We start from the raw sequence: 54,384 nt of genomic DNA, 5'->3' as shown, positions 1-54,384 counted from the left end.
ACTGCTCGTTCCAGCGCAAGCCGGGCGAGAAGGACGCGTACACGATGCGCATCGAGGAGGCCGTCCGCCTCGCCAAGGCGATGGAGAGCGAGTCCCTCACCGAGCTGCACATCGTGAACGGCCTGCACCCGACCCTGCCGTGGCGCTACTACCCGCGCTCGCTGCGGGAGCTGAAGGCGGCGCTGCCGAACGTCTCCCTGAAGGCCTTCACCGCCACCGAGATCCACTGGTTCGAGAAGATCAGCGGCCTGTCCGCCGACGAGATCATGGACGAGCTGATCGACGCCGGCCTGGAGTCGCTGACCGGCGGCGGCGCGGAGATCTTCGACTGGGAGGTCCGCCAGCACATCGTCGACCACGACACCCACTGGGAGGACTGGTCGCGGATCCACCGCCTCGCGCACAGCAAGGGCCTCAAGACGCCGGCCACCATGCTGTACGGCCACATCGAGGAGCCCCGCCACCGGGTGGACCACGTGCTGCGGCTGCGCGAGCTCCAGGACGAGACCGGCGGCTTCCAGGTCTTCATCCCGTTGCGCTACCAGCACGACTTCCACGACTCCAAGGACGGCGTCGTGCGCAACAAGCTGATGGCCCGCACCGAGATGGCCACCGGCGCCGAGGCGCTGAAGACCTTCGCGGTCTCCCGGCTGCTCTTCGACAACGTCCCGCACGTCAAGGTCTTCTGGGTGATGCACGGCGTCGCCACCGCCCAGCTGGCGCTCAGCCACGGCGCGGACGACATGGACGGCTCGGTGGTCGAGTACAAGATCACCCACGACGCGGACAACTTCGGCACCCCGAACAAGCTCGGCCGCGACGACCTGCTCGGGCTGATCCGCGACGCGGGCTTCCGCCCGGTGGAGCGCAACACCCGCTACGAGGTCATCCGCGAGTACGACGGCCCGGACCCGATGCGCCGTGAGTCCCCGCAGGCGATGCGCCTCTGACCCCGTTCCGGTCCGTGAAGTCCTCCGCCGCCCCGGCCGTCCGTCGGCCCGGGCGGCGGTTGTCTTCACGGCCTCCGCACGGGGCCCGGGTTTACCAACGGGTACGGCGTTTGGCAGGATCGACGGCATGTCCGGTTCTGATCGTGCCACCGCGTACCCGCCGTACCAGCCGACGCAGGAGCCGGTCGACCTGATGCCGCAGCAGCAGTACGAGAGCTTCCAGCCGTACCAGCAGCCGGTTCAGCAGGACGCCTACTACGGCCAGTACCAGCCGTACGAGCAGGCCCCCGACGGGTACTACGAGGCGTACCGGCAGCCGTTCCAGCCGTACGAGGCCGAGCCCGTCCAGTACCCGGCCGAGCCCGGCTACGAGGCCGAGTCCGTCTACCGGGCCGAGCCCGTTCACGAAGCCGTTCCCGAGGCCCGCTACGAGCCCGTGCCCGACGCCCGTCACGAGCCCGTCCACGAACCCGCGTCCGAGGCCCGCTACGAGGCCGCGCCCGTGGTGCTCGCCGCCGCGCCCGTGGCGGGTGGCCGGACGGCCGCGCGGGGACGGCGGCGCAAGGCCAAGCAGAAACGTCACGGCAAGGCCGTGATGGCCGGCACCGCGCTGCTGGTCGCCGCCACCGCCGGCTGGTACGCCGTCGGCCAGGACGGCGCCAAGCCCGGCATCACCGCCGCCGACGGCCCCGGCCCGGAGGGCGTCAGCAAGCCCGACCAGCCCGGCCCGGCCCCCGCGGCCGCCCAGGCCGCCTCCGACCGGCAGGCCGCGGCCCCGGCCGCCGACCGCAGCCAGACCCGTACGGACGGCTCGGTCGCCGCGATACCCGGCCTCGGCGCGAAGTTCACCGCGCAGATACCCGCCGAGACCACCCAGGTCGTGGTCGCCTCCGGCCAGGACAAGAACACCGACAAGAACGCCGTCACCCTCTGGACCCGCACCTCCGAGGGCCGCTGGCTGGCCGGCGAGACCTGGCAGGGCCACAACGGCAAGAACGGCTGGACCACCGACCACAACGAGGGCGACCTGCGCAGCCCGATCGGCGTGTTCAACCTCACCGACGCGGGCGGCCGCAAGGCGGACCCGGGCAGCAAGCTCCCGTACGACAAGGACCCGAGCTTCGTGGTCTCCGGCACGGGCTTCTTCGGGGACCAGCTGGCCGGCTCCTTCGACTACGTGGTCGCGATCAACTACAACCGCGTCGCCGGCAACTCCCCGCTCGACACGCGCCGCCCGATGGGCTCCAAGAAGGGCGGCGGCATCTGGCTCCACGTGGACCACGACGGCCCGACCCACGGCTGCGTGTCGATCCCCGAGGACAAGATGGCCCAGCTGATCCGCACCCTGGACCCGGCGGCCCACCCGGTCATCGTGATGGGCGACACCGCCGCGCTGGCCGCCTGACCTCGGCGTACGCGGAACCCGGGCCCCCCAAGGCCCCTTGTCCACCTCCTACAGATCGAGGGGGCGGATCCTGTCGCCGGTCATACCATGCTGACCAGCGGGTAACCCGGTTCCATGGCAGTATGAGCGGTTCTCGCATTGTGGCACTCGGGCACTACCAGCCCCCCAAGGTCCTCTCCAACGCCGACCTGGCGGGGCTCGTCGACACCGACGACGAGTGGATCCGCACCCGTGTGGGCATCCGCACCCGGCACATCGCCGAGGAGGAGAGCCTGGTCGACCTCGCCACCGAGGCGGCGCAGAAGGCCCTCGCCAACAGCGGCCGGACCGCCGAGGAGATCGACCTCGTCGTGGTCGCCACCTGCACCGCGATCGAGCGCAGCCCCAACACCGCCGCCGCGGTGGCCGCCCGGCTGGGCGTGCGCTCGCCCGCCGCGTACGACATCAACACGGTCTGCTCCGGCTTCTCGTACGCCCTGGCCACCGCCGACCACGCGATCCGGGCCGGCTCGGCCCGCCGCGCCCTGGTGATCGGCGCCGAGCGGATGTCCGACACGCTCGACTGGACCGACCGCTCCACCTGCGTGATCTTCGGCGACGGCGCCGGCGCCGCGGTGATCGAGGCCCAGGAGGAGGGCGGCGAGCCCGGCATCGGGCCGGTGGTCTGGGGCTCCGAGCCGGAGCGGGGCGACGCCGTGGTGATCACCGGCTGGGACCCGGTGATCAGCCAGCAGGGCCAGGCGGTCTTCCGCTGGGCCACCACCCAGCTCGCCCCGCTGGCCCGCCAGGCCTGCGAGCGGGCCGGGATCGACCCGTCCGAGCTGAAGGGCTTCGTCCCGCACCAGGCCAACCTGCGGATCATCGACACGATCGCCCGCAAGCTGGGGCTCGGCGAGGACGCGGTGGTGGCCCGGGACGTGGTCCACTCGGGCAACACCTCGGCCGCCTCCATCCCGCTGGCCTTCTCCAAGCTGGTCGAGCGCGGCGAGCTCTCGCCCGGCGACCCGGTCCTGCTTTTCGGCTTCGGCGGGGGCCTGGCCTACGCCGGCCAGGTCGTGCGCTGCCCCTGACCCCACGGCGCCGCACGGCCCCCTGAACGGCTCCGCAAGGGCCCCGGAACGGCACCACGACGCCGTCCCGGGGCCGCACCCCGTCCGAACCCCGGACATGCCGGTGGGCGGGCACCCTGTCCCGGGTGCCCGCCCACCGGCATGTCTGGCGCGCGTGCGGTACGTCGGCGGACCTCCCCCGAGGACACGGCCGCCGTCCGTCGTTCCCCGGACAGGAGGCCGGGGCTGCGCGCGGAGCGGATGATGGGTCGGAGAACGGTCCTACTTGGGCGCCTTCTTGCCGGTGACGCCCAGGTACACCAGGGGAGCGAGGTTGGGCTTGAGGTCCTTGACCTTGACGCCCCAGGAGGTGAAGGCCTTCTGGTGCTCGGCCGCCGAGGCGAGCAGCGAGACCAGGGCCCCGGCCACGGCGTTCGGATCGAGCGACTTGTCGGCCTGACCCTTCGCCTGGAGTTCCTTGACGGCCTCCGCGAGTGGCTTGGCGACCGCGTTGAGGACCGTCATGCGGATCTTGAAGAACCGCTTGTCCCCTTCGGCGGCACCGAGCGTGACCACTCGGAGAATGGCGTCGTTCTTGCGCCAGAAGGCGAGGAATCCGTCGACCAGTTCTTCCGAAGTGGTCGGTCCGGACTTCCCTGCCCAGGACTTTCCGGCCACCAGCTCTTTGAGCTGGTCGGCGTCCTTGGCCATTTCCTCGGCGATTTCGAGGACAGCGCCCTCGACATCCGGGAAGTACTGGTAGAAGGTCGCGGGGGAGGTACCCGCCATACGGGCGACGTCGATGACCTTGACGTCCCGATAGGGCGACGTGCTGAGCATCTCGCGGAGGCAATCGAGCAGCTTCTGCCGCGTCTCCTGTCCGCGTCGCCCGGCGACGCGACCGTCGACGGTGCGAACTTGTCCTGTCATGCCGTCAGCTTACCGTGGCACGATCTTGGCGCGATTCGGTGATGCGACTATTACTCCGCACGGGGGTTGGTATAGCGGCATGAACCACTTCGGACGGATATTCACCGGGCTCCGAAGCCCCTGTTGAAGCCCCCCCGTGTGCTTTTGACCTCACAGCGTGACGGCGAGTCCGCTGAGGGGTGGTTGGGTGACAGAGCGTGACGACGGCCGAAGGGTGCGGTCCCGTCCGGAAGTGGACGGTCCGGGGCTCCGGGCGCAAGCCGCCCCCGGAGCGGGCGTCAGGATCCGGCCGTTCCGTCCTCGCTGGTCAGAGGGCTGTACGGGGCGTCGTCCGGGCCCGGACGACGGGTTCCGGGGGGTGGGGGAGGTTGGATATGCGTAGGACGGCATTGGAGAATCGGGTCCGGCACCACGCGGCGGGTGCGGACAACGGGGAGGTGGCAGCGGAGTGGACCAGCTGACGGCGCACGATCCGAGGCGGATCGGGCCCTTCGAGGTGCTGGGGCGGCTCGGCGCGGGTGGGATGGGACTGGTCTACCTGGCGCGTTCCGCGTCGGGGCGGCGGGTGGCCATCAAGACCGTGCGGGGTGAGCTGGCCGAGGACGAGCTGTTCCGGGTCCGCTTCGCCCGGGAGATCGCGGCGGCCAAGACGGTCGGCGGCTTCTACACGGCGGCCGTGGTGGACGCGGACGCGGACGCCCGGGTGCCCTGGCTGGCCACCGCGTACATCCCGGCCCCCTCGCTGGAGGACCTGGTCGAGGACTGCGGCCCGCTGCCGGTGGAGGCCACCCGCTGGCTGGTCGCCGGCATCGCGGAGGCCCTCCAGTCCATCCACGCGGCCGGGCTGATCCACCGCGACCTCAAGCCCTCCAACGTCCTGGTGGTCGAGGACGGCCCGAAGGTGATCGACTTCGGCATCGCCGCCGGGGTGTCCAGCACCCGGCTCACCATGACCAACGTCGCGGTCGGCACCCCCGCCTACATGTCCCCCGAGCAGGCCCGGGACAGCCGTACCGTCCGGGGCGCCAGCGACGTCTTCTCGCTCGGCTCGCTGATGGTCTTCTGCGCCACCGGGCACCCGCCCTACCGGGGCTCCAACCCCGTCGAGACGGTGTTCCAGCTGCTGCGCGAGGAGCCGGACCTGACCGGCATGCCGCCGGAGCTGATGGACCTGGTCCGCGCCTGCATGCAGCAGGCCCCCGAGCGCAGGCCCACCCCGGCGCAGATCCAGACCGAGCTGGCCCCGCACCTCTTCTCGCGGGACGACGCCTCCGGCGAGGCCGGGGAGTGGCTGCCGGCCAACGCGCTGGAGCTGATCGAGCGCAAGCGGGGCCGCCGTCCGGCCGCCCCGCCGTCGCGCCCGCCGGCCGGCCCGGCCCAGCCGCCCCCGCATCCCCAGGGCCCGCCCGCGCACGTCCCGCCCGCGCACGTCCCGCCCGCGCACGTCCCGCCGCAGCACCTCGGCCCGGCCGACCCGCGCACCAACCCGGGCGGGCGGCACGCCCAGCCGCCGGCCGGGCCGGTGCACAGCCTGCCGCAGCCGGGCCCGCACTCGGACGCCGAGATCCCGACCGCGAAGATCGCCTCCCCGAACCGGCACCGGGCGCCGACCGGCGGCTCCGTCGAGGTGCAGCTGTCCGGTGCCTCGGTGCGGATAGGCCCGGGGCCGCGGGCCGAGTACGAGCAGCCCGGCCCGAGCACCGCCCCGGCCACGACCGACTGGGTCCGCCGGGCCCCCACCCCGCCGCCCGCGCCGGTCGCCCGCTGGCGCCCCTGGCGGTTCCGGATGTCCAACGACGTCTGGGGCACCCCGGTGGTCGCGGACGGCACGCTCTTCGTCTCCAGCTTCGAGGTGCACGCGCTGGACATCGCCTCCGGCGAGCGCCGCTACAAGACCCGGGACGTCGCCTGGGCGCTCGCGGTGGACGCCGGACGGGTGCACGCGGCGGACGGCCCCCACCTGTACACCGTGGACGCCGCGGACGGCACCGAGCGCTGGCGCACCTCGCTGGACGGCTGGGTCTACTCGCTCTCCGCCGCCGACGGCGTGCTCTGCTGCGGCATCAGGGGCGGCGGCGTCCAGCTCCGCTCGGCCGCCAACGGCGCCGAGCTGTGGCGCGCGGACGACGCCCAGCCGGACTACGAGAACCCGCAGTCCGGCCCGGTCCTGGTGGGCGGCGCCGCCTACTACTACGGCGGCGGGCGGCTGCGCTGCGTCGACCCGCGCGGCGCGGGCCTGCGCTGGTCCTTCCCGGTCGGCGAGGACGTGCCCTCGCAGCCGGTGGAGCGCGGCGGCGTGCTGTACGTGTCGGCCGGCACCCGGGTGTACGCGCTGGACGCCGCCAGCGGGGCGGAGCGCTGGCGCTTCGAGGCCCCGGTGGTGCTGTTCACCCCGCCCGCCCTGGACTCCGACGCGGTCTACGTGGCCGACTACCTGGGCACGGTCTACGCGCTGGACGCGGCCACCGGCCTGGACCGCTGGCGCGGGGTCACCGGCCGCCGCCAGGGCGCCGACCCGGTGGTGGTCGCGGACGGCATGGTGCTGGTCGGCAACGGCGAGGTGCTGTACGCCTTCGAGGCGGCCGGCGGCCGGGAGCGCTGGCGCTACACCGCCCGCGGGGAGATCGTCGGCTCCCCGGCGGTGGCCGACGGCCTGGTGCACCTGGGCAGCCGGGACCACTCGCTGCACACCCTGGACCTGGCGAGCGGTCAGCTGCGCTGGGAGCTCGGCACCAAGGGCGAGCTCACCGGCTCGCCGGTGGCGGTCGGCGGCCGGGTCTTCGTCGGCTCCAAGGACCGCTGCGTGTACGCGCTGGACGCCTTCTACGGCACGGCGGTGCCCGCCCGCTGAACCGCGGGGCGGACACCGCCGGGTCGGCGCCGCCGGAGCGGCGGCGCCGGGTCGTGCCTCAGGCCTTGCGGGCCCCGGGGTGGCGGCTGCACCAGCCGTCCCACGCGGAGGAGACCATCTCCGTCACGTCGTGACGGGCGGTCCAGCCCAGCTCGCGGTGGATCAGGTCGGCGGAGGCCACCACGCGGGCCGGGTCGCCGGCGCGGCGCGGGGTCACCTCGGCGGCGGTGTCGTAGCCGGTGACCTTGCCGATCACCTCCAGCATCTCCTTGACGCTGACGCCCTCGCCGCGGCCGATGTTCAGCACCAGGGAGGTCGCGCCGGCCGGGTCGGCGGCCATCCGCTGGGCGGCCGCCACGTGCGCCGAGGCGATGTCGGAGACGTGGATGAAGTCGCGGACGCAGGTGCCGTCCGGGGTCCGGTAGTCGTCGCCGAAGATCCGCGGGGCCTCGCCGGCGGTGAGCCGCTCGAAGACCATCGGGATCAGGTTGAACACCCCGGCGTCGGAGAGCTCGGGGGAGGCGGCGCCGGCCACGTTGAAGTAGCGCAGGGCCACGGTGGACATGCCGTGGGCCTTGCCGGCCGCGGCGACCAGCCACTCGCCGGCCAGCTTGGTCTCGCCGTACGGGCTCATCGGGGCGCAGGGCGTGGACTCGGTGACCAGGTCGACGTCCGGCATGCCGTAGACCGCGGCGGAGGAGGAGAAGAGGAAGCGCTTCACCCCGCCCTCGGCGGCGGCCTCCAGGACGGTCTGGAGGCCGATCATGTTCTCGCGGTAGTACAGGAAGGGCTGCTCGACGGACTCGCCGACCTGCTTCTTGGCGGCGAAGTGCAGGATGCCCTCGACGCCGTGTTCGCGGATCGCGGCGTCCAGGGCGGCGCGGTCCAGGGTGGAGCCCTCGATCAGGGGGACGCCGGCCGGCAGCCGGGAGGCGTCGCCGGTGCTGAGGTCGTCCAGGACGGCGACGCGCTCCCCGGCGTCGAGCAGCTGTCGGACGACGTGTCCGCCGATGTATCCGGCACCGCCGGTGATCAACCAAGTCATGTGCCGATCCTAGGCGTTCGGATTCGATCGCCACGTTCGGGCGAGTCGAGGCCGCAAAGCGGACAAAACGGTGAAAAGCTGAGCAGGATTTCCGTGCGTCCACACCTGCGCCCGTTCGGCGCGGTGACGAATCGGAGGCAGCCAGGTGCGCCGTCACAAGGAACACGCCAACCCCCTGCCCGCCGGGCCGCGGCCGCCGGGCGGGCGGCTGCCGGGGGCCGTCGCGGTGGCGCTGGCGGCCGTGCTGGCACTGGCCGGGTGCAGCAGCGGCACGTCCTCCTCGTCCACCGTCGCCGCCACCGGTTCGTCCCCGGCGGCCGGCTCCCCGCAGGCCGCCTCGTCGTCCGGCCAGTCGAACGGCGGGATCCAGTTGCAGGACGCCTACCAGGCGGTGATCGCCAACGTGCTGCCCTCCGTGGTGCAGATCACCACCGGCGACAGCCTCGGGTCCGGGATCGTCTACGACGACAAGGGTGACATCGTCACCAACGCCCACGTGGTCGGCACCGCGACCACCTTCACGGTGACCCTCGCCAACAGCACCACGGCGCTGGACGCCGGCCTGGTCGCCAGCTACCCCGACTCCGACCTCGCGGTGATCCGGCTGAACAACCCGCCGAGCGGTCTCAAGCCGGCCAGCTTCGGCGATTCGGGCAAGGTCCAGATCGGCCAGATCACCCTCGCCATGGGCAGCCCGCTGGGCCTCTCCAGCAGCGTCACCCAGGGCATCGTCTCGGCCATCGGGCGGACCGTCTCCGAGCCCCAGGGGCCGGGGTCGCCGGGCGCCACGATCAGCAACATGGTGCAGACCTCGGCGGCGATCAACCCGGGCAACAGCGGCGGTGCGCTGGCCGACCTGGACAGCAAGGTGATCGGCATCAACACCCTCGCCGCGACCGAGCCGCAGACCAACGGCGCCGCCGCCCCCGGCATCGGCTTCGCCATCCCGGCGAGCACCATCACCAACATCGCCGACCAGCTGATCAAGCAGGGCAAGGTGACCAACTCCGGCCGGGCCGCGCTCGGCATCACCGCCCGGACCAGCTTCAACCAGCAGTTCCAGCCCTCCGGCGCGGTCATCGTGGAGGTCACCCCGGGCGGGGCGGCGGCCTCGGCGGGGCTCCAGGCCGGGGACGTCATCACCAAGATCGGCGACACCCAGGTGGACTCGCTGAACGCGCTCACCACCGCGCTCGCCTCGCTCAGCCCGGGCACCAAGGTCACCGTCACCTACACCCGCAACGGCGCCACCAAGACCGCCGACGTCACCCTCGGAGAGCTGGCAGCCGCCCAGACCTCGCCCTGAGCCCCGGTACGGGGACGCCGGGCCGCACGCCGCGCAAGGGTTCAGCGGGCCGGGTGCCGTACCGGACCGGCGCCGGGACCTCGTCTCCGCCTCGACGAGGTCCCGGCGCCCTGCCGTGTCCGGGGGGAGGGGGCGCTCAGCGGCGGGCGGCGCGGGTGCGCCAGGGCAGCTCGACGGTGACGGTGGTCGGGCCGCCCTCGGGGCTGTCCACCAGGAAGACCCCGTCCACCGCGCGGATCCGCTCGGCCAGCCCGGCCAGTCCGCTGCCCGGGTAGGGGGCCGCGCCGCCCTTGCCGTCGTCCTGGACCAGCACCATCAGCTGGTGCTCCGAGCGCCAGACCTCGACCGAGGCCGAGCGGGCGCCGGCGTGCTTGGAGACGTTGGTCAGCAACTCGCTGACGGTGAAGTAGGCGATGCCCTCGACCGCCGAGTCGGGGCGCTCGGGCTGCCCGTCCGGGCCGGTCAGGTCGACGTTCACCCGGACCCCGCCGGGGACGGTGCAGCGGGCGGCGACCGAGGACAGCGCGGCGTCCAGGCCGCGGTCGGTGAGCACCGCCGGGTGGATGCCGCGGGCCAGGTCGCGCAGCTCCTGGAGGGCCAGCTTCACCTCGCCGTGGGCGTTGTCGACCATCCTGGCGGCGGCCGCCATGTCGTCCTCGGACTCCACCTCGCGCAGCCGCTCCTTGGCCATGCCGAGGTCCATCGCCAGCGCGACCAGCCGGGCCTGGGCCCCGTCGTGCAGGTCGCGCTCGATCCGGCGCAGGTCGGCGGCGGCGGTGTCGACCACGGTGCCGCGGTCGTCCTCCAGCTCGCGCACCCGCTCGGCCAGGGCGCCCGGGAAGAGCAGCGACTCGATCAGGATGCGGTCCACCGCGGCCAGCCCGCGGACCACCCAGGGCAGCACCGGCCAGAGCGCGATCACCGAGATCAGGGTCAGCGCGAAGCTGAGCACGCCCCAGGGCAGCATCAGCACGTTGTAGAGCGCCGAGCGCCAGTTCAGCAGGTCGGTGAGCTGGGCGATGGTGTAGCCGACCATCCCCGGGCGGCGCGGTTCCACCGGCTGCGGCTCGTCGATCCCGGAGTCGTAGGCCGACCGCGCCCGCCGCCGGCCCAGCGCGCCCAGGGAGCGCGAGAGCGCCAGGCCGCCGGCCAGCAGCGGCAGGCCGATCACGGTGATCGACATCCCCAGGCCGACCGAGAGCGTGGCCACGGCCAGCACGAAGCCGAAGATGCCGAGCGGCAGGTTGAGCAGCAGTCGTCCGACTTGGTGCCACATCCTCTTGCCGTACAGCGGTGGGCGCTCCATCCGAGCGTCCTGCTCCTTGATGGCGTCCACGGCGCGGTGCAGCGGCTTCATCGGATCTACCGTCCCTCTTCGTCGTGCGGCTGGACCAAGCTTCCCGAACGGCGGGCGGGGGATGCCATGGGGGTGATACATCTTCCCGGTCGGGGGTTAACCCCACCCCCGGGCCCGGTCGCCGGCGGTCCGCCACGGTGTCCACCGGCCGTCTTGCGGACCGAGCAGGTTTCGGGCGGAGCGGAGCGGTCCCCTTAGACTCACGCTTTGGCCATCGTTAGGCCCGTGAGAGTAAACGTCGTAGAACTGTCCTTAGGGCGGGTTCTCGGTCGAGGTGGAGGCGAAGGCATGGAGGGGAAGCACGCGGCTGCCGTCGCGGCCGACCCGGCGGTCGGCAGCGGCTACTTCGACGCGTACGCCGCGATGGGTCTGCTGGCCGTCGTCGGGGTGCTCTTCGTCGCCGTGGCGTTCACCGCCAACCGGCTGCTGCGACCCGTGGTGTACTCGCCCGAGAAGCTCCTCACGTACGAGTGCGGAGTGGACCCGGTGGGCGAGGACTGGGCGCACACCCAGATCCGCTACTACGTGTACGCCTTCCTGTACGTGATCTTCGCGGTGGACGCGATCTACCTGTTCCCCTGGGCGACCGTCTTCGCCACCGCCGGGTACGGCGCCGGAACCCTGATCGAGATGTTCCTGTTCATCGGCTTCCTCGCGGTCGGGCTGCTCTACGCCTGGAAGAAGGGCGTTCTGGAATGGACGTGACGCACTCCCACTCGCACGGCGGCGCCGAGGGCGGTCCCGTTCCGCTCGGCCTGCCGGACCCCGCGCGCCCCGGCGCCGTCGAGCGCCGCGGCATCGGCCCGCTGGCCCGGCTCGCGCCGGACCCGGTCAAGGTGGTGCTCAACTGGGGCCGCCGCTACAGCCTCTGGTGCTTCAACTTCGGCCTGGCCTGCTGCGCGATCGAGTTCATCGCCGCGTCCATGGCCAAGCACGACTTCATCCGGATGGGTGTCATCCCGTTCGCGCCCGGACCCCGGCAGGCTGATCTGATGATCGTCTCCGGGACGGTGACCGACAAGATGGCGCCCGCCGTCAAGCGCCTCTACGAGCAGATGCCGGAGCCGAAGTACGTCATCTCCTTCGGCGCCTGCTCCAACTCCGGCGGCCCGTACTGGGACTCCTACTCGGTCACCAAGGGCGTGGACCAGATCATCCCGGTGGACGTCTACGTACCCGGCTGCCCGCCGCGGCCGGAGGCGCTGCTCCAGGGCATCCTCAAGCTCCAGGAGAAGATCGCCGCCGAGTCCCTGCCGGACCGCTACGCGGCGCCCGCGTCGGCGCTGCGCCGTCCGCTGGTGACCGGGCCCTCGCACGGCACCGGGACGGGCTCCGGGGACGTTCCCGAGGCCGGAGCCCCGACCGGGGCGCCGGCCGGCTCTTCGACCGAGGGAGGGGTCTCGTGACTTCCGCCGAGCAGTGCGCGGCGTCGGTCGGGGAGTGGGCGACCGGCGCCGAGGCGTACGGGCTGATCACCGTCGACGTCCCGGCCGAGAACTGGATCGAGGCGCTCACCAACGCCCGGGACGTCCTGGGGCTGGGCTTCTTCGACTGGCTGAGCGCCGTCGACGAGCTCGCCGAGGGCTTCTCCGTGGTCGCGCACCTGGCCGCCGTCGAGGCGCCGGGCGTGCGACACCTCGCGCTGCGAACCCGGGTGCCGCGCGACAGGGCGGCGCTGCCGACCGCCGTCGCCGTCTACGCCGGTGCCGCCTGGCACGAGCGCGAGACCCACGAGATGTTCGGCATCGACTTCCCCGGGCACCCCTACCTCGCCACCCTGCTGCTGCCGGACGGCTTCGAGGGGAACCCGCTGCGCAAGGAGTTCGTGCTCGCGGCGCGGGTCGCCAAGGACTGGCCGGGCGCCAAGGAGCCGGGCGAGTCCGATCACGGCGGCGGGCCGGCCCGGCGCAAGATGCAGCCGGCCGGCGTGCCGGACCCGAACGAGTGGGGGCCGCTCAAGGGCACCCTGCCGCCGGTCGCCGAGCGGCCCGCGCGCGGTGCGCGGGCGGCGGGCGCGGCGGCGCGGACGCCCCGGGTGGGCGCGGCCGGCGGTGCCGCCGCTGCCGGTGCTGCTGCCGCCGCTGAGGGCGGCGCTCCGGTGCGGGCGGACCGGCCGCGGCGGACCCGGTCGGTGTCCGAGGGGTCGGCGAGCCAGGCGGGCGCCGATGCCGCCGCCACTCCCGAAGCTCCCGCCGCTCCCGCCGCTCCCGCCGCTCCCGCCGCCGAGGGCGCACCGCCGGTGCGGGCGGACCGGCCGCGGCGGACCCGGTCGGTGTCCGAGGGGTCGGCCAGTCAGACGGCCGGCGAACCGACGGCCGAGCCCGCGGCTCCCGTACGGCCCCGGTCCTCCGACGCGCCCTGGCACAACCCGGTGCCCGCCCACGACGAGAAGCCCTCGGGCGAGAAGCCGGGCGAACCGGGCGAACCGGGCGAGCAGAAGGACGAGACCTCGGCCGGAGCGGCCGACCAGGACGGAGACGGCGCGTGAACCTGCTCGACACGGTGCTGCGCTGCGTCGCCACCCTCGTCGTCTTCCTGGTCTTCCCGCTGGTCATCGGCCAGACCGAGCACAAGGTCATGGCGCACATGCAGGGCCGGCTCGGCCCGATGTACGCGGGTGGCTTCCACGGCTGGGCGCAGCTCGTCGCGGACGGCGTGAAGTTCGCGCAGAAGGAGGACATCGTCCCGGCCGGGGCGGACCGCCGGATCTTCCAGCTGGCGCCCGCCGTCTCGCTGCTGCCGCACCTCTTCGTGCTGCTGGCGATCCCGGTCGGCCCGAACGGCTTCGTCGGCCAGGCGATCGACGCGGGCCTGTTCTTCGTGCTGGCCGTGATGGGCGTCGGCGTGATCGGCAAGCTGATGGCCGGCTGGGCCTCGGCGAACAAGTTCTCGCTGCTCGGAGGCCTGCGCACGGCCGCGCAGCTGATGTCGTACGAGCTGCCGATGGTGCTGGCGGCGGCCTCGGTGGCGATGGCCGCCGGCACGCTGTCGCTGCCCGGGATCGTGGACGCCTGGGAGTGGTACTGGCTGCCCTGGCAGGTCATCGGCGCGTTCGTCTTCTTCACGGCCGGTCTGGCCGAGCTCCAGCGCCCGCCCTTCGACATGCCGATCGCCGACTCGGAGATCATCTTCGGCGCGTACACCGAGTACACCGGTCTGCGGTTCGCCCTGTTCCTGCTGTCCGAGTACGTGGGCATCCTGGTGGTGTCCGCGCTGACCGCGGTGCTCTTCCTGGGCGGCTGGCACGGACCGCTGCCGGACCAGCTCGGCTGGCTCTGGATGATCCTCAAGACCTTCGCGCTGGCCTTCGTGGTCATCTGGCTGCGGGTCACCTACCCGCGTCTGCGCGAGGACCAGCTGATGCGCTTCGCGTGGACGGTGCTGATCCCGCTCGCGCTGGTCCAGCTGGCCCTCACCGGCATCATCAAGGTGGCGATCTCATGAGCTTCCCCGGTATCGGCCTCGCCAAGGGCCTGGCCGTGACGCTGCGGACGATGACGAGGAAGAGCGTCACCGCGCAGTACCCCGACGTGCAGCCGGTGCTGCCGCCGCGCTCGCGCGGCGTCATCGCGCTGCTGGAGGAGAACTGCACGGTGTGCATGCTCTGCGCGCGCGAGTGCCCGGACTGGTGCATCTACATCGACTCCCACAAGGAGACGCTGCCGGCCGCCGAGCCGAACGCCCGGGCCCGCACCCGCAACGTGCTGGACCGCTTCGCCATCGACTTCTCGCTCTGCATGTACTGCGGGATCTGCATCGAGGTCTGCCCCTTCGACGCGCTGTTCTGGTCGCCGGAGTTCGAGTACGCGGAGACCGACATCCACGAGCTGACCCACGAGCGGGACAAGCTCCGCGAGTGGATGTGGACCGTCCCCGCGCCGCCGGCGCTGGACCCGGCGGCCGAGGAGCCCAAGGAGATCGCCACCGCGCGCAAGGCGGCGGACAAGCTGGCCGCGGCCGCCGCGGCGGCCGCGCAATCGGCCACCGACGAGAAGGGTGACGACGCGTGACCGGTGCCACCACGCTTCTCGCGGCGACCGGCTCCCTGGAGCCGGCCGCCCGTTCGTTCCTGTCCCCGACCGGCCAGGAGATCGTCTTCCTGCTGGTCGGCATCGCCGTGCTCGGCTCGGCCGTGGTCTCGGTGACCACCAGGCAGCTGGTGCACGCCGCGCTCTGGCTGGTGGTCGCGCTCGGCGGGCTGGCGGTGGAGTTCCTGCTGCTCACGGCCGAGTTCATCGCCTGGGTGCAGGTGCTGATCTACCTCGGCTCGGTGGTCGTCCTGGTGCTGTTCGGGCTGATGCTCACCAAGGCGCCGATCGGGCGCTCGCCGGACGCCGATTCCAAGAACCGCTGGGTGGCCCTGGTCGCGGCGCTGGCCGCGGCCGGGACCCTGGTCACGCTGGTCGTCGACGCCTTCCGGACCTCCTGGATCGACCTCGGCCAGGGCGGCGGCTCGGCCGCCGTCACCGGGGCCAGCCTGTTCCGGCACTGGGTGCTGCCCTTCGAGGCGCTGTCCGTGCTGCTGCTGGCGGCACTGGTCGGCGCGATCGTGCTGTCGCGCGGCTCCAAGCGGCGGGTGCCGGCGCCCCGGGCGGGCCGGCTGCGCGCCGGGCGGCCGGTCGGGTCCAACCGGACGGTCGCCGCGACCGCGCCGAAGCCGGCTCCGGCGACCTCCGAGCAGTCGACCTCCGAGCAGTCAACCTCTGAGCAGGAGGGCTGATGCACCTCGCCTACCCCGCCGTCCTCGCCGCGCTGCTGTTCAGCGTCGGCGTGTACGGCGTGCTCGCCCGGCGCAACGCCGTCCTGGTGCTGATGTCCGTCGAGCTGATGCTCAACGCCGTCAACCTCAACCTGGTCGCCTTCGACGCCTGGCTGCGCGACTCGCTGCACGCCGGGCAGGCGCTCACCCTGTTCACCATCACCGTCGCCGCCGCCGAGATCGGACTGGGGCTCGCCATCGTCCTGCTGCTGTTCCGGGCCCGGGGCACCGCGGACATCGACCGGGCCACCGCGCTCGGCGACCCGGCCGAGGCGTTCGCCGTCGAGGAGACGCCGGTCGACGCCGAGACACCGGTCGACACCGGGGCGCCGGTCGGAGCCGAGGCACTGAAGGGCCGGGCCACCGCATGAACCTCGCCCTTCCCGTACTCGTCCCGGCGCTGCCCGCGCTCGGCGCCGCCGCGACCCTGGCCGTCGGCCGGAAGGCGCCCGGGCTGGCCCGGCCGCTGGCCGTCGTCCCGGTCGCCGTCTCGGCGGTGCTCGCCCTGGTGGTCGCCCTCCAGCTGGGCACCGGCCAGACCCTGGACGCCGCCACCCGGCTCATCCCGACCGGCGGCCCGGACATCGCCCTCGCCCTCCACCTGGACGGCTTCAGTTCGCTGATCTCGGTGCTGGTCGGACTGGTCGCGACCTGCGTCCAGGTCTACTCGACCGCGTACCTCAAGGAGGACCCGCGCTACCCGTCCTACGCGGCGCTGGTCTCGCTGTTCACCGCGGCGATGTTCCTGGTGGTCTACTCGGGCGACCTGATCGTGCTGCTGGTCGGCTGGGAGGTCATGGGCCTGTGCTCGTACTTCCTGATCGGCCACCACTGGGAGACGGCGGACGCCCGCTCGGCCTCGCTGAAGGCCTTCCTGGTCACCAAGCTCGGTGACGTGCCGTTCCTGTTCGGGATCTTCCTGCTCGGCGCGGACGCCGGCAGCTTCCGCATCCCGGACGTGCTGGCGGCCGCGTCGGAGGGCCGGCTCGGGCACCCGACGCTGACCGCCCTGCTGCTGCTCGCCGGCGTGGCCGGCAAGAGCGCGCAGTTCCCGCTGCACACCTGGCTCCCGGACGCGATGGCCGGCCCGACCCCGGTCTCCGCGCTGATCCACGCCGCCACCATGGTCGCGGCCGGCATCTACCTGGTCGCCCGGCTGCTGCCGGTCTTCCTGCTGTCGGGCGCGGCGCTGGTCGTGCTCGCGGTGATGGCCGCCGTGACGATGATCGGCTCGGCGCTCTGCGCGCTCGCCCAGGACGACCTCAAACGGGTGCTCGCCTACTCCACCGTCGGCCAGCTCGGCTACATGGCCGGCGCGCTGGCCTCCGGTGACCGCGAGGCCTCGGTCTTCCACCTGGTCACCCACGGCGCGTTCAAGGCACTGCTGTTCCTGGCCGCCGGTGTGGTGATCCACGCCGCGCACACCAACTCGATCTCCGCGATGTCCCGCATCCCCGGGCTGCGCAAACGCGTCCCCGACGCCTACTGGACGACGGGCATCGCGCTCGCCGCCCTGATCGGGCTGCCGCCGTTCTCCGGCTTCTTCAGCAAGGAGGCGGTGCTCACCGCCGCCGAGCACGCCGCCAACGGCGAGGCGCTGACCAACGGCCTCGGCCCGGCCTCGGCGGTGCCGCAGGCGGCCGGGTGGATCGTGCTGATCTCCGCCGGACTCACCGCGCTGCTCACCGCCGCGTACGCGGCCCGGCTGTTCCTGGTCGCGTTCCACAGCCCGGCCGGGGCCGCCGCGGCCGCACCGCAGGTGCTGCCCGCCGCCGACCGGGGCACCGTCGTGGCCGACCACGAGGCCGGCGCGCCGTACTCGCCCGAGCTCGACGAGGCCGACCCGGCCACGGCCGAGCCGCCCGCGATGCGCTGGCCGCTGTGGGTGCTGGCCGTGCCGACCATGGGCTTCGGCATCGTCGGCCTGCGCTCGGACTGGCTGCCCGCGCTCCTGGACGGCGGCTCGCTGCGGCCCTCCGCCGTCACCGCCGTCACCGGCACCGGGCTCGCCGTGGTCGGCGCGCTCGCCGCGTACGGCGCCTGGCGCTCGGCGGCCGCCCGGCTGGGCACCGGCCGCCCGGCACCGGCCGGCCGGGTGCCCGAGCAGGGCGGAGCCCCGGCCACCGAGGTGATCGTCGCCGACCCCGGGCGCACCCTGCTCGGCCCGCTGTTCGGCCCGGCCCGGCACGGCTTCGGCGTCGACCGGCTGTACCGGGCGCTGTTCGTCCGCCCGGTGGTCGCCGCCGCCAAGCTGGTCCGATTCCTCGACCGCGAGGTCGTCGAGGGCTACGTGCAGGGCAGCGGCATCGGCGCCAACCTGCTCGGCCGGGCCGTCCGGCTCGCGCAGACCGGAAACGCGCAGACCTACCTCAGCGCCCTGCTGGCCGCCGTCGTCCTGCTGGCCGTCCTGGTGGCGGTGTAGCCGGTGCTGCTGTTCTCCACCTCCGTCCCCTCGACCGCTGCTGGGAGCCCCCGATGAACGCAGTCCTCATCGCCCTCCTGGTGCTGCCGCTGCTCGGCGCCGCACTCACCCTGGCGCCGGTGTTCGGGCCGGACCGGGCCGTGGCCGGCCGGCGGGCACTGCGGCTGAACACCGTCGTCACCGGCGCGGTGTTCCTGCTCACCGTCGCCCTCGCGGCCGGCTTCGACCACGACGAGCCCGCCCGGATGCAGGCCACCACCGACGTGTCCTGGATCCCGGCCCTGCACGTGCGCCTCCACCTCGGGGTGGACGGCGTCTCGCTGCCGCTGATCGTGCTGACCGCGCTGCTCACCTTCCTCTGCGCGCTCTACTCGGAGAAGCGGCTGCCGGGCGGGGACGCCCGGGGCGCAGCCCCTGATGAGCCTCGTCCGTCGGCGCAGGCCTTCGTCGGGCTGTTCCTCCTGCTCGAAGTCGGCATGCTCGCCACCTTCGCGGTGCTGGACCTCCTGCTCTTCTTCCTGGCCTTCGAGATCGTGCTGATCCCGATGTACTTCCTGATCGCCCGCTGGGGGAGCGGCGCGAAGGTGCCGGCCGCCAACCGGTTCATCCTCTACACGCTGCTCGGCTCGGCCGTGATGCTGCTCGGCTTCCTGCTGATCGGCAGCAAGGCCGGCACCTTCGACATGCAGGCCCTGGCCGCCGCGCACGGCAGCGGCCTGAGCCACACCACCCAGGTGGTCGCCGCGCTGGCGATCCTGGTCGGGCTCGCGGTCAAGGCCCCGGCCTGGCCGCTGCACAGCTGGCTCCCGGACGCCCACACCGCCGCCCCGACGGTGGGCTCGGTGCTGCTCGCCGGCGTGCTGCTGAAGATGGGCACCTACGGCCTGGTCCGCGTCCTCCTCCCGGTCGTGCCGGACGGCGCCACCACGCTGGCCCCCTACCTGGGCGCCTTCGCGGCCGTCGGCATCGTCTACGGCTCCCTGGCCTGCCTGGCGCTTTCCCGCCCCGGCGCCAAGGGCGACCTCAAGCGCCTGATCGCGTACTCCTCCGTCGGCCACATGGGCTTCGTGCTGCTCGGCATCGCCTCCCTCACCCCGGTGGGCGTCAACGGCGCGCTGTTCGCCAACATCGCCCACGGTCTGATCACCGGTCTGCTGTTCTTCGTCGTCGGCGCGCTCAAGGACCGCTACGGCACGGCCGACCTCGACACCCTCGCCGGGGCCACCGGCGCCGCCCTGTACGGCCGGGCCCCGCGACTGGGCGTGCTGCTCGCCTTCGCCGCCGTCGCCAGCCTCGGCCTGCCCGGCCTGGCCGGCTTCTGGGGCGAGCTGCTCGCCATGTTCGGCGCGTTCGACCCGGCCGACGGCCTGTCGCGCCCCGCGTTCGTCACTTACATGGTCCTGGCCGGCCTCGGCACCCTCCTCACCGCCGCGTACCTCCTGATCGTGGTCAAGCGCGTCTGCATGGGGGACCCCGAGCAGCCCGCACCGGTGGCCGAGCTCGCCGACCTGCGCCCGTACGAGGCCGTCAGCTGGACGCCGCTGGCCGCGCTGACGCTGCTCGCCGGCCTCTGGCCCGCGCTGCTGCTCGGCCTCTCCGATCCCGCCGTCAAGCACCTCCTCGGGGGTGGCTGACCGTGCTCGCAGCCCAGACCGCCGCACTCGGACCTCACTCCACGGGGCAGCACACTGTGACCTCCCTCGCCGTAGCCAACCCGGGCAGCCTGATCCAGTCCGTGGACTGGGTGGCGATCGCACCGCCGCTGATCGCCGCCGTGGCCGCCCTCGCCGTGCTGCTCACGGACCTGTTCCTGCCCGAGCGGCACAAGAAGTGGCTCGGCCGCCTCACCGCGGCCGGACTCGCCCTCGCCCTCATCGCACTCCTCCCCCTCACCGGCGGATCACCCCGAGCGACCTTCTGTGCGCAGAACGTAGCAGGAGGGTCCGACAACGGCGGCTGCTCGTACGTCGCCGACCACTTCGCCCTGGTGTTCCAGCTGCTCGCCCTCGGCGGCGCGCTGATCGCGGCGCTGCTGTCGGCGCACACGGTGGAGGACGAGCGGCTGCCGCGCGGCGAGTACTGGTTCCTGCTGCTCTCCAGCGCCACCGGCGCCGCGCTGCTGCCCGCCTCCCGCGACCTCGCCACCATGGTGATCGCCCTGGAGGTCGCCTCGCTGCCCGCCTTCGCCCTGGTCGCGCTGCGCCGGGACGGCCGGGGCGCCGAGGCCGCCTTCAAGTTCTTCGTCTCCTCGGTGACCGCGACCGCCGTGATGCTGCTCGGCGTCGGCTTCGTCTACGCGGCGAGCGGCAGCCTGCACCTCGGCGCCGTCGCCCAGGGCCTGGAGCACGCGCCCGGGCAGCTCAAGCCGCTGGCCGAGGCGGGCGCGGTGCTGACCCTGGTCGGCTTCGCCTTCAAGGTCGCCGCCGTCCCGTTCCACTTCTGGGTGCCCGACACCTACACCGGCGCGCCGCTGCCGGTGGCCGGCTACCTCTCGGTGGTCGGCAAGGCGGCCGGCCTGTCCGGGCTGGCGCTGGCCACCACCGTCGCCTTCCGCCCGTACGCCCACACCTGGGGCCTGGTGCTCGCGGTGCTGGCCGCCGTCACCATGACCGCAGGCAACGTCGGCGCGCTGCGCCAGCGCTTCGACACCCGGTACAGCGCGGTGCGGCTGCTCGCCTGGTCCTCGGTCGGCCAGGCCGGGTACCTGCTGGTGCCGCTCGCCGCGGCCGGCTACGCGCCCACCGGCGCCGACCCGCTCGGTGCCACCGCCGCGTACGCGCTGATCTACGGCGTGGTGAACCTCGGCGCCTTCGGGGTGGTCGCCGCCGTCGGCCGCCGGCCCGGGACCAGCGTGGACGACTTCCGCGGCCTGTTCGCCCGCAACCGCTGGACGGCGCTGGCGCTCGCCTTCTTCCTGCTCTGCCTGGCCGGGCTGCCGCCGGGCGTGATCGGCCTGTTCGGCAAGGTCGTGGTGTTCCGCGCGGCGGTCGACGCCGGGCTGGGCTGGCTCGCCGTGGTGATGGCCGTCAACGTGGTCATCGCCCTGTACTACTACCTGCTGTGGACGGCCCGGCTGTTCGCCCCGGGGGACGAGCCCCTCGGGGAGGCCGCCGCCGGGCGCCGTCTGCCGGTGGGCCTCACCGCGACGCTGGGGCTCACCGCCTCGGCCGCCGTGGTCCTCTCGGTGGCGCCGCAGCTGGTCCTCCAGGTGGCGGGCGGCTCGCTGTTCTGAGCGGGCGCCGGACCGCGCCGGGGGTGCGGTCCGGGGCTGTCACGGCGGTGCCGGTGGTGCGGCCCGGGGCCGTCGCGGCCGCGCCGGTGGTACGGCGCTGCGGTGTCGCGTCGGTCACCGTGTCGGGTCACAAGGGAACAAGGCCCTCGGCCCCGCCCGTTGACCGGGCACGAGGGACGAGGCAGAAAGGGCTTCCCCACCGCACCACTGGAGGGCCTGACGTGCACAGCCGGCACAACGGACTGAGGACCGCCGTCCTGCTCGGCGGCCTCTCGGCGCTGATCCTGGTGATCGGAAGCCTCTTCGGTCGCACCGGCTTCGTGATCGCCCTGCTGGTCGCCCTCGGGACCAACGCCTACGCGTACTGGAACAGCGACAAGCTCGCGCTGCGGGCCATGCGGGCCCGGCCGGTCAGCGAGTTCGAGGCGCCCCAGCTGTACCGGATCGTCCGCGAGCTCTCCACCGCCGCCCGCCAGCCGATGCCCCGCCTCTACATCTCCCCGACCCCCGCGCCCAACGCCTTCGCCACCGGCCGCAACCCGCGCAACGCGGCGGTCTGCTGCACCGAGGGCATCCTGCGGATCCTGGACGAACGCGAGCTGCGGGGCGTGCTCGGGCACGAGCTGAGCCACGTCTACAACCGGGACATCCTGATCTCCTCGGTGGCCGGGGCGCTCGCCTCGGTGGTGATGTTCCTGGTGAACTTCGCGTGGCTGATCCCGTTCGGGCGCAGCGAGGACGACGACGGCCCGGGGCTGTTCGGGATGCTCGCCATCATGATCCTCGGCCCGCTCGCGGCCGGACTGATCCAGATGGCGGTCAGCCGCTCCCGCGAGTACCAGGCCGACGCCGACGGCGCCCGGATCACCGGCGACCCGCTCGCCCTCGCGAGCGCCCTGCGGAAGCTGGACGCCGGCACCCGCCGGCTGCCGCTCCCGCCCGAGCCGCAGCTCCAGACCGCGAGCCACATGATGATCGCCAGCCCCTTCCGTCCCGGCGAGGCCGGCGCGAGGCTCTTCTCCACCCACCCGCCGATGGCCGAGCGGGTCGCCCGCCTGGAGCGGATGGCGGGCCACGGGCGGTAGCGCGCCGCCGTCCGGGGTCAGCCCGTCTCCTCCTCGTACGCGAGCCGCAGGCGGTGGACGCCCTCGGCGACCTGGGCGGGGCTCTCGGCCGCGGCGTAGCTGAGGCGCAGGTGGGGGGCCGGGGGTTCGGCGGGGTGGTAGGGGCGGCCGGGGGAGACCTGGACGCCGGCGCGCAGCGCGGCCGCGGCGAGGGCGGTGTCGTCGACGCCGTCCGGGAAGCGCAGCCACAGGTGGTAGCCGCCGGGGCGGTGGGTGCCGAGGACGCCGGGCAGCTCGCGGTGCAGGGCGGCGACGGCGGCGGTGCGGCGGTCGCGCAGTTCGGCGCCGAGAGTGCGCAGGTGACGGGCCCAGGCGGGGTCGGCGACCAGTTCCAGGGTGGCCTCCTGGAGCGGCCGGGGCACGAAGAAGCTGTCCACCACCTGGGTGGCCCGCAGTCGGGCCAGCGCCGGTCCGCGCGCGGTGAGGGCGCCGACCCGCAGGTTGGGGGAGGCCGCCTTGGTCAGCGAGCGCAGGTGCACCACGACCCCGTCCCGGTCGTCGGCGGCGAGCGGGCGCGGCAGCGCGGGGGCGTCCGCGTGGACCAGCAGCCGGGCGAAGTCGTCCTCGACCACGAAGGCCCCGGCGGCCCGGGCGATCCGCAGCACCTCCTCCCGCCGTTCGGGCGACAGCACCGCCCCCGTGGGGTTCTGGAACAGCGGCTGGCAGACGAGGACCCGTGCCCGGGTGGCCGCGAAGGCGTCCGCCAGCAGGTCGGTGCGCAGGCCGTCGGCGTCGACCGGGACCGGGACGGGCCGCAGCCCGGCCGCCCGGACGACCGCCAGGATGCCCGCGTACGTCGGCGACTCCACCAGCACCGGCGAGCCGGGCGCGGCGAGCGCCCGCATGGCGACGGTCAGCCCGCTCTGCCCGCCGGAGGTGATCAGGACGTCCCCGACGCCGATCGGCCCGCCGTGGCCGCCGATGTCCCGGGCGAACCAGCCGCGCAGTTCGGTGAGGCCGTCGGTGGGCGGGCGGTCCCAGGCGCCCGGCCGCCGGCCGGCCCGGGCGAGCGCGGCGGCGAGCAGCCGCTCGGGCAGCAGCGAGGCGTGCGGGTAGCCGCTGTTGAGGTCGACGACGTCGGGCGGGGGCACCCGGAGGGTGGCGAACACGGGGGCGGCGAGCAGGTCGCGCGGGCCGGAGTCGGCGCTGAGCGCGATCTGCTGCCAGGAGAGGTCGCCGGTGCGGCCGGACGGTGCGGCGGGGACGGCCGGGGCCGCGGCGAAGGCCGCCGCCCGGAACACCCCGGCGCCGGGCCGGGAGACCACCAGCCCCTCGGCCACCAGCACCGCGATGGCCCGGGAGACCGTCACCGGGCTGACCTGGTGACGTTCCACCAGCGCCCGGCTGGAGGGCAGCTTCCGACCCTCCGGGTAGCGCTCGACCTCTCGCCGCAGGATGTCGGCGAGTTCGGTCACACTGCTACGCTCGTTCATGACGGCACAAGATAGCGCTACCCGGCTTCGGGCGGTAGCACCTCGCCAGGCCCCCGCTTCCGGCACCGCCCTCGCGGCCCTCGCCGTGGCCTCCTTCTCGCTCTCCTTCCCGGCGACCGCGTGGTCCCTGACCGGCTTCGGCCCGTGGTCCGCGACCGGCCTGCGCGGCGCCCTCGCCGGTCTGCTGGCCGTCCTCCACCTGGCGGCCGTCCGCGCCCCGTTGCCGCAGCGGCGGCACTGGCCCGGACTGCTGGTGGTCTCCGGCGGCTGCGTCCTCGGCTTCCCGCTGCTGACCACGCTCGCCCTGCGCACCTCCTCGACCGCCCACTCGGCGGTGGTCATCGGCGTGCTGCCGCTGGCCACGGCGACGGTCGCGGCGCTGCGCACCGGTCGCCGGCCGTCCGGGGCGTTCTGGGCGGCGGCGCTCGCCGGGGCCGCCGCCGTGCTCGCCTTCACCCTGGTGCAGAGCCACGGCCGGCCGACCGTCGCCGACCTCTACCTGTTCGCGGCGGTACTGCTCTGCGCCGCCGGGTACGCCGAGGGCGGGCGGCTCTCCCGGGACCTGCCGGGCGCCCAGGTGATCGCCTGGGCGGTGGTGGCCGCCCTGCCCGCGACGCTGCTGACCGCGGCGCTCGGGCTGGGCGCCGAGCCGGTGCGGTTCGGGGCGCAGGCCCTGGTCGGGCTGGCCTACACGGCGGCGGTCTCGCAGCTCGGCGGGTTCGTGCTCTGGTACCGGGGGATGGCCGCGATCGGGGTGCCGAGGGCCAGCCAGCTCCAGCTCGCGCAGCCGCTGCTGACACTGGTCTGGTCGGTGCTGCTGCTCGGCGAGCGGCTGCCGGCCGCGGCGCCCGTCACCGCGGTGGTGGTGCTGGTCTGCATCGCGGTGACCCAGCGGGCCCGGTCCTGACCCGCGGGCGCCGCAGGGCTGCGCCGTACGTTCCCGAACCCCCGATCCGACCGGTTCGGCGCGGCCCCTTGCTCGTTAGGATGAACCCGTGCCCGTCGGTCCGGGCGAGGCATCCGGAGGGAGTGGGCCGTCATGGCAGACGAGAGGCACGCCCCGGCGGCCGGGGACGCGCCGACCCGGCGCCGCGGCCAGGGCGAGCTGGAGGCGCAGGTGCTCGCGGTGCTCCAGCAGGCGCCCGGCCCGGCCGCCGCGGGATGGGTCCAGGAACGCCTGGAGGGCGACCTGGCCTACACCACGGTCATGACCATCCTGTCCCGGCTGCACGCCAAGAGCGCCGTGACCAGGACCCGCTCCGGCCGTTCCTACCTGTGGCAGGCCTCCTCGGACGCCGCCGGGCTGGCCGCGCTGCGGATGCGCCGGATGCTCGACGGGGAGGCGGACCGGGACGCCGTCCTGGCCAGCTTCGTCAGCGCGCTGCTGCCGCACGACGAGGAACTGCTCCGGGCGCTGCTGGACGCCGCGTCCGCCGATCCGGCAGTGCCCGACCGTGAGAGCTGACCCGTGGGCCTCTTCGTCTTCCTCCCGCTCGTCCTGCCGCTCACCGCGGTCCCGATCGCGCGCCTGACCGAACAGCACCTGCACCCGCGCGGCGCGGCCCGGCTGATGACCGTGATCAGCGCGGTGATGGCGGTGTGCAGCGCGCTCTGCCTCGGGCTGATCGGCGTGGTGGGCACCGCGCAGATCCCCGGCAACCCGCTGCCGGACAGCTGGTCCGACCCGGAGGTGCGGGCCGCGCTGCCGTACCACGAGACGGTCGGCACGGCCGCGATGTGGCTGCTGGCCCTGGTGGTCCTCGCCTGCGCCCGGACGGTCGTGCGGCACCTGCGGGTGCGGGCCCGGGCCCGCCGGGCGCTGAGCGGGCTGCCCGTCGGGCCGGGACCGGCCGGCGACCTCGCGGTGCTGCCGGACCGGAGCCCGTACGCCTACGCGCTGCCCGGCTCGCCCGGCCGGGTCGTGGTCTCCACCGGGATGCTGGCCGGCCTGGCCGCCGACGAGCGCGAGGCGCTGCTCGCCCACGAGCGGGCGCACCTGCGCCACCGCCACCACCGGTACCTGCTGACCACCCAGCTCGCCGCCTGCGTCAACCCGTTCCTGCGGCCGCTGCAGGACGCGGTGGCGTACAGCGCGGAGCGGTGGGCGGACGAGGACTCGGCGCAGGCCGTGGGGGACCGCCGGATCACCGCGCGGGCGGTGGCCCGGGCGGCCCTGGTCTCGCACGCCGCCCCGGCCCCCGGCTTCGCGGCCTTCGCCGCCCCGGCCGCGGCGGCCGGCCCGGTGCCGCGCCGGGTCGCCGCGCTGCTCGGCCCGGTGCCGACCTCCCGCAACTGGCCGCCGGCGAAGACCCCGGCGGGCCTGGCGGCGATGGTCGCGGCGATCGGTACGGCGGCGTCGGCGCTGTGCGCGCTCAACGCCGCCGTGGCCCTGCTGGTGGTGCTCAAGGCCGTCACCCCGCTGTAGCCGGCGGGGCTCCGGAGCGTCCCCCCGCTGCGGCCGGCGGACCCTAGAGCGTCGCGGCCAGCTCGTCGACGGCGGCCTCGGCCGCCGCCAGGGATTCGGCGGCGAGCGGCTGGAAGGCGTTCAGCGCCGGGATGTCCGCGGCCCGGGTGAGCTCGGCGGTGACCACGTGCAGGTGCTCCGCCGCGACCCCGATCCGGTCGAAGTACGCCCGCAGGTACGGAACCTGGAAGTCGCAGTGGGCACGCGGCGTGCCCGGCCCGTAGCCGCCGCCGCGGACCGCGACGACCACCACGCGGGTGTCGCGCAGCAGCGGCTCGCCGGTCTCCGGATCGTGGTGGACGCCGGGGAAGGTGACCCGGTCGATCCACGACGTGAGGCCGGCCGAGACGGTGTAGTTGTACATCGGGCTGCCGACCAGCAGGACGTCGGCGGCCCGCAATTCCTCGATCAGCGGACGGCTGAGCGCCCACTCCCGCGCCTCGTCCGGCCCCTCGGCGAGGCGGCCGATGTCGTCCAGCGGGAGCACCCCCTTGCGCTCGGTGCGGCGGCCGAGGGCGTCGTAGGCGGCGCGCACCGGGGGCACCGGGTCGGCGGCGAGGTCGCGGTGCCGGTGCTGGACGCGGGCGCCGTGGCGGACGCGCCAGGCGTCGGCGAAGCGGGCGGTCAGGGCGTGGCTCACCGAACCGGACGGGCTGATGCTCGAATCCAGGTGGAGCAGCGTGGTGGAGGTCATGGCGGTCTCCTGGTCACCTCGGAGGGGGACGGATCGTCATAGCGGTGACGAGCCGCGCCGAGGAAAGGTGACCGATGGACCGGAACGCGATGCCGGGGGCGGCGGACGGGCGGGCGCGGAGCGGGGGAGCGGCCTCGGGGGCGGGACGCCCGGAGGCCGAACGCTTCGAGGCCGAACGCTCGAACGCCGTGCGCGTGGACGCCGTGTGCTCGGACGCCGAGCGCGTGAACGCCGAGCGCTTCGAGGCCGAGCGCGGCCGGCTGCGGGCGATCGCCCAGCGGATGCTCGGCTCGACCGGCGAGGCCGAGGACGCCGTGCAGGAGGCCTGGCTGCGGCTGGTCCGCACCGATCCGGCGGAGATCGGCAACCTGCCCGGCTGGCTGACCACGGTGGTCTCCCGGATCTGCCTGGACCTGCTGCGGGCCCGTGCCGCGCGCCGCGAGGAGCCGACCGACGAGGCGCTGCCGGACGGCTCGGGCGGCGGCCCGGAGCCGGAGCGGGAGGCGCTGCTGGTCGAGTCGGTGGGCCGGGCGCTGCTCGTGGTGCTGGACCGGCTTGGCCCGGCCGAGCGGGTCGCCTTCGTGCTGCACGACGGCTTCGCGGTGCCCTTCGACCGGATCGGGCCGATCCTCGGACGGACCCCGGTGGCCGCCAAGAAGCTGGCCAGCCGGGCCCGGCAGCGGGTCCGCGGGACGGCCGCGCTGCCCCCGGAGCCACTGGCCGGGCACCGGCGGGTGGTGGAGGCCTTCCTGGCCGCCGCCCGGGGCGGGGACCTGGCCGACCTGCTGGCCGTGCTGGCTCCCGACGTGGTGCGCCGGGCCGATCCGGCGGCGCTGGGGCCCGGCCGCGACCCGGTGGCCCGGGGCGCGCGGGCCGTCGCCCGGGAAACCACGGTCTTCGGCCGCCGGGCCCGCTACGGCGCGGTGGCCCTGGTGGACGGGGCGCCCGGCATCCTGATCGCCCCGGACGGGCGGCTGCGGCTGGTGCTGCGGGTGGCGGTCGCGGACGGCCGGGTGGCCGGCTACGAGGTGGTGGCGGACCCGGTCCGGCTGGCCGCGCTCGACCTGGCCGTCCTGCCGGAGTGACTCCTTCCCGGGCGGGGGCTGCCGGACTGTGTCCCGCCCGGGTGAGGGCTGCCCGGCGGGGCGCGGCGGGCCGGTCGGGGGCCGGGCCGGTCGGCGCCGGGTCAGTGGGTGATCCGGACCAGCATCTTGCCGGTGTTGGCGCCGCGCAGCATGCCGAGGAAGGCGTCCACCACCCGGTCGAAGCCGTCCACGACGGTCTCGTCCGGGACGACGGCGCCCGAGCGCAGGTGCGGGACCAGGAAGTCGTACAGCTCCGGCCGGGCGTCGAGGTGGTCGCGGACCAGGAAGCCCTCCAGTCGCAGGCTCTTCCCGACCACGTCGAACAGGTTGCGCGGGGCGGCCGGCGGGTTCCCGAGCCGGTTGTACTGGGCGACCGCGCCGCACCAGGCGATCCGGCCGCGCTCGCGCAGGGCGCCGATGGCGGCCTCCAGGTGGTCGCCGCCGACGTTGTCCAGGTAGGCGTGCAGCCCCTCGGGGGCGGCCTCGCGCAGTCGGTCCGCGATCGGGCCGTCGTGGTAGTCGAAAGCGGCGTCGAAGCCGAGCCGCTCGGTGAGGCGGGCGGCCTTGGCGGCGGAGCCGGTGCTGCCGACGATCCGTCCGGCGCCGAGCAGCCGGGCGAGCTGCCCGGCGGCGGTGCCGACGCCGCCGGCGGCCGCCGAGACGAAGAGCGTCTCGCGGGGCTGGAGCCGGGCGATCCTGGTCAGCGCGACCCAGGCGGACAGGCCGGTGCCGCCGAGCACCGACAGGTGGGAGCTGAGCGGGACGCCGGCGAGATCGGGCAGCAGGCTCGCCCGCTCGGCGGTGACCACCGCGTGGGCGCGCCAGGCCTGGCGGTGCTGGACCAGTGTCCCGACCGGCAGGGCGTCGGCCCGGGACTCCACCACCCGGCCGAGGGCGCGGCCCTCCAGCGGGGCGTGCAGCTCCCAGCCGCCCTCCTCCATCTCCTCGCGCATGTACGGGTCGACGGACTGGTAGAGGTTCTCGACCAGGGCCTCGCCCGCCGCGAGGGCCGGGACGGTCTCCTCGACGAAGGCGAAGTTCGCGGCGGTCGGCGCCCCGTCGGGGCGGGAGACCAGGTGGACGGCGCGGGTGGTGGAGCGGGACATCGGGGGCTCCGGACGGGAGAGGACGGGCGGACGTGATCACCGTAGGAAGCGCGGGAGCCGCCGGGCAGGGGCGCCGGTCGATGGAACGGCGGCATCCATGAGCAGGATCGATGGATCGCGGGATAGGTTCGGCCGTATGACCGATCTCGCCCCGCACGAGCTGCGGACCCTGGTCGCCGTCGAGGAGGAGCGGAGCTTCACGGCGGCCGCCGCACGCCTGGGCAGTACCCAGTCCGCCGTCTCGCACGCCGTCCGCGCCTGCGAGCGGAAGCTCGGCGCGGTGCTCTTCGACCGCGGGCGCCACGGCGCGCGCCCCACCGAGGGCGGCGCGCGAGCGGTGGCGTACGCCCGCCGGATCCTGCGGCTGCTGGATGCGATGGGCCCCGAGGTGCGCGGCGCGGGAGCGGACGGGCCGCTGACCGGCACCCTGCGGATCGCCGCCTTCCGCAGTGCCGCCGCCCACCTGCTGCCGCCCGTCCTGGCCCGGCTCGCCGAGCGCCACCCCGGGCTCGGCACCCACGTCCGGATCGTCCGGGAGCTCGGCCGCGGCACCGCCGGGGAGGTCGCCGACGGTCGCGCCGACCTCGGGCTGGCGACGCTCGACGCGGGCGGCCCGCCACCCGCCCCGGGCCTGGTCGCGGTGCGGCTGTACGAGGAGTCGTACGCGCTCGCGCACCCGCACGGCCACCCGGCGCCGCGCGAGCTCCCGCTGGTCGACTGGGACGAGAACTGCGGCTCGTACACCCGGGACTGGTGGCAGCGGCAGGACTGGATCCCGCCCGCGACCGTGGACGTGGAGGACGACACGGTGGCCCTCTCGCTGGTCGCCCAGGGCCTCGGCATGGCGATCATGCCCCGGACCGCCCTGCTCGGCGCCCCGGCCGGCCTCGCCGTCACCGACCTCGGGCCGCGGCCGCCGAGCCGCTCGGTCGGGTACGTCACCACGCCCGAGCTGGCCGGGACGGCCGCCGTCCGGGCGCTGATCCGCGAGCTGCGCGAACTGCCGCTGCCGGCCGGGCTGTCGGCGGCCCGGCCCCCGACCGGCCGGACCGCGACGGCCCAAGCCCCGTAGGCCCGGACCCCACGGGCCCGGACCCCACGGGCCCGGACCGCGCGGGCTCAGGCCCCGCGGGCTCAGGCCTCGACGGACCGGTTCCCGACGGCAGGGCCCTCGACGGGCCGGTCCTCGACCGCCTCCCGGAGCTTGCGGAACTCCTCGGCCAGCCCGTCCAGGGTGTAGTGGGCGTTGAGGCCGCTGGGGTTCGGCAGCACCCACACCTCGGTGCCGCCGATGCCCTCCGGTTGCCGCCCCAGCGTGGCCCGGCGCTGCCCGAAGGCCGTCCGGTAGGCGCCGATGCCGAGCACGGCCAGGGCGCGCGGGCGCAGCCGCAGCACCCGTGCGCGCAGCGCGGCGCCGCCCTCGCGCAGCTCCTCGGCGGTCAGCTCGTCCGCCTTGGCCGTGGTGCGCGGGGCGACGTTGGTGATGCCCAGGCCGAGTGCGAGCAACTCCCGCTGCTCGTCCGGGCGGTACTGGCGCCCGGTGAAACCGGAGCGGTGCAGGGCCGGCCAGAAGCGGTTGCCCGGGCGGGCGAAGTGGTGGCCGGTGGCGCCGGACCACAGGCCCGGGTTGATGCCGCAGAACAGCACCCGCAGCCCGGGACCGGAGACGTCCGGGATGGTGGTGTCCTTGGCGGCCAGCAGCTGCTCGGCGGTGGGCTTCATCGGTGCGCTCGGATTCACCCGGCCAAGTCTGCCGTGCCCTTGGCCGCCTCCTTCGCCGCGTCCTTCGCCTCCTTCGCCTCCTTCGCCGCGCGCTTGGCGGTGTCCCTGGCGATCTCCTTGGCCGCGTCCTCGGCGGTGAGCTCGGCCGCGCGCTCGGCCGTGTCCTCCACCGGGCCCGGGGCCGGGGCCGGCCCCGAAGTCGCGACGGCCGCCCGGCGGTTGCGCAGCCGGCGCAGGCCGAACACCACCACGGCCGCGTAGGCCCAGCCGACGAAGACGTCGATGATGAAGTGCTCCGCGCCGTAGACCAGGGTGAAGGTCATCGCGAGCGGGTAGGCGACCAGTACGGCCCGCAGCCAGCGGTTGGCGGTGGGCCAGAAGAAGAACAGCAGCATCGCCGGGTAGGCGGAGTGCAGCGAGGGCATCGCGGCGACGTCGTTGGCGAACTGACTGCCGTTCTCCAGCAGCGAGTCGGCCTGCGGCAGCCCGCTCACCGAGATCACTTCCCAGACCACCCGGGACAGGTGCGGCAGGTTGCCCTCCTGGGAGACCAGCCACGGCGGGTCGGCCGGGTAGAGGAGGTAGGTGGCGAAGCCGGCGAAGGTGAGCGTCAGGTAGGCGGCGAGCAACTGCCGGAAGCGGTGGTGCGCGCGTCGCCAGAGCACCGCGAGCAGCAGGAAGACCACGAAGAAGTGCGAGAGGTAGACGGTCACCGCGGCGTAGTCGTACCAATGCGGTGAGCCGGCGGTGTAGAGCGCGTGCTGGAGCCGGACGGTCCAGGTCTCGCCGAAGCCGAGCACCTCGTCGAAGCGCAGCTGCGGCAGCCAGTGCGGGGCCCACGGGGTGTGGGCGCCGTAGCCGCGCAGCAGTGAGTACGCCCACACCACGGCCATCACCGGGACCCAGTCACGCAGGACCAGGAGGAAGCCGCGGGGGCCGTGCCCGCTGTGCACGGCGGCGGTCAGCAGGGCGGCGATGAGCCAGAGGAACAGCACGTCGTTGGCCGCGGGGATGCCCTCGGTGCGCAGGAACCAGAGGAGGCACGTCAGGTAGAGCGGCCAGGCCAGCCACCGGAGTCTCGACCAGCCCGTCACGCGTGGGCGGGGCGGAGGCACCGGGCGTGGCTGCCCGGCCCGCGCGTCGTGCGGGGCCGGGGGGAGGGTCTTGGTCATGCGCACCGAAACTAGCAACCCAAACTTGGAGGACTCTGGGTGAAATATGACTGGATCGTAAGAACGTCCGATCCGGTCGACACCCGGTTCGACAGGTGAATTCGACTGGTGGTTCGACAGGTGGTTCGACGCACGGTCGGGCGCGGGTCAGGCCACGATGCCCAGCTCGTGCGGGGTGTTGTTGAAGCGTCGGCCGCCGGCCGGGGTGACGGTCACGATGTCCTCGATCCGCACCCCGAACCGGCCGGGCAGGTAGATCCCCGGCTCGATCGAGAAGCACATGCCCGGCACCAGCGGCCGTTCCTCGCCCTCGACCAGGTACGGAGGTTCGTGCGTGGTGGTGCCGATGCCGTGGCCGGTGCGGTGGATGAAGTACTCGCCGTACCCGCCCTCGGTGATCACCCGACGGGCGATCCGGTCGATCTCCTGGCAGGCTACCCCGGGGCGCACTGCCTCGAAGGCGGTCTGCTGGGCCAGTCGGACCAGCTCGTGCACCTTGCGCACCTCGTCCGGAACGTCCGCGCCGACATGCACCGTCCGGGTGGTGTCGGAACCGTAGCCGTCCTTGAGACCACCGAAGTCCAGCACCACGGTGTCACCCGTACGGATGACCCGGTCACCGGCCTCGTGGTGCGGGTTGGCGCCGTTCGGCCCCGAGCCGACCACGGTGAAGTCGACCTGGCTGTGCCCGTACTGGATGAGCAGCGCGCCGAGGTCGGCGGCCACGTCGGTCTCCCGGCGGCCGGCGAACTCGACCTCCAGGATGCCCCGGTAGGCGGCGTCCGCCGCGCCGCCGGCGGCGGCCAGGCGGTCCAGCTCCTCGGTGTCCTTGACGGCGCGCAGCATCGGCAGGCAGTCGGTGAGCGAGATGAAGGAGACGCCGGGCAGCGCGGCCTGGAGGCCGAGCAGGTGCAGCGCCCAGGTGTTGTCGGAGACGCCGTACCGTCCGGCCGGGTCGAGCAGCGGGCCGACGGTGGCGAACGGGTCCTCGCCGTCGGACCAGTCGAGCAGCCCGACGGCCGGGGCGCCGACCGCCTTCTCGGCATCCGGGCGCTCCAACTTGGGCACCACCAGAGCGGGTTCGCTTCCGGCGGTGAGGACGAGGGCGGTCAGCCGCTCGGTGATCGCGGTGGGCGAGTAGCCGCACAGGTAGGCCAGGTCGGGACCGGGCGCGACGACCAGGCCGGCCAGACCGGCGGCAGTCGCCTCGGCGGTGGCCCGGGACATCCGGGCGGTGTGGTCCTCGACGGTGAAGGGGTGGGGCACGGCGGTTCCTCCTCGGGGGCCGGACGGGCGCTGCTGGGACTCCATCGCGTCAACTCCATCACGTCCTCGTCGAGTTGGTGAAGCTCTCGGGGAGGAACCGGCGCGATCCGGACGGCGATGCGGATCGCTCTCCGGGCGGCGATCCGGTGGGTGCTCCGGTACCGGGGCGAGGCGTGGGCGGGTGCGGCGGGTCCGCGGCCCGCCCCGGGAAGCCCTCGGGGGCGGGCGGTACCCGGCCAGTTCACCCGGTTGCCGGGCCCGCCGCATGCGGCGGACGGCCGTGCGGGTGAGCGGCGGCCGACCCGGGGTGTCAGTCCTGCCGGTCGGCCGACTCGGCCGACTCGGCCGAATCGGTGGACTTGGTGGATTCAGCGGATGCGGCGGACTCGGCAGCGGGCCACACGGCGCGCCGCAGCGTGCGGCTCGCGGTCGCGGCCAGCAGGGCGGCGGCGAGCAGGGCGCTGATCCCGACCAGCGCGGTGGCGGGGGAGGAGCGGTCCAGCAGCAGGCCGGTGACGAAGCTCCCGGCGGGCATGCCGGCGGTGAGCAGCGTCATGGTCGCCGCGATCACCCGGCCGCGCAGCGCGTCCGGCACCTGACGGAAGACCAGCAGGTCGAGCATCACCCGCAGGGTCGGCACGCCCGCGCCGAACACGAACAGCGCGGCGAAGACGGTCGGCGCCCCGCCGGGCAGCAGTGGCGCCAGCGGGACCGGTACCGCGCTCCAGGCCACCGCCAGCAGCAGCACGCCGGGGCCCGCCAGCCGGTGCAGCCGGGCGACCAGGGCGGTGCCGGCCAGCGCCCCGACCGCCTCGCCGGCCAGGGCCAGGCCGATCCCGGTGCCGCTGGTGCCGTGCTCGCGCAACAGCACCATGACGGGCAGCAGCAGGGAGGCCCCGGCGAGATTGATCACCAGCAGGACGGCCAGGGCGGTCCGCAGCAGCGGGGAGGCGGCGAGGACGCGGAAACCCGCCAGGGCGCTGTTCCCGGTGGACCGGTCGGCATCCCCGGACTCGTGCGGGCTGGGGAAGCGCACCGCGACGGCGGCGGTCACCGCGAGCAGGGAGGCGAGCGCGGCGCCGAGGAAGGGGACCGCGTGGCCGAGCCCGAACAGGAATCCGGCCAGTGGCGGTCCCGCCAGCGAGGCGCCGCTCATCCGGGCCTCGTCCTGGGCCAGGGCCTGGGAGAGCTGCTCCGGCGGGACCACCGAGCGCAGCGCGAGCAGCCGGACCGGGCCGCTGTAGGCGATCGTCGCGCCGATCACGGCGGCGACCAGCAGCAGGTGGGCCAGGTTCGGCGGGCCGAACGCCAGGGCCGCCGGGACGCTGGCGAGGGCGAGCAGCCGGGCGCTGTCGGCGGCGATCAGCACCCGGCGGCGGTTCACCCGGTCGGCCACCACGCCGCCGTGGACGCCCAGCAGCAGGGTGGCGGCCATCTGCACGGCGCCGAAGGCTCCGGCGGAGGTGGAGGAGCCGGTGAGCGCGAGGACCAGCAGGGGGAAGGCGGTGTCGCCGATCACCATGCCGAGGGTCGCGGAGGCCTGGCCGGCCCAGAGGGCCTGGAACCGCAGGTTGCGCCGCAGCGGTACGAGCGGCGGCGGTGCGGGCGACGAAGGCGCGGACGGCGAAGGTGCGGACGGCGAGGGCATGGACGGCGGGGCGGCGGCCGGTCCGGGGTGCTCCATCGCCGCTGTCGTCGTCGGTTGGTCCGTCATGTCCCGCCCCCATCGTTCGCGATTGCGCAATCATTCACGTCTGCATGAATGATGTCGTAGGCGTCATTGGTTTCGCAAGGGTGATTGATGGCTCGGTGGTGAGCGCTCACCGGGGCGTGATTGCGAACGGAGCGGCCGATCTGGAAGGGTGGCCCCGTGGTCGAGCACACACCGGAGGCCGCCGACAGCGGCGAGCAGCAGCCCGTCACCTGGGTCAAGGAACGCCAGGTGTCCGACGTCGCGGTGCTCAAGGCCCTGGCCGACCCGCTGCGCCTGGCCATCCTCGGCGCGCTGCAGTCCTCCGAGGACCGTCCGCTGACGGCCAAGGAGCTCGCCGCCACGCTCGACGAGCCGCAGACCAAGCTCTACCGGCACATCAAGCAGTTGGAGAAGGCCGGGCTGGTCCTGGTGGCCGGCACCCGGCTGGTCTCGGGCATCGTGGAGAGCCGCTACCGGGTCGCCCAGGGGGCGATCCGGCTGGCCCCGGAGATGTTCACCGCCGACTCCCCGGCCCGCTCCGAGGCGTACGAGGCCGTCGTGGCCGCGATGGACCGGGTGCGGTCCGACTTCCGCGCCAGGATCGCCGAAGGCCGGCTGGACTTCGGCCGGCCGCCCGGTGGTTCGGGCCCGCCGTCCGGACTGTTCGCGGACTTCGCGCTGCGGCTCAGCCCGGACCGGCTGGACCGGCTGCGATCCCAACTGGCCGAAATCTTCGACGAACTGAACGAAGAAGGGCCGAGTGCGGCCGAGGATGCGCTGGATGTGACCGTCTTTACCCTGCTCTACGGTCTCCGACCGGGCACGGAATCATAAATTCCGGGTCGTCTGTCGGTGCGGTGGGACACCATGTCCGGCATGTCCTACGAACTCCAGGCGCTGATAGGAACACGGGAGCTGCTGACGGTGGCGGCGGCGGAGGTTTCGACGGCCCGGGTGGTGCCGTTGGCGCAGGGGCTGGCCCTGATCCCGGTCACCTCCGCCGTCCTCACCGCGCTCCAGGGAGACGGCGTCCTGCGCAGGCCCGGCGGTGGGGCCGGGCCCGGCCGGCACGCGGACGGCTTCGAACTCCGGCTGGCCGCCTGGTCGAAGGCCGGGCCGATCGCCCGCGTCGAGGCGCGGTACTTCGGTGGCGGCGGCACCCAGCGCGCGGCCGTCTGGCTGGACGGCGCGGTCACCCTCGGCCCGCTCACCATCGGCGAATTCGAGCCCGCCCCGGCCGAGGGCACCCCGATCTCCCGCGCCCTGCGGCGTATCGGCGCCCGCACCGAGGAGGGCCGGGCGGACGAGTTCGAGTCGGTCGGTCTGGGCCGGCACCGCACCACCGGCGGCTGGGCTGAGCCGGCCGACTGACCCCGCCGCCGTCCGTGCTCGTTCCCGCGCCCGTGCCCGTGCCCGTGCTCGTGCGGTCAGTGCGGGGTGGGGGATTCGGCCTGCCAGCGCCGGCCGATGGAGCGCAGGAGGGCCGGGTAGACGCCGAGGTACCGGAAGGGCTTGATGGCGGCCATGTAGAGGTGGCCGAGGAGCCCGTTGGGCTTGACCAGGACGGCCATCTGGGCGCGGTACGTGCCGCTGCCGGGAGCGGTCTCGACCCAGCCGAGGTGGAGGATGCCGTGGACGGTGCGGTTGGCCGTCTCGGCGGTCCACTCGTCGTGGAGCAGGTAGACGGAGCGGAACGGCGCGGAGCGGGTGTCGGGGCCGCGCGGGGCGTCCCGGAGATCGGCGGGGAGGCGGTCGCGGAGGGTGGGGACGCGGGTGCCGAGGCCGGCGTCGGGCTTGTCCCAGCCGAGCAGGGCGCCGAGCTTCCAGCGGGCCGCGAAGAGGAGGCGGACGACGGGGGAGGCGGACATCGGGGCGCCGGTGCCGTTGGCGAACTGGTCGACCAGGCGGGCGAGGTCGTCGGGGCCGCCGGGGGTCGGCAGGGCCCACACGTCCTCCAGGCGGAAGTCGGGGGCGATCTCGTGGATCCGCCACGGGCGGGAGGTGTGTGCCGTGCGGGGGAGTCTCATCTGCGTGCCCCTGTCTGTACGGTGCCGTATAGAGCCAGGCTAGACCCGTGTGTACGGTGGCGTATGCACAAGGGTGTGAGCGTGAGGAGCGACACAGTGGAACGAGACGCGGCGAGGGGCCCGGCATGGGCGTGACGCGGACGCCGCGCGCCCGGTGGATCGAGGAGGGGCTGCGGGCGCTCGCGGCCGGCGGCCCGGAGGCGGTGCGCGTCGAGCCGCTCGCCCAGGCGCTCGGCGTCACCAAGGGCGGCTTCTACGGGTACTTCCGCAACCGGGGCGCGCTGCTCGACGAGATGCTCGACACCTGGGAGCGGGAGGTCACCGAGGGTGTGATCGCCCAGGTCGAGGACGAGGGCGGCGACGCCCGGACCCGGCTCGGGCGGCTCTTCGCGATCGCCGCCACCAGCGGCGACGGGCCCGTGACCGGCACCACCGTCGACCTGGCGATCCGCGACTGGGCGCGGCGCGACGAAGCGGTCGCCGAACGCCTGCGCCGCGTGGACAACCGCCGGATGGCCTACCTGCGTTCGCTCTACGCGTCGTTCTGCCCCGACCCGGACGACGTCGAGGTCCGCAGCCTGATCAGCTTCTCGCTCCGGATCGGCCACCACCTCGTCGCCGTCGACCACGAGGGCCGCAGCCGCGCCGAGGTGATGGAACTGACCCGCGATTGGCTCCTGCGCTAGAGCCTGTCCCCGGCCGGTCGGGCACGCGGAAAGCGGGCACGGAAAGCGGGCACGGAAAGCCGCGCACGGAAAACGGCGCACGGAAAACGGGGGCGCGGCACCGAAGAAGGTCCGGTGCCGCGCCCCCGTTGTGTCCCGCAGCCGCTCGGAGCCTGCGTCGCCGCAGGCCGGGGCCGGTGCTAGCGGTAGTTCACGTACTGGAGCGCGAAGTCCAGGTCCTTGCCCTTGAGCAGGGCCTGCACGGCCTGGAGGTCGTCGCGGCTCTTCGAGCTGACGCGCAGCTCGTCGCCCTGGACCTGTGCCTTGACGCCCTTCGGGCCCTCGTCACGGATGATCTTCGCGACCTTCTTCGCGTCCTCCGTGGTGATGCCCTCCTTGACGTTGGCGAAGATCTTGTACTCCTTGCCGGACAGCTGCGGCTCGCCGGCGTCCAGAGCCTTCAGCGACAGGCCGCGCTTGATGAACTTGGTCTGCAGGACGTCGAGGATGGCGCGCACGCGCTCCTCGCCGTTCGCCTTCATCTCGATCTTCTCGGCGGTGCGGCTGATCTCGCCGCCGACGCCCTTGAAGTCGAAGCGCGTCGCGATCTCACGGGAGGTCTGGTTGATCGCGTTGTCGACCTCCTGCCACTCGACCTTCGAGACGATGTCGAAACTGGAGTCGGCCATGGGTGTTGGTCTCCTTGATGCTCTGGCTTCACTGGCACGGCCCGCCCTCGCGGGCGTCCGGAGTCCCAGCCTATCCAGCGCCACACCGGCCCCGCCCGTACCGCCCGCCCGTGGTTCCTTGATCATCGCGTGATCTATCGAGTGGCGGAGCACCCCCCGGCATCGGGTATGGTTTACCAAGTCGAACGGGGTGAACACCCCGGGAAACGAAGATCCTGGCTGGTTGCCCGAGCGGCCAAAGGGAGCAGACTGTAAATCTGTCGCGCAAGCTACGCAGGTTCGAACCCTGCACCAGCCACAGGATAGAGAAACGGCCTCTGAGCTGCGGAAACGCAGATCAGAGGCCGTTTTCTTGTGCTCGAACACCGGTTGCGCCGGATGGTCGTTTTAGGCGGTTTGTCTCACCTCGTTTCGCCCGGATCCCAGTCCTGACCAGCGGTTCCGGACCAGGCGCGGACCAAGGTCATGCAACTGAGCGCTTCAGCAGCGGCTGAGTGGTTGAGCCAGCGAGGTGCTGGTGCCTCTTGCAGCCGGTGTGCCGTGTGAAATTGAACCGGCTGGGGTGGGTTCCGCCCGGCGCTCATGTAGTCAGCGGAAGCGCTCAGCCACGGTTGGAGGAATCGCCGTAGTCCCGCCGCCACAGCACGTGCTGTGTCTCCAGATCCTCCACCTCAATCCACGCGCTCGCCGGAACGGGTCCTTCGGTGACGTACCAACGGTCTGCGGTGTCGTTCCACTGGCTCAGTCGACCATACGGGTCGTCGTCGATCGGGACGCCGATCGACTTCCAGGCCTCGCGGACGACGTTGTCCCTACCCCAACGGGGCCAGTGATGGACGGAGTGCTCAGGCAGAACGACCGTGAACCGCACCGGGCGCAGACCCCGAAGGTCAAAGGGCAGGGAGTCAGGGTCGGGGCTGTCGCTGAGGTGAACCGTCGCGGCTACCCCGGGTTGGCAATTGTCGTTTATCCACAGGGCCTTCAACGTGCCGGAACGTTCGATCGCGGGCCACGGCTCGCGCCTGGAGAAGTGGTAGAAGGTCCGGACTGCCGTCGAGCTCTCGGCGCTCTCACAGCTTCCTCGAAGGTCCTGGACCTTGATCGGGTCGGAGGGAATCTCATCAGCCACCCGCCCATCCTAGGTCGCGCGGCTGTCTGATCCTGGGGCCTTCAAACTCCGTCTGAGCCAGCCGCCTAACGCTCGATTCGCCGACTGAAGGGCTCAGTCATAGGTCAGGGGCCGTCGGGCGGTGGCGGGGGTGCGGTCCGCCGCTGGAGCCGCTCGGTGATGAGCCGGTTGGCGTGGTCCTCGTCGCCGTGGATGCACTTGGCGTAGACCCGGAGCAGGACGGCGATGCTGTGCCCCGCCCGCCGGGCGCACTCGGCCACCGGCACTCCGGAGGCCAGCCAGAGCGAGATCCCGGCGTGCCGGGCGTCGTACGGGCGCTTGGCGAGCGGCGTGGCCCGCTCCTCCTCGCTGAACACCTCCGCCCGCCCGGCGGCCCAGACGACGCCGTACCCGCTCTCCTGCACCATGCCGTTCCGGAAGGTCCGGAACAGCCGGCCGTCCGGGGCGGTGCCGTACTGCTCGATGTGCTCCCGCAGCAGCTTCACCAGTTCGGGCGGGATCGGGACCGGCCGGGTGGCCGACTCCGCCCGGTGCTTCAGGCCCCGGGGGTCGTGGGACGCCCCGCTGTCGGTCCAGGACGAGCCGACGCGGGGGCTGTTCCCGTTGAGGTTGAGCTTCCCCCAGCCCTCCGCCGGCAGGACGCACCGATCCTTGCGCAGGTGGACCACCTCGCCCGGGCGCATGCCCGCGTAGTACATGCACCCGAAGAACGCCACCAGCCGCGGCCCGCGCCTGCCCTGCCGACCGACCGCCTCCAGCATCGCGGCCGCCTGCTCCGGGCTCATGACGTACTCCGGATCGACCTCCTCCTCGGTCCGGGGCGGCTGCCACTGCACCGACGGCAGCGGGTTGGTGGCCAGCAGGCCGTCCTCGACGGCGCGGCCCAGGACGTGGTTGAGAATCCGGCGCTTCCGGAGCGTGGTCGAGGCGGCGGCCTTGGTGCCGTCGAGCTTCACCGAGAGGGCGGCGAGCAGGCGACGGACCATCTTCGGGTCCGCCAGCTCGGACACGTCCACGGAGTTACGCGCCACCCAGGCCAAGGCCCTGGCGACGTCGGCCGGCGGCTCGTCGGTCCAGCGGTTCACGTTGAAGGCCCAGCTGTACAGCGCGCGCCGCACGAGCGGCTTGTCCGGCATTCCGGTCTTGCTCTTGACCAGCTCGAACGTGACGCTGGCCAGGGCATCGGCCCACGTCGTCCGGGTCTTGGCCGGGGCGCCGTCCCAGCGGGCCTCGACGTAGTTCCGCCCGTGCTGGTACCAGGTGACGGAGTTCTGCTCCTCCTGGCGCTTGCGGAGCTCCGCGAGCGGGAGGCCCGTCTCGGTGTCGAAGGGCTGGTGAGAAGCCGCCGCGACGAGCAGTTCGGCCTTCCGGCCGTCCGCCTGGGTCTTCGTGAGGTAGGACTCGGAGAACTCCCGGCCGTTCACCGTCCACCGGACCATCCACGGCTTGCGGCGGTCCGGACGGTGGCGGTGGTCCCAGAAGGTGACCTTGTAGGAGGTGGGCATCAGGCAGCCACCTCGCAGGCAGCCAGCCACGCGTCCAGGTCGACCCGGTCGACCCGGACCTGGCCGTTGGGGAGCTTGATGAGGCGCGGAGCCTGGCCCCGGGCGCGCATCCGGTAGAAGGCGGCACGGGACATGCCGAGTTCGGCGAGCACGACGGGGAGCTTGAGCAGTTCGCGCTTGGGCATGGCGAAGTCTCCTGCTGTGGGTGCGGAGGGTGGCTGCGAAGTGTTACGAGCCCTCGCGCGGGCGGCCGCGGAGGGCGGAAGGTGTCAGGCATGTCAGGGGAACTCGCTGACCTGCCGGTACGGCTCCTGGCCGGGCGTCAGGGATTGTCAGGGCTGTCAGGGGATCTCGGCTATCCCTGACAGCCCTGACGCGCCCTGACCGCTCGTCCGGCGGCGTATCGCCAGGTCAGGGCTTTGTCCTGACGTTCCTGACGGTTACGTGATCGGGTTCGCGTCCGCGGGGGCGCTCAGAACCGGGTGGACGCGGTAGGTGACGGCCTGAGGCCGGCCTCGCTGGCCGCTGGCCGGAGTCTGGTCGGTGCGGAGCCAGCCGTGCTGTTCGAGCAGAGCGAGCGCGGGCTCGACGTCGACGACCTTCTTGAACCGCCGGGACGACGCGACGGCGTCGTGCGCCTTGATGTGGGTGCGGTGGGTGCCATCCTTCTTCGGCCGCTGGAGCCACTGGAGGAGGGCGTGGGCGTCCTCGGTGGCGGGGTCGGCGGCGATGAGGTCGAAGACGGCGAGGGTGTGGGCGGTGTAGTACTCGGCGATCTCGGCGGCGCGGTCGACGGTGCCCGCCTCGACGGGCGCGCGCCAGTCGCCGCCGACGTGGTCGGCGAGGTGGAGGAGGACCGCGATGCGGGCGATGTGGCCGACCAACTTGCCCGCCCAGTCCTTGATGTGGGCGAGCGGCTCGTCCGGGCGGAGCTGGACCTCGAACTTCTCCTGCAGCTTCTCGACGGCGAGGTCGGCGGCCTCGGTCATCGTGACGACGACCGGCTCGTCCAAGGCGGTGAGGGCGCGCAGGAGCGCGGACAGACGGACGTCGTACGTGGTGGCGACCGGTTCGGGGACCGGGGTGGTGCGGATCTTGCGGTAGCCGAGGTTGGAGGGCGGGAGGGAGTACAGGAAGCGGGCGAGCAGGCCGCGGTCGCGGGCACCGGGGGCGGCGCCGAGCTCCTGGAGGACGGCGGGCTGCGGGGTGACGCCGATGGTGAGCGCGGGCTTGTCGACGGTGGGCTGCTCGCGGGTGATCCGGTCGGCCTGGAGCCGCTCGCCCTTGTGGGCCTGGAGGAAGACTCCGAGGTTGGGCTTGCTGCTGTAGCGGCCGACGATGCTGTCGAAGAGGTCGCCCTCGGGGGAGAGCGCGGCCAGACAGCGGTGGACGCCGAGCTGGTGGGTGACGGTCTCGGGGGTGATGTCCCCGGACAAGGTCAGCCGCGGGCTCGGCGGGACGACGATCTCGTCGGCCAGCATTCGGGCGCCGGAGATCTCGGCCACCAGGTGCGCGCGGTCGAGGTCCGGGTTCTTGCGGGCCTTGGCCATCAGCGCCTCGACCTCGGCCAGAGCGGCCTCCTTCGCGGTCTCGGCCTCGATGATCCGAGGCCGGGCCTCGGCCCGCAGCTCGTCCTCAACCCGGTAGACGGGGCCGGTCATGAACGCGAACACGTCGGACTTGCGGCTGGCGGGCGGCATCGCGCACACCAGGTAGAGGTTCGACTGCTCGCGCCAGCCGGGCCGGATCTCCACACCCACCCGGCCGCCGGCGGCGGTGGACAGCGCGGCCAGGGACATGGTGGCGGCCATGTCGGCCGGGGTCTGGGTGAACTCCGCCACCGCCTCCACATACGCGCCCACCCACCCGGGCAGGGCACGGACGGGGAACGTGGGCAGGGCGCCGTGCGAGCCGAGCGGAACGGGGTCGAGCCAGGTCTCGCCGGAGGCGAGGTCCGCGAGGGCGGCGAGCGCGGCGGTGCGGACGGCCTCCAGGTCGGCCTGGTCGTCGCCGGCCATGTGGGCGAGACGGCTGGTGGCGGTGTTGATGCGGCGCCGCTCGGCGGCCACGCGCACGATCTCGGCGTAGTACTCGCCGTTCGCGGCGGTGGGAGTGGCCTGGATGCAGGTGTGCAGGTAGCCGGGCCCGCCGATGCGGCCCAGGTCGCCCTGGCCGCGCAGGACTTCGGCCAGCAGCATTGGGTCGACCGGCCGCTCGCCGCTGGCCGCCATGCGGGTGATGGCGCGCCAGATCGTCTCGTGCGCGGGGTGGTAGAACACGCCCGGGTCGCCGAGCTGGGCGGCGAGCGCGGGGATCTGGGCGGGGTCGAGCAGGGCGGCGCCGATGACGGCCTGCTCGGCGGCCTTCACCTCGGCGGGCTCGGGCCGGAACGGGATCACGTTCGGCGCGTACTCGGTGCTCAACGAGTTGATGACCGGGCCGTTCACCGGACGCCGCCGAGCAGGTCGGCGACGAGCGGGGCGAGGTTGCGGTTGGCGTGCTCGGCGAGAGCGGCGACCACGGTCTTGGCCTCGGAGGTGAGCGTGCGGCCGGGCCGGGCCGCGGTGGGGGCGATGAGGATGCTATCCGGGATCGGGAGGAGCACGGTGGCGGTCACCAGGACGGCGGGGAGGTCGGTGCGTTCGGGGCTGACCATTACGGGCCACGGCTCGCCGGGGCGGGACCACGGGGAGACGCGCTCCCAGTCCAGCGGGTGGCCGGTGGGCCGGTGCGCGAGCGCGCTGTGCTGCAGGCCGATCTTCGCGCAGAACTGGGCGCCGCCGTCGTGGTCGACGTACACCTCGACCCGGTCGATGTCCGGGCGCATGGTCGCGTAGCCCGGGGACATGATCGGGCTGGTCGCGATGCGCCACGCGGCGGCGGCGAACTCGACCGGGCGGAGCGGTTCGCCGTCCTCGTGGAAGTGGCCGGCGTGGTGGGCGATGTAGGCGCCGTAGCGGGAGCGGCCGTCGCTGGCGTCCCGCCGGTCGGCGATGTCGTTGATGATGACGAGCGTGGAGTGGTCGAACTGGGGCATGCTGGTCCCATCTCTGTGAAGGGGATGCACGGCCCCGCACCGGCCGACTCTCTGCCAAGAACAGGCGGCCGGTGTGGGGCTTCGTGCTGCGTGGATCATGCGGCGTTGGCGCGGCCGACGATGATCGTTCGGGCGGGGTTCTCGGGGTCGGCGCGCATGACGAACCCCTCTCGGGTGGACCACTCTTCGGTGTTGTTGGCGTTGGTGTTGGCACTCTGACCTGCGCCAACGTTGGCAACAGAGTCGGGGAGAGGAGCGGGGGCGGAGGGGGAGCGGAGCGCGGGCACGTCCTGGTGGTGAACGCCGGGCCCGTTGCCGTCCGGGGTGCGGACCCCTCCGCGGACCGGGATGCCGGCCTCGGAGAGGAGGACCCGGACGGCCTTGGTGGAGGGCTCCCAACCGCGGTGGGAGGCGGCCAGATCGGCCGCCAGCCGGGTGAGCAGAACAGAGTTCCCAGCGGTGGTCAGGGAAGCGGTCAGGGAGTGGGTCTCGGCGGGGGTCGGGGTGGCCACCTCGGGGGCCTCCTGGCGGTCCTCCCCGGTGGGTTCCTCCTCGGTGGCTTCGGTGGCGGGCACCGGATGCCCCTGCTCCTGTTCTTCCTCGCCCTCAGCCGGGGCCTTGCCGGGGGTGGGGGCGTGGATCAGGGCGGCTATCCACCACGCCCCGATCAGGAGGCCGATGCCGGGCTCGATCCAGGGGCGGGCCAGGGACCAGACGAGCGGGCCGCCGACGATCAGCATCAGGGCGGCCGCGCCGGCGGCGTCGCCCGCCCGGCTCCGTGCGGCCTTGCGGGCGGCTTTGGCCTGGTCCAGCTCGAACTGGCGGGCCGCGACCTGCGCGGCTTCCCGGGCCTGGAGCATCGAGGCGCGCTTGGCCGGGTCGGCCTCCGTGGTGAGCTTCTTCGTGAAGGCCTCCTCGGCGGCCTGGGCGGCCTGGGCGGCGAGGTCGTCCTGCTTGGCCTTGAGCGCGGCGGCCTCGGCGCGGCGCTCGCGCTGGGGGGCCGTCAGCTTGCGGATGAGGACGGGCGTGCCGGTGGCCAACCCGGTGAACGGCCACAGGAGAGTGGGGACCAGCTTCTCGGTGGGGAAGATTCGTTCCATCGCCGTCAGCCGATGAACGAGTTGATCAGGCCGCTGAGGACGGAGGCGGGGATGGCCCAGAAGCCGCCGGCGCTCGCGTAGAGGCTGGGGGCGACGGCGCCGCAGATGACGTCCTTCCAGGGCTTCGGCTTGAGTCCGAAGACCGCGATGGTCAGCAGGGCGGCGGTCGCGCCGGTCTGCCACTCGCCGAGGGCCTGGTTGCCCTGGAAGCTGGCGCCGAGCTGGTTGCCGATGCCGCTCAGCTGCTGGAACGCGGTGCCGGCGTTGGCGCTCAACAGGCCGATGCCGAACGCCCAGTAGGGGACGTGGTCGGGGGTCACGGTGATCTTGTTCTTTCCGCGGATGCCGACGAGGAGGTACGCGGAGGTGACCGTGGCGGCGCCGCCGGCACCCAGCGCGATGAGGCTGCTCATGAGGTGTCTCCTTGGCGGGTCAGTAGAGGGGGAGGGCAGCGAGGAGCGGGGCGATGCCGGTGGCGACGGTGAGGCCGGAGGCGACCGGGATGCGCGCGGCGATCAGGATCAGGAGGGGTCCGGGGCGGCGGACCTCGCTCACGCGCAGGCGGCCCCGGTCACGCAAGTGGAGGTCGAGGGCCCAGCCGGCACCGGCCAGCAGCAGGCCGACGAAGGGCCCGCCCGGCGTGATCAGCTCGACCAGGCCGGTCGCGTAGCCGCTGACCGCGCTGATGGCGGTGAGGACGTACCAGCGGCGGAAGCGGCGGGTGCGGTCGGAGGATCCGGCCGTGGCGCGGGCGGCCTTGCGGTGCTGGCGGCGGGCCCGGGCCTTGGCCTCGCGCTGGTCGGCGAGCCGCTGCTCGCGGTGGCGCAGGTCGCGCTGGGCGGGTGTCTCCCCGGCCGCGGCGTGGGCGGCGTCCTCCTGGACGCGGGCGCGCTGCTTCTCCAGCTCGCGCTGGGCCTCCAGGCGGGCGGCCCGGTCCTCCGGGGTCTCGGAGAGCCGGTCCGCGAGGAGGTCGACCAGGCCGACGAGGTCGTCCCGTTGGGCGGGGCGGCTGGGGGTGAGAATGTCCTCGATCCGGTGGCGCTCGGTCTTCTCCTGGACGGTCTCCCCGACCGCGCCGAGTGCCGCGTCCATCCGGGCCCGCTGGCCCGCGAGCATCTCCTCGTACTCGACCTGCTGACGGGCAGTGCGCTGGGCCTCGGTCTCGGTGAGGAGTTGGCCGATCTGCTCTCCCACCTGGGAGGCGATGGCCGTGGCCTGCTCGGCGAAGAGCCTGCCGGCCGGGGCCCAGAAGGCCTCGGCGGCGGCCTCCATCGAGGGCGGCCCGGCGGGGGTGGCGGCGATCGGGGTCGGGGTGTGGACGGTGGTGTCCGGCAGGCCCGGGGTCGGGGGCTGGGCCGGGGCGGGGATGACGGGGCCGGACTTGCGCCACCACTCGGCCACGGGCTCGGGGCCGGGGGTGGGCATGCCGGCGGTGGGCGGCTCGGACGGCGGCGGCGGGATGGTCATCGGTCCCACCCGCCCCGGCGGATCAGTTCGCGGATGCACAGGACGGCGATCACGGCGTCGACCACCAGGAACAGCAGGCACAGCGTGTAGGCCATGGAGTCTTCCTTGGGAGGGGCCCGGCCGGAGCCGGGCCCGAGGGGTGGTCAGGAGGAGCGCCACCAGGAGCGGGGGGCCGGGGTGGAGTGCCAGGCCGTGGTGCTCTTGCTGGTGCGGAGGCTGTCGATCTGGCGCTGGCCCTCGCGGTCGGCGCGGCGGACGGCGGCGGCCCGGCGCTGCTGGCCCGTCTGGGGCTGCTGGCTACGGCGGAAGAGCTGCATCACGCGCTCCCTCAGCGGTCGGTGTCGGGCTTGTCGAGGTCGCGGCAGGTGACGGCGCCGGTGGTCACTGCGCGTTCTCCTCGCCGGGGCGGTTGCGCTCGGCCTCGACGGCGGCGCGCAGGCGGACGGCGGTCTCGTTGCGGCAGCCGAGCAGGGAGCGGACTTTGCGGGTCGACAGCTCCTCGCCCTGGGCGGCGAGGTCGGCGGCCAGCACCCGGACCCGGGCGAGGTCGGCCGGGTCGAGTGCCCGGTCCCCGGCCGGGGCGGAAGCGTTCCCGCCGCCGTCGGTCGAGGACCCGTCGTCGGGCTCTTCGGGCTTCGGTGCGGGTACGCCCGACCCGTTTCCGTAAAGGGCTTCGAGCGCTTCCGTGGTGATCGGGGAAGCGTTCCGCAGGACGTCGGGAACGGCGTCGAGGTAGACGCCGTCCGAGGGGCCGGAGGGCAGCGGGAGGGTGAGGGCGGGGAACGGGTCGTCGGGCATTCCCGGCCACAGGTCGGCCGGTGCCGGCAGCGTGCTCAGCTCCGCCACGCGGGCCCTCGCGTTGAGCCGCTGGGCGAGCAGCTCGGCGGTCAGCCCCGGCGTGGTGACGCCGTGGACGTACTCCCAGGCGATGCGCCACGCCTCGTCGGGCGACAACGCTCCGTAGGCGGCGGCGGACAGCAGACGGTCCGCGACCTCCCGCACCTGAGGGTGGTGCTCGGCGCGTTGGCGGGCGTGCTCGGCTTGCTCCTTCGCCGTCTTCTTCTCGGCGGTGGTCGGGCCGCGGCCGCCATGGGTCTGGAGGTCGGTCAGCCAGACGGCGCCGATGCTGGACAGGGCCAGCACGGCGGCGACCCACCGGGCATCGGTGTACTGCTGCCAGCCGTGGGCGAAGTTGATCCCGGCGGCAACCGTCCCAGCGGCCCAGGCGCCGAGGCGGTAGGTGTGGGTGGAGCGCTCGCCTTCGGCCTGGGCGCCCATGGCGACCAGCGCCCACGCGCCGCCCTCCAGCATCGCGGCCAGCAGCACCGCGAGCAGCAGCGCCACGTCCGCGTGGTCGAGCGCGGCGACCTGCGAGGCCACGGCCGACACGATCGAGCACGCCTGGACCAGCCGGACGAACGCCCTCGCGGGGCTCGCCGTGATCCAGCCGGTCACCCGGCCGAACCGCGCGGCCCGCACCGCCCGCCGCCGCTCCCGAGCCTGCTCGGCGTCGCGCTGGTCGGCCTGGCGCCGCTGGCGGGCCGCCTCGGCGTCCAACCGGCGCTGCTCGCGCTCATCCCGCCGGTCCGCCCGGGCGTCGGCCCGGACGGCCTGCTGGTCGGCGCGCCGCTCGGCACGGAAGTCGTTCAGCCCGCTCACCGCCGCCACCCCGCCTTCGGGGAGAAGCCGGCGGCCTCGGCGGCCTGCCCGGCGGTCAGCCGCCCGCGCCGGTCCAGCGCTTCGGTGACCCGGCCGACCTGCTCCCAGAGCGTGTCGAGGAGGGCGTCGGTGTGGTCGTGCAGCGCGGCCAGGTCCCGGCACGGGTCGTCGGAGGTCCCGAAGGTGACGTCCCGGCCGAAGGCCTCGTCCACGGCCCGGTAGATCTCGCGGCGATCGTTGACGGCGCCGAGTTCGGTCAGCCATCCGCGCCGGGTGGTCCACCGGCCGGTCTCGCGCAGCCACCGGTCCTGGGCCCGCTCGCCGGCGGCCAGCATCATCAGGCCGGTGCGGAGCGGGGTCGAACAGGGACTGATGACGACCGCTCCGCCGCTGTCGGCCTGGTCCGGGGCCAGGCCGAGGTCGTTGCGGATGAAGACGGCCTCGAACGGGATCCCGGAGTGCAGCAGGACCAGGACGTGGCCGGCCTCGTGCGTGGCGAACGCGCGCCGCAACTCGTCCACCGGCAGGTCCAGGGCCTCCGTGATGCCCACGCCCGACGGCAGCTCCGGGCGGGGGTTGCGGGTGGTCATCCCGTTCCGGGCGTCGAAGCGCCAGCCGGTGCGGTTCAGGGTGTCGCTCACCTCTGCCACCCCGCCTTCGGGGAGAAGCCAGCGGCCTCGGCGGCCTGCTCCTCCGTCAGCCGACCGTGCTCGGTCAGCGCGGCGGTCAGGCGGGTCACCCGGTCCCACAGCGTGTCGAGCAAGGCGTCCGCCTGGTCGTGGAGAGCGGCCAGGTCCCGACTCGGGTCGTCGCTGACGCCGTAGGTCAGGCCGTCGGGGTGCAAGCGGCGGGCGCACTCGGCGATGGCGTCCCGGTCGCCCTCGGCGAGGATCTCGACCACCCACGCGCGCGCCGGGGTCCACAGACCGGCCTCGCGCAGCCACCGGTCCGCGGCCCGCTCACCGGCGGCGGCGAACAGCATGACGTCGGCGGCCGGCGCGGTGAGGACGCCGGGGACCTCGATACGACCGCTGGGCGTGTTCGGGCCGTGGCCGAGGTCGTCGGCGACCGACACGACCGTGAGCCGCATGCCGAGGTGGAGCGCGAGGACCGCGTGGCCGGCCTCGTGGACCGCGATCTCCTCGCGCAGCAGCGCTTCCGGCAGGTCGAGGATGCGGTACGTGGTCGTCGGGAGGGCCACCACCGGCATGGGGTGACGGGTGACCGCCCCGAACGCGGGGTCCCGGTGCCAGGTCGAGCCGATGGTGGTGGTCACGCCGCCACCTGCCCCGCGCCGGCGGTGCGGTAGATGACGGCCGGACGCCGCAGCGGCACCGGCGCCATGCTCATCAGGCGCTCGGCGTAGGCGGCCAGCACCGGGTCCTCCCGGCGCAGGTCCGCCACGATGTCCGACGCGGCGTCCATCCGGGCCGCGCACTCGACCGCGCTCTCGCCGGGCACGCCGGTGAACAGCCGGGCGAACTCCGAGTCCGCGGCGAGACCGAGCGCCAGCTCGGCGAACTCGTCCTCGTCCAAGGCCAGCTGGCCTGCAACAATCGACCTCACGGGTCTACCTCCTCTCTCGTAGGGGTGGGCCCGAGGGCCGCCGCGCGTTCCTTGGCCGGGAGCACGGCGGCCCAACTCATGCGGGCCCAGCTACTCGTGGTGCACGAGTAGCCATGGCCGCGGCCCAGCCGCGAGCGGAAGGGCCGGGCCAAAGTCACTCGTTCACAGCTCAGGCCCCGCCCGCCGAAGCGGAGCAGGGCCCGTGATGCCGTCCTCTTGGGGAGCGTGCTCCCTTTCAGGCGCGGACGGCGTGACCTCTCGGTCTTGCCCTCCGGACTGCCAAGGCGCCGGGTGCCTCGGCCCGATCTATCCCGGGCCCCTTCGCCCCAGACACGGCAGCAGCCGGCCATTCATGGGCGCATTTGTGCAGGTCAGAGCAGCCCAAAGAAGGCCCCTCTGTGTCGCCCCTGTCTCACTTGGTGCGACACGCTCAACATAGAGAACCTGCTTAAGCAGGTCAAGAGAGTTGGGTTTCTCGCTCGTGTTGGACACCTCCTCTAGCATGGATTCATGGCCCTGGATCCGAATGACCCCCGTCCTCCGTATCAGCAGGTCAAAGGCTCATTGAGGGCCTCGATCCTCACGAAGCAGCCGGGCTTCCAGCCTGGCGACAAACTTCCTTCAGGCCCTGCGCTGGCGAAGCACTTCGGCGTGGCGCGCGGCACGGTAGACAGGGCGCTCGACGAACTCCGCACCGAGGATCTGATCGTGACCCGCCAGGGGAGCGGCTCGTTCGTGCGAGAGCGCACCTCGCGGCCGGTCGGGCTGCGGCCTCACCTTGAAACGGCCTTCGAGCAGCAGCAGGTGACCCTCGACTTCGCCGGGTTCTCCAGTGAAACGCTGCACAACGCGCTGCAGGAGCCGCTCGACAAGGTCCGCTCTGGCCGGTTCGCGCCCGAGTCGATCACCGTCCGACTGCTCCTGCCGGACACCACGGCGCCTATGGCCGTGCCGGTCCTGGTCGACGGACTGCAGGACGAGGTCGCCCTTCGGGAGCGGGCGCGGAACATCGCCCTGACGAACGCCGGCGGCATCGCGCACTCGGTGGAGATGCTGGCCGAGCTGGGCCTCGTCCAGAAGGCGACCGTCCAGGTCAAAGTCCATCGGGCATCCAGCCTGTTCAAGCTGTACATCCTGAACCGGACGGAGGCGTTCTTCGGCTTCTACCCGCTCCGCGAGCGCACCGTGACGATCGACGACGACGCCCACACCTTCTACGACGTCACCGGCAAGGACACCACCCTGTTCCACCACGTCGCCGGGCCGGACGACGCTTCGCTCGGATCGCAGTACGTCCAGCAGGCCCAGATGTGGTTCGACAGCGTGTGGAGCACGATTGCGTACGAGCGGCAGTCATGACCGCCACCCCTCAGCAACTCGCTGACGTGCTGCGGCCGGTGAAGCACGTGCTCCTCGACTTCGACGGTCCGGTGTGCTCGGTCTTCGCCGGCCTCCCCGCTCCGGAGGTCGCGCGCCGACTCCGTGAAGGCCTGCTCGCCGCGGGCGAGCAGGCCCCGGCCGGGGCGAAGGAGGAGAGCGACCCGCTCGCCCTGCTTCGGCTAGTCGCGGACGCTCGCTCGGGTCTCACGGCGAGCACGGACGCTGCGCTGGCCACGCTGGAGACCGAAGCTGTCCGGGGCGCCCGCCCGACCCCAGGCGGCGAATCGGTTCTGCGCGCCGCTGCCCGCTCCGGTCGGCTGGTCTCTGTGGTCAGCAACAACGCGGGCGAGGCCATCGAGACCTACCTCGCCGAGCATGGCCTCAGCGACTACGTGGCCGGCGTCTTCGGCCGCGCCCCGGGTGACCCCTCATCCATGAAGCCGAACCCGCGCCTCCTGCTCGAAGCCATGAAGGCCGTAGGCACTGAGCCGGAGCACTGCATCTTCATCGGCGATGCGGCCCGCGACGTCGAGGCTGGGAAGGCCGCCGGTGTCCTGACGATCGGCTATGCCAACAAGTCGGGGAAGGACGTCAAGCTGGCCGCTGCTGGCGCCGTGGTGGTCGTGGACTCGATGCACCTCATCGCCGACGCCCTCGCCTGACCTGGTGGGCAATCAGTGAAGGCCCAGACACGAGTGTTCCCATGAAACCTGTCTCCCGCTCGCGCTTGCTCCCCTACGCTCCGTCGTAGCAGGTGCTGGTCGAGGTGGAGGGGACAGTCATGACGGACGAGATCGCCCAGTTGGTGGAACAGGCAGGCCCGTACCTGGCGGCGGCCGTGAGTGCGTACGGCGGGGCCGTCTTGACCCGGGCGGAAGACAGCGCCGTGGAAGCGACCGCCAACCTGGGCCGTCGCGTCCTGCACGCGGTGTTCCGTCGCGGCTCGCAGAGCGAACAGGCCTCCTTGGAAGCTGCGGTCCAGGACGCCGCCGAGGACACCACCGACCCGGACGCGGCAGCGGCGCTGCGCCAGCAGATCAAGCGGGCCCTGCGCGATGACGCCGGACTGCGGCAGGAGCTGGCCGGCCTCGTCGGACCGGCCGCCGCCTCTGTGACGATCACCGCGTCCGGGGAGCGGTCGATCGCCGCCTACGCCATCAACACGGCCATCACCGGCGACGGTCACCACCTCGCCCAGTGACCGGGCCCCACTACAACGTCTCCGGCACTAGGGCGGCTGCGGCCCAGAGCATCGGCACCGTCCACACCGGCGACGTCATCGGTCTGCCCGCCGAGATCCTCACCGCCGCCCGCGACGTGCCGGCCCCGCCTAGCCTCACCAACCTGCCGCCTTACCCCCTCTGCCTTGGCCGCGAGGACGCCCTCGCCTGGCTCCGCACCACGCTCACGGCAGACGGTGGGACCGCGATCACCCAGGCCTCAACCGTTCACGGCCTCGGCGGCATCGGCAAGAGCACCCTGTCCCTCGCTTACGCCCACCGCTACCGCCACGCCTACGCCCTCATCTGGTGGATCGCCGCGGACTCCCCGGCCAGCATCGAGCAGTCCCTCGCAGGCCTGACCCTCCGGCTGCTCCCGTCCTGGGCCGGAACCGCCTCCCAAGGCCAGCGGGCCCAGTGGGCGATGACCTGGCTGCAATGGCACCCAGGGTGGCTGCTGGTCTTCGACAACGTCGAGAACCCGGCCGACCTCACCAGCTACCTCGGCGCGCTCAACGGTGGGCATCACCTGGTTAGCAGCCGCCGTGCCACCGGCTGGCCGCGCACTATCAGCACCTATCCTCTCGGTACCCTCGCGCCTGATGAGGCCGCCGAACTGATTTGTACCTACGCGTTCACCGATGGCAAGCCCACCCCCCGTGACCTCCGGGACGCCCGTGCGCTCGCTGCTGACCTCGGCCACCTCCCGCTCGCGCTGGAGCAGGCTGGCGCCTACCTGCGCCAGCACCCCACCATCAGCATTGATGCCTACCGCAGGCGCCTGCCCACCAAGCTGGACAAAGCGGCCGAGGGCATCGACGCCGAACGCACCATTGCCCGTATCTGGACGCAGACCCTCCAGGCTCTCGAAGCTCGGAACCCTCACGCCGTGACGGTCCTGCGAACCCTGGCCTGGCTCGGGCCTGACGACATCCCCGTCACCATCCTCGAAGCCGTCGACTACAACAACGACGACCTCCACGAGTCCCTCGGGCTCCTGGTCGCCTACAGCATGGTTACCGTCACCAGGCACAGCGTCAGCATCCACCGCCTCCTGCAGACGGTCCTACGCTCCACCGCACCCACCGAAACCGATGGATCGCTCACCGGTCGCCGCACAGCCGAGGAAGCTCTCTTCCAAGCGCTCGACCTCCTAGAAGACCAGATGCCCGCGGCTCTGAATGCCTTGATGTCCCACCTCATCGCCCTTGCCACCACCCGGCCCGCAGGGCTCGGCAGCGACCGTGAAGTCGTTCTCTACGGCGTTGCGGCCGACCATCTGTACCTGCAAGGCCACGACGCCCGCGTTCTGCCGTTTCGGCGCGCGATCGTCAGCCACGACGAACAGGTTCTCGGTGACACTCACCCCAACACCCTCATGAGTCGCAACAACCTCGCCAGCGCCTACCAGGCGGCTGGGGACCTTGAGCGAGCTATCCCCCTGCACGAGGCCACCCTCGCCCAGCACGAACAGGTTCTCGGTGACACTCACCCCGACACCCTGATCAGTCGCAACAACCTCGCCTACGCCTACCAGGCGGCTGGGGACTTCGAGCGAGCTATCCCCCTGCACGAGGCCACCCTCGCCCAGCGCGAACAGGTTCTCGGTGACACTCACCCTGACACCCTCATGAGTCGCAACAACCTCGCCAGCGCCTACCAGGCGGCTGGGGACCTTGAGCGTGCCATCCTCCTGCACGAGGCCACCCTCGCCCAGCGCGAACAGACCTTGGGCGACACCCACCCCAAAACTCTGATCAGTCGCAACAACCTCGCCGACGCCTACCAGGCGGCTGGGGACCTTGAGCGTGCCATCCTCCTGCACGAGGCCACCCTCGCCCAGCGCGAACAGACCTTGGGCGACACCCACCCCAC

53 protein-coding genes and 1 tRNA gene (1 of these 54 running past the window's edge) are annotated in these 54,384 nt (G+C 73.3%); 29 read left to right on the top strand and 25 right to left on the bottom strand.

Going from position 1 to position 54,384, the window contains the following annotated elements; all coding sequences use genetic code 11:
* The 3 genes from mqnE to ACZ6EM_RS19150 all read left to right on the top strand — a co-directional run.
* Positions 1-950 carry the 3' portion of an aminofutalosine synthase MqnE gene (gene mqnE, locus ACZ6EM_RS19160; RefSeq protein ID WP_401051306.1) on the top strand. Its footprint begins 214 nt before the window's first position, so the window shows 950 of its 1,164 coding nt (coding positions 215-1,164); its start codon lies off the left edge, out of view; it ends in the stop codon at positions 948-950.
* Between the two features lie 127 nt (positions 951-1,077).
* Positions 1,078-2,355, top strand: a complete 1,278-nt coding sequence (locus tag ACZ6EM_RS19155) for a L,D-transpeptidase family protein (RefSeq protein ID WP_401051307.1) — start codon at positions 1,078-1,080, stop codon at positions 2,353-2,355.
* Positions 2,356-2,477: 122 nt separating this feature from the next.
* Entirely contained in the window at positions 2,478-3,425 is a 948-nt protein-coding gene (locus tag ACZ6EM_RS19150) for a beta-ketoacyl-ACP synthase III (protein WP_380351308.1), read from the top strand.
* 261 nt (positions 3,426-3,686) lie between these two features.
* Here the strand turns inward: ACZ6EM_RS19150 and ACZ6EM_RS19145 are convergent, their stop codons facing one another.
* Complete coding sequence (locus ACZ6EM_RS19145) at positions 3,687-4,334, bottom strand: TetR family transcriptional regulator (protein ID WP_224284690.1); 648 nt, start codon at positions 4,332-4,334, stop codon at positions 3,687-3,689.
* A gap of 448 nt (positions 4,335-4,782) precedes the next feature.
* On the opposite strand from ACZ6EM_RS19145, the gene ACZ6EM_RS19140 reads away from it, so the two are divergent.
* Positions 4,783-7,185 (top strand): outer membrane protein assembly factor BamB family protein, encoded by a 2,403-nt coding sequence (locus ACZ6EM_RS19140; protein WP_465772832.1) that lies wholly within the window; start codon positions 4,783-4,785, stop codon positions 7,183-7,185.
* Between the two features lie 58 nt (positions 7,186-7,243).
* Here the strand turns inward: ACZ6EM_RS19140 and galE are convergent, their stop codons facing one another.
* The gene (galE, locus tag ACZ6EM_RS19135; protein WP_465772831.1) at positions 7,244-8,230 is read right to left on the bottom strand and encodes a UDP-glucose 4-epimerase GalE; all 987 of its coding nucleotides are present in this window, start codon (positions 8,228-8,230) and stop codon (positions 7,244-7,246) included.
* Between the two features lie 175 nt (positions 8,231-8,405).
* Between galE and ACZ6EM_RS19130 the strand changes: the two genes are divergently transcribed.
* Positions 8,406-9,536, top strand: coding sequence for a S1C family serine protease (locus ACZ6EM_RS19130; protein ID WP_465772859.1), 1,131 nt, complete (start codon positions 8,406-8,408; stop codon positions 9,534-9,536).
* A gap of 136 nt (positions 9,537-9,672) precedes the next feature.
* Here the strand turns inward: ACZ6EM_RS19130 and ACZ6EM_RS19125 are convergent, their stop codons facing one another.
* Entirely contained in the window at positions 9,673-10,893 is a 1,221-nt protein-coding gene (locus ACZ6EM_RS19125) for a sensor histidine kinase (protein ID WP_452179063.1), read from the bottom strand.
* Between the two features lie 288 nt (positions 10,894-11,181).
* Here ACZ6EM_RS19125 and ACZ6EM_RS19120 point away from each other — a divergent pair, with 288 nt between their 5' ends.
* The 11 genes from ACZ6EM_RS19120 (at position 11,182) to htpX (ending at position 22,391) form a co-directional block, all read left to right on the top strand.
* Complete coding sequence (locus tag ACZ6EM_RS19120) at positions 11,182-11,598, top strand: NADH-quinone oxidoreductase subunit A (RefSeq protein WP_359902891.1); 417 nt, start codon at positions 11,182-11,184, stop codon at positions 11,596-11,598.
* Positions 11,589-12,299, top strand: coding sequence for an NADH-quinone oxidoreductase subunit B (locus tag ACZ6EM_RS19115; protein ID WP_465772830.1), 711 nt, complete (start codon positions 11,589-11,591; stop codon positions 12,297-12,299). Before ACZ6EM_RS19120 ends, ACZ6EM_RS19115 begins: the two co-directional genes overlap by 10 nt.
* Positions 12,296-13,381 carry an NADH-quinone oxidoreductase subunit C gene (locus tag ACZ6EM_RS19110; protein WP_465772829.1) on the top strand — a complete coding sequence of 362 codons (1,086 nt, stop codon included), beginning with the start codon at positions 12,296-12,298 and terminating at the stop codon, positions 13,379-13,381. Before ACZ6EM_RS19115 ends, ACZ6EM_RS19110 begins: the two co-directional genes overlap by 4 nt.
* Positions 13,378-14,337, top strand: a complete 960-nt coding sequence (gene nuoH / locus ACZ6EM_RS19105) for an NADH-quinone oxidoreductase subunit NuoH (protein ID WP_401047519.1) — start codon at positions 13,378-13,380, stop codon at positions 14,335-14,337. The genes ACZ6EM_RS19110 and nuoH overlap by 4 nt, the downstream gene beginning before the upstream one ends.
* Positions 14,334-14,903, top strand: a complete 570-nt coding sequence (locus tag ACZ6EM_RS19100; protein ID WP_359897583.1) for a NuoI/complex I 23 kDa subunit family protein — start codon at positions 14,334-14,336, stop codon at positions 14,901-14,903. The genes nuoH and ACZ6EM_RS19100 overlap by 4 nt, the downstream gene beginning before the upstream one ends.
* Positions 14,900-15,613, top strand: coding sequence for an NADH-quinone oxidoreductase subunit J family protein (locus tag ACZ6EM_RS19095; RefSeq protein ID WP_465772828.1), 714 nt, complete (start codon positions 14,900-14,902; stop codon positions 15,611-15,613). Before ACZ6EM_RS19100 ends, ACZ6EM_RS19095 begins: the two co-directional genes overlap by 4 nt.
* Positions 15,613-16,023 (top strand): NADH-quinone oxidoreductase subunit NuoK, encoded by a 411-nt coding sequence (gene nuoK, locus ACZ6EM_RS19090; RefSeq protein ID WP_401047526.1) that lies wholly within the window; start codon positions 15,613-15,615, stop codon positions 16,021-16,023. Before ACZ6EM_RS19095 ends, nuoK begins: the two co-directional genes overlap by 1 nt.
* A complete protein-coding gene (locus ACZ6EM_RS19085; RefSeq protein ID WP_465772827.1) occupies positions 16,020-18,074 on the top strand; it encodes an NADH-quinone oxidoreductase subunit 5 family protein in 2,055 nt (684 codons plus the stop codon). The genes nuoK and ACZ6EM_RS19085 overlap by 4 nt, the downstream gene beginning before the upstream one ends.
* Positions 18,075-18,127: 53 nt before the next feature.
* Positions 18,128-19,708, top strand: coding sequence for a complex I subunit 4 family protein (locus ACZ6EM_RS19080; protein WP_465772826.1), 1,581 nt, complete (start codon positions 18,128-18,130; stop codon positions 19,706-19,708).
* Positions 19,709-19,764: 56 nt separating this feature from the next.
* Positions 19,765-21,306, top strand: a complete 1,542-nt coding sequence (locus tag ACZ6EM_RS19075) for an NADH-quinone oxidoreductase subunit N (RefSeq protein ID WP_465772825.1) — start codon at positions 19,765-19,767, stop codon at positions 21,304-21,306.
* 221 nt (positions 21,307-21,527) lie between these two features.
* A complete protein-coding gene (gene htpX, locus ACZ6EM_RS19070) occupies positions 21,528-22,391 on the top strand; it encodes a zinc metalloprotease HtpX (RefSeq protein ID WP_359897577.1) in 864 nt (287 codons plus the stop codon).
* Positions 22,392-22,408: 17 nt separating this feature from the next.
* On the opposite strand, the gene ACZ6EM_RS19065 is transcribed toward htpX, so the two are convergent.
* Positions 22,409-23,863, bottom strand: coding sequence for an aminotransferase-like domain-containing protein (locus ACZ6EM_RS19065; protein ID WP_452177401.1), 1,455 nt, complete (start codon positions 23,861-23,863; stop codon positions 22,409-22,411).
* Here ACZ6EM_RS19065 and ACZ6EM_RS19060 point away from each other — a divergent pair.
* The 3 genes from ACZ6EM_RS19060 to ACZ6EM_RS19050 all read left to right on the top strand — a co-directional run bounded on the left by ACZ6EM_RS19060 (position 23,862) and on the right by ACZ6EM_RS19050 (position 26,288).
* Positions 23,862-24,770: a DMT family transporter gene (locus ACZ6EM_RS19060; RefSeq protein ID WP_465772824.1), complete on the top strand. Its 909-nt coding sequence runs from the start codon at positions 23,862-23,864 to the stop codon at positions 24,768-24,770. The two genes, ACZ6EM_RS19065 and ACZ6EM_RS19060, sit on opposite strands and share 2 nt — an antisense overlap.
* Before the next feature lie 132 nt (positions 24,771-24,902).
* Positions 24,903-25,328 (top strand): BlaI/MecI/CopY family transcriptional regulator, encoded by a 426-nt coding sequence (locus tag ACZ6EM_RS19055; RefSeq protein WP_387686173.1) that lies wholly within the window; start codon positions 24,903-24,905, stop codon positions 25,326-25,328.
* 3 nt (positions 25,329-25,331) lie between these two features.
* Positions 25,332-26,288 (top strand): M48 family metalloprotease, encoded by a 957-nt coding sequence (locus tag ACZ6EM_RS19050; protein ID WP_359897573.1) that lies wholly within the window; start codon positions 25,332-25,334, stop codon positions 26,286-26,288.
* Positions 26,289-26,331: 43 nt separating this feature from the next.
* Here ACZ6EM_RS19050 and ACZ6EM_RS19045 read toward each other — a convergent pair whose 3' ends face one another.
* Entirely contained in the window at positions 26,332-27,021 is a 690-nt protein-coding gene (locus ACZ6EM_RS19045) for an NAD(P)H-dependent oxidoreductase (protein WP_401055990.1), read from the bottom strand.
* Positions 27,022-27,095: 74 nt separating this feature from the next.
* Between ACZ6EM_RS19045 and ACZ6EM_RS19040 the strand changes: the two genes are divergently transcribed.
* On the top strand, positions 27,096-28,106 hold the full coding sequence (locus ACZ6EM_RS19040; RefSeq protein ID WP_465772823.1) for a sigma-70 family RNA polymerase sigma factor: 1,011 nt from the start codon (positions 27,096-27,098) through the stop codon (positions 28,104-28,106).
* A 101-nt stretch (positions 28,107-28,207) separates the two neighbouring features.
* On the opposite strand, the gene ACZ6EM_RS19035 is transcribed toward ACZ6EM_RS19040, so the two are convergent.
* A complete protein-coding gene (locus ACZ6EM_RS19035) occupies positions 28,208-29,212 on the bottom strand; it encodes an NADP-dependent oxidoreductase (protein WP_465772822.1) in 1,005 nt (334 codons plus the stop codon).
* A 136-nt stretch (positions 29,213-29,348) separates the two neighbouring features.
* Between ACZ6EM_RS19035 and ACZ6EM_RS19030 the strand changes: the two genes are divergently transcribed.
* Positions 29,349-30,284, top strand: a complete 936-nt coding sequence (locus ACZ6EM_RS19030) for a LysR family transcriptional regulator (RefSeq protein ID WP_465772821.1) — start codon at positions 29,349-29,351, stop codon at positions 30,282-30,284.
* Positions 30,285-30,346: 62 nt separating this feature from the next.
* Here the strand turns inward: ACZ6EM_RS19030 and mug are convergent, their stop codons facing one another.
* From mug to ACZ6EM_RS19010, 4 genes are all read right to left on the bottom strand, one after another.
* The gene (gene mug / locus ACZ6EM_RS19025) at positions 30,347-30,934 is read right to left on the bottom strand and encodes a G/U mismatch-specific DNA glycosylase (RefSeq protein WP_401055897.1); all 588 of its coding nucleotides are present in this window, start codon (positions 30,932-30,934) and stop codon (positions 30,347-30,349) included.
* Positions 30,935-30,948: 14 nt separating this feature from the next.
* Positions 30,949-32,106 carry a phosphatase PAP2 family protein gene (locus ACZ6EM_RS19020; protein WP_465772820.1) on the bottom strand — a complete coding sequence of 386 codons (1,158 nt, stop codon included), beginning with the start codon at positions 32,104-32,106 and terminating at the stop codon, positions 30,949-30,951.
* Between the two features lie 147 nt (positions 32,107-32,253).
* The gene (locus tag ACZ6EM_RS19015; RefSeq protein ID WP_401046622.1) at positions 32,254-33,417 is read right to left on the bottom strand and encodes a M24 family metallopeptidase; all 1,164 of its coding nucleotides are present in this window, start codon (positions 33,415-33,417) and stop codon (positions 32,254-32,256) included.
* 265 nt (positions 33,418-33,682) lie between these two features.
* Entirely contained in the window at positions 33,683-35,086 is a 1,404-nt protein-coding gene (locus ACZ6EM_RS19010; protein WP_465772819.1) for an MFS transporter, read from the bottom strand.
* A gap of 156 nt (positions 35,087-35,242) precedes the next feature.
* Between ACZ6EM_RS19010 and ACZ6EM_RS19005 the strand changes: the two genes are divergently transcribed.
* Positions 35,243-35,899 carry an ArsR/SmtB family transcription factor gene (locus ACZ6EM_RS19005; RefSeq protein ID WP_359897566.1) on the top strand — a complete coding sequence of 219 codons (657 nt, stop codon included), beginning with the start codon at positions 35,243-35,245 and terminating at the stop codon, positions 35,897-35,899.
* A gap of 42 nt (positions 35,900-35,941) precedes the next feature.
* A complete protein-coding gene (locus ACZ6EM_RS19000; RefSeq protein WP_465772818.1) occupies positions 35,942-36,436 on the top strand; it encodes a hypothetical protein in 495 nt (164 codons plus the stop codon).
* Positions 36,437-36,492: 56 nt separating this feature from the next.
* Here ACZ6EM_RS19000 and ACZ6EM_RS18995 read toward each other — a convergent pair whose 3' ends face one another.
* Positions 36,493-37,092, bottom strand: a complete 600-nt coding sequence (locus tag ACZ6EM_RS18995) for a DUF2867 domain-containing protein (protein ID WP_452177409.1) — start codon at positions 37,090-37,092, stop codon at positions 36,493-36,495.
* 125 nt (positions 37,093-37,217) lie between these two features.
* Between ACZ6EM_RS18995 and ACZ6EM_RS18990 the strand changes: the two genes are divergently transcribed.
* Entirely contained in the window at positions 37,218-37,778 is a 561-nt protein-coding gene (locus ACZ6EM_RS18990; RefSeq protein ID WP_401046611.1) for a TetR/AcrR family transcriptional regulator, read from the top strand.
* A gap of 179 nt (positions 37,779-37,957) precedes the next feature.
* Here ACZ6EM_RS18990 and ACZ6EM_RS18985 read toward each other — a convergent pair whose 3' ends face one another.
* Positions 37,958-38,446, bottom strand: coding sequence for a YajQ family cyclic di-GMP-binding protein (locus tag ACZ6EM_RS18985; RefSeq protein WP_359897561.1), 489 nt, complete (start codon positions 38,444-38,446; stop codon positions 37,958-37,960).
* A gap of 217 nt (positions 38,447-38,663) precedes the next feature.
* Here ACZ6EM_RS18985 and ACZ6EM_RS18980 point away from each other — a divergent pair.
* Positions 38,664-38,744: transfer RNA gene (locus tag ACZ6EM_RS18980), tRNA-Tyr, on the top strand.
* 303 nt (positions 38,745-39,047) lie between these two features.
* On the opposite strand, the gene ACZ6EM_RS18975 is transcribed toward ACZ6EM_RS18980, so the two are convergent.
* The 13 genes from ACZ6EM_RS18975 to ACZ6EM_RS18915 all read right to left on the bottom strand — a co-directional run bounded on the left by ACZ6EM_RS18975 (position 39,048) and on the right by ACZ6EM_RS18915 (position 49,909).
* Positions 39,048-39,575: a hypothetical protein gene (locus tag ACZ6EM_RS18975; protein WP_465772817.1), complete on the bottom strand. Its 528-nt coding sequence runs from the start codon at positions 39,573-39,575 to the stop codon at positions 39,048-39,050.
* Positions 39,576-39,679: 104 nt separating this feature from the next.
* The gene (locus ACZ6EM_RS18970) at positions 39,680-41,080 is read right to left on the bottom strand and encodes a tyrosine-type recombinase/integrase (protein ID WP_465772816.1); all 1,401 of its coding nucleotides are present in this window, start codon (positions 41,078-41,080) and stop codon (positions 39,680-39,682) included.
* Positions 41,080-41,265: a helix-turn-helix transcriptional regulator gene (locus tag ACZ6EM_RS18965; RefSeq protein WP_465656892.1), complete on the bottom strand. Its 186-nt coding sequence runs from the start codon at positions 41,263-41,265 to the stop codon at positions 41,080-41,082. Before ACZ6EM_RS18965 ends, ACZ6EM_RS18970 begins: the two co-directional genes overlap by 1 nt.
* Positions 41,266-41,520: 255 nt before the next feature.
* Entirely contained in the window at positions 41,521-43,503 is a 1,983-nt protein-coding gene (locus ACZ6EM_RS18960) for a YfjI family protein (protein ID WP_465772815.1), read from the bottom strand.
* Between the two features lie 20 nt (positions 43,504-43,523).
* Complete coding sequence (locus ACZ6EM_RS18955) at positions 43,524-44,117, bottom strand: hypothetical protein (RefSeq protein ID WP_465772814.1); 594 nt, start codon at positions 44,115-44,117, stop codon at positions 43,524-43,526.
* A gap of 95 nt (positions 44,118-44,212) precedes the next feature.
* The gene (locus ACZ6EM_RS18950; protein ID WP_465772813.1) at positions 44,213-45,217 is read right to left on the bottom strand and encodes a hypothetical protein; all 1,005 of its coding nucleotides are present in this window, start codon (positions 45,215-45,217) and stop codon (positions 44,213-44,215) included.
* Between the two features lie 5 nt (positions 45,218-45,222).
* Complete coding sequence (locus ACZ6EM_RS18945; RefSeq protein ID WP_465772812.1) at positions 45,223-45,630, bottom strand: hypothetical protein; 408 nt, start codon at positions 45,628-45,630, stop codon at positions 45,223-45,225.
* Positions 45,631-45,649: 19 nt separating this feature from the next.
* Positions 45,650-46,684, bottom strand: coding sequence for a hypothetical protein (locus tag ACZ6EM_RS18940; RefSeq protein WP_465772811.1), 1,035 nt, complete (start codon positions 46,682-46,684; stop codon positions 45,650-45,652).
* Between the two features lie 143 nt (positions 46,685-46,827).
* Positions 46,828-47,001: a hypothetical protein gene (locus tag ACZ6EM_RS18935; protein WP_465772810.1), complete on the bottom strand. Its 174-nt coding sequence runs from the start codon at positions 46,999-47,001 to the stop codon at positions 46,828-46,830.
* Between the two features lie 64 nt (positions 47,002-47,065).
* Complete coding sequence (locus tag ACZ6EM_RS18930) at positions 47,066-48,343, bottom strand: hypothetical protein (RefSeq protein ID WP_465772809.1); 1,278 nt, start codon at positions 48,341-48,343, stop codon at positions 47,066-47,068.
* Positions 48,340-48,984, bottom strand: a complete 645-nt coding sequence (locus ACZ6EM_RS18925; RefSeq protein ID WP_465772808.1) for a hypothetical protein — start codon at positions 48,982-48,984, stop codon at positions 48,340-48,342. The genes ACZ6EM_RS18930 and ACZ6EM_RS18925 overlap by 4 nt, the downstream gene beginning before the upstream one ends.
* Complete coding sequence (locus ACZ6EM_RS18920; protein WP_465772807.1) at positions 48,981-49,619, bottom strand: hypothetical protein; 639 nt, start codon at positions 49,617-49,619, stop codon at positions 48,981-48,983. The genes ACZ6EM_RS18925 and ACZ6EM_RS18920 overlap by 4 nt, the downstream gene beginning before the upstream one ends.
* Positions 49,616-49,909 carry a hypothetical protein gene (locus tag ACZ6EM_RS18915; RefSeq protein ID WP_465772806.1) on the bottom strand — a complete coding sequence of 98 codons (294 nt, stop codon included), beginning with the start codon at positions 49,907-49,909 and terminating at the stop codon, positions 49,616-49,618. Before ACZ6EM_RS18915 ends, ACZ6EM_RS18920 begins: the two co-directional genes overlap by 4 nt.
* Before the next feature lie 510 nt (positions 49,910-50,419).
* On the opposite strand from ACZ6EM_RS18915, the gene ACZ6EM_RS18910 reads away from it, so the two are divergent.
* From ACZ6EM_RS18910 to fxsT, 4 genes are all read left to right on the top strand, one after another.
* On the top strand, positions 50,420-51,268 hold the full coding sequence (locus ACZ6EM_RS18910) for a GntR family transcriptional regulator (RefSeq protein ID WP_465772805.1): 849 nt from the start codon (positions 50,420-50,422) through the stop codon (positions 51,266-51,268).
* Positions 51,265-51,951 (top strand): HAD family hydrolase, encoded by a 687-nt coding sequence (locus tag ACZ6EM_RS18905; RefSeq protein ID WP_465772804.1) that lies wholly within the window; start codon positions 51,265-51,267, stop codon positions 51,949-51,951. The genes ACZ6EM_RS18910 and ACZ6EM_RS18905 overlap by 4 nt, the downstream gene beginning before the upstream one ends.
* Before the next feature lie 119 nt (positions 51,952-52,070).
* A complete protein-coding gene (locus ACZ6EM_RS18900) occupies positions 52,071-52,490 on the top strand; it encodes a hypothetical protein (protein WP_465772803.1) in 420 nt (139 codons plus the stop codon).
* Positions 52,487-54,384, top strand: a 1,898-nt coding sequence (gene fxsT / locus ACZ6EM_RS18895; RefSeq protein WP_465772802.1) for an FxSxx-COOH system tetratricopeptide repeat protein, incomplete at its 3' end; no start/stop codon positions are given. The genes ACZ6EM_RS18900 and fxsT, both read left to right, overlap by 4 nt.

Source organism: Kitasatospora sp. NPDC041917 (assembly GCF_055589745.1).
Note: the sequence above shows the minus strand (reverse complement) of the source record. Positions and strands in the feature narration are given on the sequence as shown.

What these genes read in the sequence shown, in the direction of transcription:
- ACZ6EM_RS19120 (WP_359902891.1), top strand. Translation starts at nt 11,182, where the DNA reads ATGGAGGGGAAGCACGCGGCTGCCGTCGCGGCCGACCCGGCGGTCGGC.
- ACZ6EM_RS19015 (WP_401046622.1), bottom strand. Translation starts at nt 33,417, where the DNA reads ATGGAGTCCCAGCAGCGCCCGTCCGGCCCCCGAGGAGGAACCGCCGTG.
- ACZ6EM_RS19125 (WP_452179063.1), bottom strand. Translation starts at nt 10,893, where the DNA reads ATGAAGCCGCTGCACCGCGCCGTGGACGCCATCAAGGAGCAGGACGCT.
- ACZ6EM_RS18955 (WP_465772814.1), bottom strand. Translation starts at nt 44,117, where the DNA reads ATGCCCCAGTTCGACCACTCCACGCTCGTCATCATCAACGACATCGCC.
- ACZ6EM_RS19045 (WP_401055990.1), bottom strand. Translation starts at nt 27,021, where the DNA reads ATGACCTCCACCACGCTGCTCCACCTGGATTCGAGCATCAGCCCGTCC.
- ACZ6EM_RS18985 (WP_359897561.1), bottom strand. Translation starts at nt 38,446, where the DNA reads ATGGCCGACTCCAGTTTCGACATCGTCTCGAAGGTCGAGTGGCAGGAG.
- ACZ6EM_RS19115 (WP_465772830.1), top strand. Translation starts at nt 11,589, where the DNA reads ATGGACGTGACGCACTCCCACTCGCACGGCGGCGCCGAGGGCGGTCCC.
- ACZ6EM_RS19085 (WP_465772827.1), top strand. Translation starts at nt 16,020, where the DNA reads ATGAACCTCGCCCTTCCCGTACTCGTCCCGGCGCTGCCCGCGCTCGGC.
- ACZ6EM_RS18995 (WP_452177409.1), bottom strand. Translation starts at nt 37,092, where the DNA reads ATGAGACTCCCCCGCACGGCACACACCTCCCGCCCGTGGCGGATCCAC.
- ACZ6EM_RS19040 (WP_465772823.1), top strand. Translation starts at nt 27,096, where the DNA reads ATGGACCGGAACGCGATGCCGGGGGCGGCGGACGGGCGGGCGCGGAGC.
- ACZ6EM_RS18965 (WP_465656892.1), bottom strand. Translation starts at nt 41,265, where the DNA reads ATGCCCAAGCGCGAACTGCTCAAGCTCCCCGTCGTGCTCGCCGAACTC.
- ACZ6EM_RS18910 (WP_465772805.1), top strand. Translation starts at nt 50,420, where the DNA reads ATGGCCCTGGATCCGAATGACCCCCGTCCTCCGTATCAGCAGGTCAAA.
- ACZ6EM_RS18940 (WP_465772811.1), bottom strand. Translation starts at nt 46,684, where the DNA reads ATGACCATCCCGCCGCCGCCGTCCGAGCCGCCCACCGCCGGCATGCCC.
- ACZ6EM_RS19080 (WP_465772826.1), top strand. Translation starts at nt 18,128, where the DNA reads ATGAACGCAGTCCTCATCGCCCTCCTGGTGCTGCCGCTGCTCGGCGCC.
- nuoK (WP_401047526.1), top strand. Translation starts at nt 15,613, where the DNA reads ATGCACCTCGCCTACCCCGCCGTCCTCGCCGCGCTGCTGTTCAGCGTC.
- galE (WP_465772831.1), bottom strand. Translation starts at nt 8,230, where the DNA reads ATGACTTGGTTGATCACCGGCGGTGCCGGATACATCGGCGGACACGTC.
- ACZ6EM_RS18900 (WP_465772803.1), top strand. Translation starts at nt 52,071, where the DNA reads ATGACGGACGAGATCGCCCAGTTGGTGGAACAGGCAGGCCCGTACCTG.
- ACZ6EM_RS19145 (WP_224284690.1), bottom strand. Translation starts at nt 4,334, where the DNA reads ATGACAGGACAAGTTCGCACCGTCGACGGTCGCGTCGCCGGGCGACGC.
- mug (WP_401055897.1), bottom strand. Translation starts at nt 30,934, where the DNA reads ATGAAGCCCACCGCCGAGCAGCTGCTGGCCGCCAAGGACACCACCATC.
- ACZ6EM_RS19035 (WP_465772822.1), bottom strand. Translation starts at nt 29,212, where the DNA reads ATGTCCCGCTCCACCACCCGCGCCGTCCACCTGGTCTCCCGCCCCGAC.
- ACZ6EM_RS18970 (WP_465772816.1), bottom strand. Translation starts at nt 41,080, where the DNA reads ATGCCCACCTCCTACAAGGTCACCTTCTGGGACCACCGCCACCGTCCG.
- ACZ6EM_RS18935 (WP_465772810.1), bottom strand. Translation starts at nt 47,001, where the DNA reads ATGCAGCTCTTCCGCCGTAGCCAGCAGCCCCAGACGGGCCAGCAGCGC.
- ACZ6EM_RS18950 (WP_465772813.1), bottom strand. Translation starts at nt 45,217, where the DNA reads ATGGAACGAATCTTCCCCACCGAGAAGCTGGTCCCCACTCTCCTGTGG.
- ACZ6EM_RS19030 (WP_465772821.1), top strand. Translation starts at nt 29,349, where the DNA reads ATGACCGATCTCGCCCCGCACGAGCTGCGGACCCTGGTCGCCGTCGAG.
- ACZ6EM_RS19010 (WP_465772819.1), bottom strand. Translation starts at nt 35,086, where the DNA reads ATGACGGACCAACCGACGACGACAGCGGCGATGGAGCACCCCGGACCG.
- ACZ6EM_RS19000 (WP_465772818.1), top strand. Translation starts at nt 35,942, where the DNA reads ATGTCCTACGAACTCCAGGCGCTGATAGGAACACGGGAGCTGCTGACG.
- ACZ6EM_RS19065 (WP_452177401.1), bottom strand. Translation starts at nt 23,863, where the DNA reads ATGAACGAGCGTAGCAGTGTGACCGAACTCGCCGACATCCTGCGGCGA.
- ACZ6EM_RS18905 (WP_465772804.1), top strand. Translation starts at nt 51,265, where the DNA reads ATGACCGCCACCCCTCAGCAACTCGCTGACGTGCTGCGGCCGGTGAAG.
- ACZ6EM_RS19055 (WP_387686173.1), top strand. Translation starts at nt 24,903, where the DNA reads ATGGCAGACGAGAGGCACGCCCCGGCGGCCGGGGACGCGCCGACCCGG.
- ACZ6EM_RS19150 (WP_380351308.1), top strand. Translation starts at nt 2,478, where the DNA reads ATGAGCGGTTCTCGCATTGTGGCACTCGGGCACTACCAGCCCCCCAAG.
- ACZ6EM_RS18990 (WP_401046611.1), top strand. Translation starts at nt 37,218, where the DNA reads ATGGGCGTGACGCGGACGCCGCGCGCCCGGTGGATCGAGGAGGGGCTG.
- ACZ6EM_RS19060 (WP_465772824.1), top strand. Translation starts at nt 23,862, where the DNA reads ATGACGGCACAAGATAGCGCTACCCGGCTTCGGGCGGTAGCACCTCGC.
- ACZ6EM_RS18945 (WP_465772812.1), bottom strand. Translation starts at nt 45,630, where the DNA reads ATGAGCAGCCTCATCGCGCTGGGTGCCGGCGGCGCCGCCACGGTCACC.
- ACZ6EM_RS19155 (WP_401051307.1), top strand. Translation starts at nt 1,078, where the DNA reads ATGTCCGGTTCTGATCGTGCCACCGCGTACCCGCCGTACCAGCCGACG.
- ACZ6EM_RS19020 (WP_465772820.1), bottom strand. Translation starts at nt 32,106, where the DNA reads ATGACCAAGACCCTCCCCCCGGCCCCGCACGACGCGCGGGCCGGGCAG.
- ACZ6EM_RS19100 (WP_359897583.1), top strand. Translation starts at nt 14,334, where the DNA reads ATGAGCTTCCCCGGTATCGGCCTCGCCAAGGGCCTGGCCGTGACGCTG.